We start from the raw sequence: 57,671 nt of genomic DNA on the forward strand, positions 1-57,671 counted from the left end.
GCAAATAAAAAGTCTGCATATCTAATTGAAAAATATAAAATTAATAAGCCATGGGTACGTCGTTGGGCCGGTTTGAGTGAATATCAACTACAAGTCAGTGTTCCAAGTCGTGAAATTCAGTAATAAAGAGAGTACAATCATGTGCTTCTTTTTTTAGGGTATTCAGTCAATTTAAATGAGCAAAAAACAAAGAGCCTTTCTAAAGTGGGCTGGTGGAAAATTTAAACTGATTGAAGCTTTATCTCAATACCTGCCAAAAGGTAATAGATTGGTTGAGCCTTTTGTTGGGGCGGGGTCCGTATTTCTAAATACTGATTTTGATAGCTATCTATTGTGTGATATTAATCAAGATTTGATTAATCTTTATAAGATTGTTCAGCAAGATCCAGAAGCGTATATTAGTGCTGCAAAAGCTTTATTTGTTGATGAGATGAATAATGAAACCGCTTATTATCAAATCCGTGAACGTTTTAATCAAAGCCGCGATCCTTTTGAGCGTTCAGTATATTTTTTATATATGAATCGATTTGGCTTCAACGGCTTGTGTCGCTATAACCGTAAAGGTGGTTTTAATGTGCCTTTTGGTTCTTACAAGAAACCTTATTTTCCAGAACAAGAGATCCGCGCTTTCTCAATCAAATCACAAAAAGCCGAATTTCGGTGTGTGGGTTATGAGGAAGCCATGAACATGACACGCAAAGGTGATGTGGTATATTGCGATCCGCCTTATGCGCCTTTATCGACAACAGCCAGTTTTACGACTTATGTGGGGGCTGGATTTAGTTTGGATGATCAAGCTATATTGGCAAAAATGTCCCGACATACAGCAATAGATAGAGGGATCTCGGTGTTAATCAGTAATCATGATATTCCGTTAACTCGTGAGCTTTATCATGGTGCGAAACTTGCCCATGTTCAAGTGCAGCGCAATATTAGCCAAAAAGGCAGTGCTCGTAAAAAAGTGGATGAGTTATTTGCTTTATACGATGATGCTTATCATGCAGAGGCTACTGAGCTAACGCCGAAAAAGCGTTTCAAATCGAAAAAGAAAAAATAAAAAAACCTCGCATTTGCGAGGTTTTTTATTGATTTTTATCCTAATACTTGGGTGACGATAAAGAGTAAGCTACCGACAAATATGATCGCAATGAACACCCCCATAATGATAAAGGGGACAATGGACTTTGTTTGAAAATCGCGTACGCGATTTTGCTCGGATTGCACACCAAAAAAAGCGGCAAGTGTGCTGATCAGTAGGTGCCAGAAATTTTTTAACATAAATGTAGGCTCTGATGGCTATTGATTGAAGTCACTTGGCTCAAAGGAATACGGTTGTTACCGTGCAGCAATTCCAAAAAGTCGATAAAATGTAGCTGATTAGTAAGACTATTACCCGTTAACCAATTTAACCAAGTTAATGTTTGAGCTGTTTTACAATGGTTTTGTACTTGGCCGTGCGGTAAATGTTTACTGGATACTTCTGTTTGCGATGCACAATAACGACTGGGTGACATAAGGGTCGATATACTTGTTGAACTGAGTATGAATATCGTTATGCCTAAAGTGCAACTCATGAAAAAAATGGTGATTTTCATGTTTAAAAACTTTTTAAGCTTCCTTAACATGGTATTTCCTTCGTTGCCTTCCTTTGCGAGGCATCAGTATAACAAATTGAAAATCGATTAAAACATAATTGTAACAAAAAAAGTATTTTAAAAAGTAGTGTCTCTATGGGGTTAAGGGGTAAAATAGCTTACTTCTTACACATGACCATGAGTTTGACTATGCGCCCATTTTTAATTGCCCCCTCTATTCTTTCTGCCGATTTTGCTCGCTTGGGCAGTGATGTTGATGCTGTATTGACGGCGGGAGCCGATGTGGTTCATTTTGATGTGATGGATAATCATTATGTTCCTAATTTAACCGTGGGGCCTATGATTTGCCAAGCGCTGCGGGATTACGGTATTACCGCTGATATTGATGTGCACTTAATGGTGAAGCCCGTTGATCGTATTATTCCTGATTTTGCAAAAGCAGGTGCATCCATTATTACGTTTCATCCTGAAGCGTCTGAGCACATTGATCGTAGTTTACAATTAATTAAAGAATCGGGTTGCAAAGCGGGCTTAGTCTTTAATCCTGCTACACCTCTGCATTACCTCGATCATGTGATGGATAAAGTTGATGTGATTTTATTAATGTCAGTGAATCCAGGTTTTGGGGGGCAATCTTTCATTCCTTCCACTTTAGATAAATTACGTCAAGTGCGTCGTCTTATTGATGCGAGTGGTTATGACATTCGCCTTGAAGTGGATGGTGGGGTGAAAGTGGATAATATTGCTGACATTGCTCGTGCTGGTGCGGACATGTTTGTGGCGGGATCAGCGATTTTTAATCAGCCGGATTATAAAGCTGTCATTGATTCAATGCGTCAAGAATTAGCGTCTGTCACGCAAGAAAAGTAGGTGTGCTGAATATGAGTGAACCAATAACGGGCAAAGTCAAAGCCGTTGCTTTTGATTTAGATGGTACGCTAGTTGATAGTGCATCTGATCTAACGGTGGCGGTACAAGATTGCTTAGCTGAATTTGGCTTGCCCTTGTGCAGTGAGGCACAAGTTCGTTCATGGATAGGTAACGGGGCTGAAGTCCTTATGCAAAGAGCACTGACTCTTTCGGCTGGGGACGCATATAGTCAGGCACACTGTCAGAAAATGATGCCCAGATTTAAATGGCATTATCAGCAAAACTTACAGAAACATAGCCAATTGTATGATGATGTATTAATGGTGTTAAAGCGTTTGCATGAGGCTGATATTCGTTTGGCAATTGTGACTAATAAGCCTTATGATTTTACGATCCCGTTATTGAAAGGATTTGGTTTGAGTGACTATTTTTCATCTGTATTAGGGGGTGACTCACTTGCCGAAATGAAACCACACCCGCTTCCTTTGCAACATTTATTGAAACTTTGGGATTTGAAGCCCAATGAGCTAGTGATGGTTGGCGATTCTAAAAATGATATTCTTGCGGCAAAAGCGGCGGGGGTCGGCGCAATTGGCTTGACCTATGGATACAATTACGGTGAAGATATTAGTTTGAGTGACCCGAATGCGGTATGTCATCAATTACGTGATATTATACCCGTGATACTGTAATTTTGTAATTTTTAATTGATGCATCGAGTCTTTACATTGTTTACTTGATGCACTTATGGAGTAATGAAGAAAATGACCACGTCACAGCCTAAACCTATCGTACTGAGTGGGGCACAACCCTCAGGTGAGTTAACCTTAGGTAATTATATGGGCGCATTACGCCAGTGGGTAGCGATGCAAGATAGCCATGATTGCTTGTATTGTGTGGTTGACTTGCATGCCATTACAGTACGTCAAGATCCTAAATTATTGCGTGAAGCCTGTCTTGATACCTTAGCTTTGTATTTAGCTTGCGGTGTTGATCCGAAAAAAAGTACGGTTTTTATTCAGTCTCAAGTGCCTCAGCACACTCAATTAGGCTGGGCATTAAATTGTTATGCTCAAATGGGTGAGCTCAATAGGATGACCCAGTTTAAAGATAAATCTCAGAAACATGCCAGTAATATCAATGTGGGCTTATTTGGTTATCCAGTATTGATGGCAGCAGATATTTTGCTGTATCAAGCGAATGAAGTGCCTGTAGGGCAAGATCAAAAGCAGCATCTTGAATTGACCCGAGATATCGCAACTCGATTCAATAATGCTTACGGGGATACTTTTACCATACCTGAGCCTTTTATTCCCGAATTAGGGGCCAAAGTGATGTCTTTACAAGAGCCGCTGAAGAAGATGTCTAAATCGGATGATAATCGTAATAACGTCATTGGTTTGCTTGAAGATCCCAAGAAAATCATGAAAAAAATCAAAAAAGCCATGACAGACAGTGAAGAGCCACCAGTAGTCCGTTTTGATGTTGAAAATAAGCCTGGGGTATCGAATCTTTTAAGCTTAATGTCAGGCGTGACAGGTCAAAGTATTGCGTCGTTAGAAAGTGAGTTTGAAGGCAAGATGTATGGGCACTTAAAAGGCGCAACAGGTGAAGCGGTGGTGAGTATGATAGAACCATTGCAAGCGCGATATAATGAATTTAGAGCCGATCAAACCCTACTGAACCAAATTATGCATGAAGGTGCTGAAAAGGCACAAGCACGTGCCGAAGTTACTCTGAAAAAGGTGTATGAAAAAATAGGTTTATTAGTGTAACGGGCTTTAAGTGGAATAAAAAACCTGCATATGCAGGTTTTTTATTGTTTATTGCTTTGATTAATTCACATAATCAAAGACTTTAATTACTTTTCGAACGCCTGAGGTATTGCGAGCGACTTCTACCGCGAGATCCGCTTGTTCTTTGGCAACATAGCCGATAAGAAAAACTTCTCCGTTTTCAGTAACAACTTTTATGTTGGTCATATCTAAGTTTTGCTCACCGAGCATACGGCCTTTGACTTTTGTCGTGATCCAAGTGTCATTACTTCGTGTGGTAAAAGACGTTGGGTTACCAATACGAATTTGATTATGAATTTTCCCGCCTAAATTCAGCTTATTAACAACGCTAATGGCTTTATTTCTTAACATTGAATTGGGTGCTTGACCAATTAAGAGTACATTGTTATTCAAGACGACGGCAGAAATATTTGCTTGATTTTTTAAGTCTGGTTGGGAAGAAAGCGCACTGGCGATATTGAAGTTAGCATTGGTATCATCCAGTTGTGTACTGACAGGACGCTCATCATTGGCGACCATAGCGCCGCTGACGGCACCAGCGACGAGGGCGCCTGCACAGCCTTGCAATAAAAAAAGCGGCAAAATTAATGGGAGCCAAGCTCTCACTGCTGTTCATCCTGTGGGAATAGGGTTCTGTCTATGTTGTCACAAAGGCAATGAATGGCTAATAAATGAACTTCTTGAATGCGGGCTGTGACATTGGAAGGCACGCGAATTTCAACATCATTAACACTAAGTAACCCTGCCATAGGCCCACCGTCTTTGCCTGTTAGGGCGACAATCGTCATATCTCGACTCAGTGCAGCTTCAATGGCCTTAATAACGTTTCCTGAGTGACCACTGGTAGAGATAGCTAATAGAATGTCTCCAGGTTGCCCTAAAGCTAAAATTTGTTTTGAAAACACTTCATCATAACTGTAATCATTGGCAATAGCCGTTAAGGTAGAGCTATCTGTTGTGAGGGCAATAGCAGGAAGAGGGGGGCGTTCAACTTCATAGCGATTAAGTAATTCAGCTGAAAAATGTTGCGCATCACCAGCACTGCCACCATTACCACAGGCTAAGATTTTATTACCACCGAGTAAACAATTAACCATCATTTCTGCGGCTTTGGCAATGGACTCAGGTAAGGCTTCAGAAGCATCAATTTTGGTTTGAATGGATTCGGTAAAGCTATGTTTAATACGGTCTAACATGGATAAATCCTTAACGATTGTTTGCGTAATGGCTATATGAACACTTCATTTTATGGGCAACCCCATAGCTGATCGTTGAACATAAGCGACGATAAAATTAAAATGCATCGCGGATCCATTGAATGTTGTTCGGATCCATAGCGATAAAATCAAATCGACAAGTTGCATCTATTTGGTTTAATTGTAAGTAATGGCTAGCAGCACGCTTTATACGATGTTGCTGCCTTTGACTTAACGCATTCATTGCACCACCAAAATGTAAATCTGAACGATATTTTACTTCAACAAATACCCAAACAGTACCTTCTTTCATGATTATGTCTATTTCACCAAATTTGAAACGAACATTTCTCGCAACTAAATGTAAGCCTTGTTGTTGCAAATAGATAATGGCTGTTTGTTCACTTGCTTGTCCATGACAACCTTTAAGCACACTAATATCCTGAAGTGACTCTCTATGACGTTGAGTATATACCCAAAATGCGACATTATGCGAGGTCTAGCCACTTTGAGAGCCTCTCGTTTTATTTGCTTAGAAGATATTGTTTGTCATGCTTCAAATTAGGTTAAGCAAGTTGTGTTATTGCTATGCAATTTATTGTATGAGCAATAACACGTCTTTACTTTTCACAAAAAATAATACATTTTTACTTTTTTAGTCCTGATTCATTTTGATGGTAATGGTTTTAAATTACCTCTTTGGTAACGGCCCCAACTTAATTGTCTATTGATTATACCTTTGTCGTTAACCGATAAGGTGCCGCTTAAGCCATTTAATTGATAGCCAGGTAATGCTCTCATTTGAGCCAGTTTATCGACAAGATCAACAGCATCATAACCCATACTATAAAGTCGTTTTTGACTGTTGCTCCAAGTGGGCCACAATTGACTCACCGTTCGAGTATCTGAGTCTGGGCGAATAAGCCAAGGAATATCACTGATCGTCAGGTTATTTAATTCTTCATCGGCTTCTCTGCCACCATCTTTTAAATGACTTCGGCTACTGGCGTACAAAGGGACTGGCTGAGCAAAAACACTGAAATTGACATCAATAAAAGGTTTTAATAAGGCCAGATCATGGCTTGCTGATAACATGTAAATGGCATCAATATCACGTCGAGAGCGAAAATCGGCTTTGAGTGATAAATTGAGGACGCGTTTTAGAGCGGCAATACGCTCCTTACTGTCAATGACACCTAATGCTTTTTGTACCGTGACCTTCATTTTATCACCCGCATCATAATAGTGAATTTCTGCGGGGGTGTGAGTCAATGCTTGCCAAGTTTTGTTAAAACTATCAGCCATGTTATGACCCATTTTGTCATTACTAGCTAATATTAATGGGATTTTTATACCGTCTTTAAATAACCGATTAGCGGCATCATTGGCTTCGTCACTAGGTGATAAGGCAAAATAAAAGGTATCTTTATTGGAAGAGGGATTTTTAGCCGTATTTAAAAACAGCTGTGGAATGATTTTTTCATTATTGCCTGTAGCTTGCTTTATAGAAGCGTCATTTGTCTGTAATGCTGCGACAGAGTTTGGCAGTAATGGGCCAATAATAAATTCAGCACCTGCCGCGACGGCTTTGTTATAAGCGGCTTTGGGATCTTGTGCGGTATCATAAAAAGTGAATGTCACATCTTTATCATTTTGGGTTAAATAACTGGACATAATGCCTTGTTTTACTGGGTTGGCAATATTGGCTCTGGCTCCAGTTAAGGGCAATAATACTGCAATATTTCTCGGCCTGTAAGGTTTGGCATTCAGTGCATTTTCAAGATCCGTAGGCAGTTTACGGGTTGCAGGATGGGATGGGTTTTGTTGTTGCCAGCGACTTAATTGACTCACTAACTGGTTTGGATCAACAGCATAACGCTTGGTTAAATAGGCGAGTTGTAACCAGCCTGCAAAAATAGAATCGTCACTATCGGTGGAGAAACGTTTCAGTGTTTCTTCTGAAAGAGGTTGTAGGGTTCGCCAAATCGTGTCATTGACTTCATTCGCTTGTGATGTGGGTAAATATTGACTGAGATAACTTAATTGGCGTACTTCCTCTATGGGCTGATTACGCTCTTGATAAAGCTGTGCTTTTAACTGGTAATAACTGACCCATTGCCATTTTGCCAGCTGCCAATTGGCTGGATAATTTAATACTTTAATGGCTTCACCATAGCGGGACTGCATTTTCAGAACTCTGGCTGTGAGATATTGATACTCGGCTTGAAGTTCATTAATGGGTAATAATGTGGCCTTCATAGAGTTCAGTAATTGTTCTGCCGTACTGTCATCTCCTGAATTAATCATGGCATGAGCGGCTAATAACAAGTAACGTTGACGCAGTTGCTGATTTTTTTCTGCTTTGGCTTTCGCTAAGTATTGCGCCGATGTTAAAGGGGCGCTGATTAAAGAAATGCTAGTCGATTCAGTCTTTACCGGGCCGGTTGGGGTTGCACAACCGAACAAAACTGCCGATAACACAGCGATAGAAATTAATTTAGTTGTCTTCAGGCTTTTTAACACAGGTCTTTACTCTGGTAAGATGCTGCCAGTAGTTTAACCTTCTCTTACGCTTGACGAAAGTCTTGTTGAAAATCTATACAGAGGTAGATATGGGCCTATCGGTCGCACTTTACATTGTTCCAACGCCAATAGGTAACTTAGAAGACCTAAGTTCTCGAGCAATAACAGTACTTAAGCAAGTTTCATTGATAGCATGTGAAGATACTAGACACAGTGGTAAATTATTAAGTCATTTTAGTATTGAGACAAAAAAAATGGCCTTACATGATCATAATGAACGTGATAGGGCTCAAGGGATCATACAAAAATTATCCAATGGCGAGTCTGTTGCGCTGATTTCAGATGCGGGAACGCCTCTCATTTCTGATCCAGGCTATCATTTAGTGTCTCAAGTGCGTGCTGCTGGATTTGATGTGAGTCCTTTGCCTGGACCTTGCGCTGCAATCACGGCGTTGAGTGCATCGGGCTTGCCTTCTGACAGGTTTTCTTTTGAAGGCTTTTTACCTTCAAAAGAAAAAGGTCGAGTGGATAAATTAACGGCGCTAAAAGAAGATCCACGCACGCTTATTTTCTATGAGTCTCCTCATCGAATTTTACACAGTTTAACATCCATTTCGGCTGTGTTTGGCGATGAACGGCAAGTGGTCATGGCAAGAGAAGTGACCAAAGTGTTTGAAACTTTTCTGTCAGGCACGGTAGCGGAAGTATTAGCGAAAGTGAGCCAAGACAGCAATCAGCAAAAAGGAGAAATTGTCCTTATGTGCCATGGTTTCCGTCAGGTTAAAATAGAAGGTGATGAGCAAGCTATTCCTGCTAAGGTAATGCAAACATTAACCTTATTAAATGAAGAGCTGCCTTTAAAGAAAGCGGCAGCGATTACTGCAGAGATTTATGGATTGAAGAAAAATGCACTGTATAAACATGGCTTAGCATCAGGTTTATAATTGCATTGCTTATAACAGTATCATTTGAACGCTGTGACTTGCATTAAGATTGGACTTTTAGAATGACTAGGCTCGATGTTTAGCTGACCATCAAGGTCGTTCATTCACATCCATGTGATCACGACATTTGTTCATCCTTAAACATTAGATGATGGAAATGTCATTTATGCGGGCGCTATTAATGATCTTGTCTAAAAGGCTTTTCATTTCAGCTCTGCAGCTTGAAGTATCACGGGTATACAGGTATACTCCGCGCCGAGTTGGCCAGACAGTTGCCGCGTCGTAAGACGGGGAGGAAAGTCCGGGCTTCATAGAGCAGGGTGCCAGATAACGTCTGGGCGGTGTGAACCGACGACAAGTGCAGCAGAGAGGAGACCGCCTATTCAATTTATTGGATAGGTAAGGCTGAAAGGGTGCGGTAAGAGCGCACCGCATGGCTAGTAATAGTCCATGGCAAGGTAAACTCCACCCGAAGCAAGATCAAATAGGGTTCCGTATGGCGTGGCTCGCGTTGGAACCGGGTAGATCGCTTGAGCCTGTGAGCGATTGCAGGCCTAGATGAATAACTGTCCACGACAGGACCCGGCTTATCGGCCAACTCAACCTAATCTTAGAAAGCCGCTGATTTTATTATCAGCGGCTTTTTTGTGCCTAATTTTATCGTTAAAATTAACAGGTTTTAGCGTCTGCTTTTCACTAATTCAAGTAGTTTATGAACGCAGGCCTGCCCATTAACGGGCAATTTTTTCTCATCAATGAGTCCGACTTGGGCGAGTACTGAACCTTGATCCCAATAGATGCGCTCGCTGTCGACTTTTTCATCTTTAAAATTGACAATGACAATAGTGAAAAACGATATTTTTTTGTAGCTTGGAGAAATATTGGGTAGCAGCCAAGGTATTTCTCTGTCGTGAGTTAAACTCATGACAAGCTCGGTGACCAGAAGATCAGTATTAAACGATTTTGAGATGACTTCAATGTCCATATCATCTGGAAATTGACCAATAAATTCAGTATTATAAAAATGTTTTACTGCTTGATAATTATCTCCACCACGTAATGTAGGAATGTTGATCACGTAAGGATCCTCACTCATGGTCGCCATAGTGTCATTAATATTTTTATGATCGAATTCGGCAGCCATATGCTCATCAAAGATATCAACGTACTTTTGATGAAGTTGAGATGTTATTTCTTTTGTAGCCAAACCCCTTCTCCTAACAAGTTTTATTGTTAGTAATTGTAGCTAAGGTTTTTAGTCTGTGGTGAGAGAGGTGATGTATGTTTAAAGCAGGTATGAGTGAATCGCAGTGAAAGACGAAAGTTATCACGTATAAAATGTGTTTTTTTAGAAGGATAAAGATAAACAGATAATAAAGAGTGGTGGGTCGTGAAGGATTCGAACCTTCGACCAATTGGTTAAAAGCCAACTGCTCTACCGACTGAGCTAACGACCCATCTTTGAAAGCGAGCGCATGGTACCCCGATCATTTTATTTTAGCAAGCAAAAAATGAAAAACTTTTGCTTTTATTTGTGGTTTGACTTTTAGTTGATAATTTTTTGTTCGTTCAGCGGCTATTTAGCTATTTTAGGGCAGGATAGCTCTTAGGTCAGGATTGGGGACTAAGACGATTAAGTTCACGGGAGTCATGTTCATGATGAGGGTAGGTAAACACACTTTACATATTTGCTTGCAATTATTCGAGTGCGTTTTCAGGCAACTCTGTTTATTCTTTCTTAACATTAAAATAAATTTATATATCGGTTTAATTGCTGTTTATCAGTAAAGACGGTTTGTCATTTATATCACAATAAATACCGAAACTTTTTGAACTTCGCGCCTTTAAAGGGGTTGGGTAAATGAGGTAATTTGTTGCTTATCGAGTGGTTGCTATCTTGTGTCACGTGAGTCTGTAGGCATTATTGTTTGCTCACTTTAAGCAAATAGCATGCTTAGCTAGTTAAGCGCAGGTTTTATTGATCAGGAGTATTCATCGGTAAACAAAGTGAGATGAATATATTTGAGTGAAAATGATGAAATATTTTACTGTGATTTCTACTGTTTGTGTATTGATTTTGTTTGGTCTGAACTCTTTTGTAATGGCGGTCAGTAACGATGGACCCATTGTGAGCGAGAAAAATAAGCTAGATAAAATGCAACTGATCCAAGATAAAAAAAGTGGCCAGTTAAGGCTTGTGAATCGTTCTGAACAGCAACAAGTTCAAGCATTATTGCCAGTTTCAACTCCCAAAGTTATTCAAAATGATGACTCAAGCCTCAGTATGGCGTTAACGATGCATCCTCTACCTGCAACTGCGGCTTATGTTAATTCCTATGGTGAAGTAAAAATTTATTATGGCAGTGTGCCCGTTGAAGTATTAACCTTGCCTGACAATATGGCAGCACAAGAAGGGTTAATAGAAGCATCGTTAAAGGGACCAGAGATTCAAGCTTGTATTTCAGATGACGAGGATGAGCCCACTAGTAGTAGCACCGTGAATAATGGAGAACAATTAGCGAATATTGTTATTTGTAGTTCAGATTTTCAAGGAGATGAAAATCAATCTGGAGAGGGGTTTTATGATCCTACTCCAGTTGAAGCTGTTGGGGGCAATATGGCGACGACATTGGGTGAGCAAAGACAAAATGTATTTTTAGAAGCGGCGCGTATTTGGGGAAAAGAGTTGCTGAGTGATGTGACCATTTATGTTAATGCTTCATTTACCCCTTTGACCTGCAGCGAAAATTCAGGGGTTTTAGGCTCCGCAGAGCCGAATTATATTCACTCAAATTTTGATAATGCACCTCAAGCTGATACTTGGTATGTTGGCGCGTTAGCGAATAGTTTAAGCGGCCAAATACTCGCTAAAAATGCAGATATCGATGCACGATTTAACTCCAATATTGATTATAATGATGATTGCTTGAATGGTATCAATTGGTATTTAGGTTTAGATGGAAAAAATAATAAGGATATGGATTTATTGACGGTAGTATTACATGAGATGGCTCATGGTTTAGGCTTTATATCGTTAGTGGATGTGGCTGATGGCAGCTTACGCTTAGGGGAAGTCAATGGGGAAGAGGTCCGATATCATGATATCTGGGATCATTATTTATATGGCGTGAGATTAGGTACCTGGCTCAATTTAACGGATGAACAAAGAGCATACTCTGCAACGCGTGATAATAATTTGGTTTGGCAAGGGGAAAACGTGACATTGCATGCAAGTGCATACAGCGAGGGAGTACATGAACTGGGGCTTTTTAAAATGTATGCGCCTAATTCAGTAGAGCTTGGGTCATCAGTTTCTCATTTTGATAAAAGTGTGACTCCTAATACATTAATGGAGCCTGAGTTCACAGAGCATACAACCGATGTGGGTTTAGCGGGGGCGTTACTTGAAGATATCGGTTGGTTAAGGCCAGCAGCGAGTACATTAGCGCAATAGTGAATGGCAACCAAGCTCACCTTTTATGCTGGGTTGCCATGGCAATATCACTGGATTTTTTTACCTAGCATGCGACTTAGTGTTCCGTCTTTGTCTATGAAATGATGTTTAAGGGCGCCAAGAACATGTAAACTAATCGCCGCCACCATGATGTTAGCACCTGTTCCGTGAAGGGTTTCACCTAGCTCTCCCATATTCGCTGCAATGGGAGCAATTTTACCCGTTGAGTCAAAATTTGCTGGAAACAATTCAAGACCAAAAACGAACAATCCATGTCCACTCGCGGCAGACATTAGCATACCTGAAATAGGCATAAGTAAAATACCGATGATGAGCAGCCAATGGACCACTTTTGCTAAAAATCGTTCTAACAAAGGGTATTGACTAACTGGCGTTGGCCAGCCATTGATGTAACGCCAAATGACACGCCAAACAATAATGGTAAATAACAAGATACCAATGGATTTGTGTATAGGGTAAAGTACAAAGGCATTATAGCTTGTCATATAAAAACCGACACTGAGTAAACAAATAAAACAGACAGCGATAATCCAGTGTAGGCTGAGGGTGAGGGAAGAGAATTTAGTCTTAGTATCTTTCATAATGACTTTTTATTAATTGGATTTACATTCCAGTATAATGTTAAAGAAGCCAAAGAGCAGATTAGAAGGTGATTTTACCGTTAATATGATTTAATCATAAAGCTGAATGTAATATATGTAGTGATTATGTTATTAATTAGGGGGAATTATTTAAGAGATAAATTATGTTTTTAGACAGTATAACAAGAAAAGGATGTCAGAGTGTTTGCTTTTTATTGGGGATACTCATGTTACAAGCATGTGTTGTCGTTCCTCGCCCTGTATCGACTCCCTCGCCGAAACTTGTCTCTTCTTCATCCGCTCGATATACAGTTTGTAATACTGAAACCCAACAATGGGATTTACATACTCAAGAGCTTGGCAGTTTACAATCATGTCAATATTCCAGTCAATTAAGTGGGATCTGTATGGCGACGTTTGGCTTAATTTTGCCTTTGGGTTCTCTTATTGTTTCGAGCAGTATATATCTTGTTGGTAATACAGTGCACTGGCTTGAGTATCAAGGTCGTTGTAATGATGGCATTGTACAAAGAGGTTTGGCCTTATTTGATGGGGGGAGCGAAGAAGTGGAGTTGAATGAAAACGAAATCGATTTAATGGATCAAACCATCGTTATCGAAGAAAAGACCGTGGAACTTATTGAGTAAATTAAAAAATAAGGGGTTAAATTTTGATGGTATAATAGTGTTTGGTTATGTTTTATTTATTGAGGAAAAAATGCGATTATTGAAAGGAATAGTGCTTGGCATGGGCGCGTTATTATCAGGTCAACTATTGGCATCGGATGCGATTAACCAAGGTTCTATTAGTGATGTTGCATACCGGGATGGTTTTGTCACTTTAAGAGTCATAGGTAGTGATGGTGACACGAATCATTGTGATAAATGTCCCAGTGATCCCGGGGGGATTAGCACTAGCAAATGCTGGATAGAAGAGTCTAAAACCGCTCAAATCAGTATGTTGTTATCGGCGCAGGCAAGAGGGAAAAAAATTACGGGTCGTGTTCATGATATTGCCAAAGATTGCACTTTATACCAAATGACTCTTCAAGATTAATTGTTGTTTTTATTCGTTAACCTGAATTTGGGATAAACAGTACAGCTTAATGCTGCAATTTTTGCTCTTATCTGTGTTGAGCTTTCTATTAATCGCTCGCTATTCAATATGAAATCCTGCTCTGATATAGGTAAAATGTCGACATTTTGCTAAGTTGAAAATAAACAATAATAGATTGATATTTATTTCAACAGTCTGATTTTTAAAACTTATTATTTTGCGTTCAGGTGAGTTAATTTATATTCAAGAGAAAATTTTATTATTGATAATCTGTGCTTGAAGAAGCTTCAGCTCAAAAAGTTGCACAATTTTGTACAAAACAAGCTGTCTACTTTTAGGTATGATGATGTGACTCTTATTTTTTGAAGTTGTCGTTAATGAAAAAGAAGCCTTTAGAGCGTGCAGATTATCACGTGACTCAAGAATTAGGCGGCATTGAGTTACTCGATGCCAGTTATCATAAACAAAACTTTTCGCGTCATAGTCATGAAGGTTATACGGTTGGCGTGATAGAAGAAGGAGCGCAGCGTTTTTTTAGAACGGGTGGTGATCATATTGCGCCGCAGCACAGCATCATTTTAATCAATGCTGACGAAGTGCATAGCGGGCAATCCGCCACTGAATTTGGTTGGTCTTATCGCGCTATGTATCCTGTTCCTGAGTTGTTTGAATCCATTGACCGAGAGCTTGGGCTTAATCATGGAGCACCTTATTTTCCTGAGGCGGTGGTTTATGATGAGTACATGGCGAATATGCTTAGACTGAGTTTTACGACCTTGAATGATTCCGAAAATCGACTGTTGCGGGAAACACTCATTTATTCATTATTAATAAAATTAGTGGCGCGCCACAGTAAAACTCGGCCAAATGAACGACTTAATGTTGCTGCAACGCCGCAAATGTTATTAGTTAAACAGTTTTTAGATGATCAACCTAATGTGGATGTTTCTTTAATTGAGTTGGCGAATTTAGTGAATTTAAGTCCTTGTTATTTGTTACGCCAATTTCAGCGTCATTTTGGTTTACCGCCTCATACCTATCAAATACAATTGAGGTTGAGATTAGCTAAACAATTGATAAAGATGGGAGACTCTTTATTAAATGTGGCTTTGGAGTGTGGCTTTCATGATCAAAGTCATTTTTCTCGGCACTTTAAAAAAACGCATGGGGTGACGCCAGGGCGTTTTGCAAAAGCAGTGGGGAGCAATATCGTACAATAATAGGCAGGCTTTTTATTTTAATATATTGAAATAGTTCCTTTTTGTGATTTTCAATATGACAATATTCAATAATACGTTTTCGACTTCATTACCCACTGGTGAGATATCACGCCATCAAGCAATCTTCAAAGGGGTCATGGCGATATTGCCTTTATCCATCGCAGTGATCCCTTGGGGAATGTTAGCTGGATCTCTAGCCATTGATGCCGGTTTATCACCATTAGCAACGCAATTTATGTCATTAAGTATCTTTGCGGGGGCGGCGCAGTTAGCGGCTATTGGTATGGTGAAATCAGGTATTGGATTAGGAGGGATTTTATTATCGACTTTGCTTATCACCTCACGTCATTTATTGTATGCAATAGTCTTAAGGCAGAGTATTAGCCCACTTAAATTGCGTTGGCGGTTGAGCTTAGGTTTTTTGTTAACCGATGAGTTATTTGCCATTGCTTCAATTAATCAAGAGAAAAAGGCACTCACAAAGCGAGTAGAATCATGGTTTTTGTTAGGGGCTGGAGTGAGCTTTTACTTGTGTTGGAATGTATCGACACTCTTTGGTATTTTAGCCGTGAATGCATTGCCAGCGCTTAATCAATGGGGATTAGAATTCGCTATTGTGGCGACGTTTATTGCCATTATTGTGCCTATGGTAAAGCATTTTTCTGTTGTTATATGCGTTTTTATTGCCGCAGTATCAGCGGTATGCTGTCAGGTATATAAAGTTGAAGGTGGCTTACTTATTTCAACGTTACTTGCCATGATTGGCGCGATGCTATATGCCAAATTCACCAAAGAGGCTATTAAATGATTTGGTTGATGATAGTCATGATGGCTGTGGTGGTTTTTATGAGTCGTTATTGGTTTTTTGAACCTAAGTTATCCTTTAAACGTTTGGAGAAAATACAAGGTTTACTGGAGTATTGTGCGCCAGCTGTATTGACTGCCATTATTGCGCCGATAATATTTCTTAAAGAAGGGAAGACCCTTAATCTCAATATGGATAATCCGTATATCATCGCTGCAGCGACAGCGTGCATATTAATTTATTTAACTAAAAATACGTTGTTAACGGTAATAGTGAGCATGGGAATATTTTTGCTAATGAATGAGTTAATCTGAACTCGGAACTCTGGGTGTTAAAGAAATCAAGGCATTCCTTTAAAACCGTTAAGCTAAAGGAAGACATTATACGCTTCAGCCACCATTGGATGGGTGGCTGAAGGGATGAGAGGTTATTTGATGAATGCAAAAGCATCACCGTAGAGATGATCTTCTTCAACGCCCATACTACGAAAAACTTCTCTGGCGGCTCCGACCATATCAAAACGACCTGCAATATAAATATCAAAACCTACGAGGCTGATGAAGTCAGTTTTGATTTGCTCTAATAAATTGGCTTGTTTACCTTGCCAATCAGCATTCGCTTCTTCAACGACGGGAATAAAATGCAGCCAAGGGTGAGCATCATGCCATTGTCTGGCAATACCTTCATAATACATGGCTTCTTGTGTACGACAGCCCCAATACAGTTGGGTTTCTATGGCTTGTCCTAAGGCTATTTGTTGCTCAACAATGCTTTTAATGTATGAAAACCCAGTGCCACCTGCTATCAGTAAGCGTGGGCGTTGACTGTCACTACGAAAATGTGCCACGCCACCTGGTACTTCGATTTCAATATCGGTATTGTCTTGCAGGCATTGTTTTAGCTTTTCCACTACTTGCATTGGATAACTTTCACTTACCGCTGCACCGATATGCAACTCGATATGCTCAGCATCAGGTGCACTGGCAATAGAGAAAGGACGCTTATCTTTTTCACCCATGACGATACACAAGTATTGCCCAGCTTTAAAATCAAAGGCGGTTTGTGGTTTCAGTGTCACTTGAAAAACGGCATCGTTAAAAGGTGAAACTTGTTCAATTTTACAGCGAATGGTCTTCATTTAACTTCCTTGAGTATGCCATCTATGTCAGTGGCGTATACTACTTATAGCAGGGGTTTTATTATTTAATGTTTGGTGAATTAATCGGATCATCAAGACCTAACTCTTGCCAAATATCATCAACTTTTTGTTTTATGGCATCATCCATGACAATTGGCGTACCCCATTCTCGAGTGGTTTCACCTTGCCATTTATTGGTGGCGTCTAAGCCCATTTTAGAGCCGAGTCCTGAGACGGGTGAAGCAAAATCTAAATAATCGATGGGGGTATTATCTATCATAACGGTGTCGCGGCTAGGATCCATACGCGTGGTGATGGCCCAAATAACATCTTGCCAATCTCGACAATTGACATCTTCATCCACCACAATGATAAATTTAGTGTACATAAACTGGCGTAAAAATGACCATGCGCCCATCATGACGCGCTTGGCATGTCCAGGATATTGTTTTTTTATTGAAATAACCGCCATGCGGTATGAGCAGCCCTCAGGTGGTAAATAAAAATCCACAATTTCAGGATATTGCTTTTGCAAAATGGGCACAAAAACTTCATTAAGTGCGACACCTAACATCGCTGGTTCATCAGGGGGACGGCCAGTGTAGGTACTATGATAAATAGGATCTTTTCTATGAGTGATGTGAGTGACGGTAAAGACTGGAAACTCATCTGTTTCATTATAATAACCAGTATGATCCCCATATGGGCCTTCTTCAGCCATTTCAGTGGGATCAATATATCCTTCTAAAATGATTTCGCTAGTGGCTGGCACTTCTAAATCACAGCTGATTGCTTTACAGACCTGTGTACGTTCGCCTCTCAGTAATCCTGCAAATGCATATTCACTCATTGAGTCAGGTACGGGGGTGACGGCGCCTAAAATGGTGACGGGATCACTGCCTAAAGCGACGACGACGGGATAGGGAGCACCAGGATGCTTTTCTTTGAATTCTTTAAAATCTAATGCGCCGCCACGATGATCGAGCCAACGCATGATGAGCTTATTTTTACCTAATAACTGTTGGCGATAAATGCCTAAATTTTGCCTGTCTTTGTTGGGGCCTTTTGTGATGGTTAGGCCCCAACTGACTAAAGGTGCGGCATCACCTGGCCAGCAATGTTGAATAGGTAATTGTGTTAGGTCAACCTCTTCACCAGTGAGTATCACTTGTTGGCACTCAGGGCTTCGCACCGTTTTGGGGGGCATGTTTAAGGCTTGTTTAAATTTAGGGATTTTTGCTATAGCATCTTTAAAGCCTCTTGGAGGCTCGGGCTCTTTTAAAAAGGCTAATAGATCACCGACATCCCTAAGTGCAAGAGGATCTTCTTTTCCAAGGGCCATTGCAACGCGCTTAGCGCTCCCAAATAGGTTAGCCAGAACGGGCATAGAATGGTTTTTTGGGTTTTCAAATAATAAAGCAGGCCCACCAGACCTAAGTACTCTATCGGCTATTTCCGTCATTTCTAAATGAGGATCAACGGGATAGCTAATTCGTTTTAATTCACCACTTTGTTCAAGGTGGTCAATGAAACTACGCAAATCCTTAAAACTCATATGGAAATATTCTCTAATGTTAGGGGAAATATGCGCGGCACTATAGCATTTTCCCCATGGCTAAGTCACCTTTGTCCAGCATGATTGGGCTTTGATATCCTGTTTACTTTTATCATTTACAATTGTTTAAATTAAAAATCCTTTATCTTGTGAGGGAATGAACCCCATTTGTGTGTAAACTATACTTATATACCCGTGATACTTGAAGATGCCTGTTTTCAGAGCCTGTAAAAATGCCTAATTCAAGGCGTATTATTGCAGAAATGCTTATTGCCTTTTAAGGTAATACAACGCAGAAGTAGGTAATTCTACAGGCTCCCAAAGGGCTGATTTAAAAGATTCTTATACTGCGTTACTGAACATCAGCTTAGAATCACTAGGCACGCTGTTCAGCTGACCATCAAGGATGATGGAAATGTCATTCATGCAGGCGCAATGAATGAGCTTGTCTAAAAGGCTTTGAATTTCAGCTGAATCCTGCATCTTCAAGTATCACGGGTACAGGTACTCCATTAATAGCTTTTAGCTTAGTTGTAGGAGGTTAGGATGCGTATTTTTCACCATTTTGTTATTGTCCTCATGTTACTTGCTCCTAGTATGGCAGTGTTTGCTTCTTCTGAGACTCAGAAGGGGAAAAATAGTCATAATCAACGTGGATCGAATCAATATAAGCAGTCTGATCATAAAATGAATTCGCATCATCATTCTGCTCAACATAAAAATCAATATGTTTATAATCGAGCTTATTATAAGAATCGATATCATCAGCCTTATTATAATCGCTCTGGGAGTCGAGTGGGTTGGAGTATCGGGATCGGCTCGAGTTGGAATAATGGTTGGTATCCTTATGGCGGCTATTATGGTTCTCGTTGGGGGACGGGGTGGGGATATCCTTGGAACCGAACAGGCTATTACGGGGCTTCTCGATATTTTCCTTTTGGTTGGAACCAGCCTGTTATGAGGCCAAGTCAGCCGAAAGTGATTTCTCCCCCTCAGCAAATTACAACTAGCGTAGAGTACAGTAATGGTCTGACTCGATTACCGGATAATGCTAAAGTGATACAAACGAGTAAGGGAACGCAATATGAGTGGCAAGGGGTTATTTACCGTTATGACTGGCTGACGCAAACTTATCAAACCGTCAATGATAAACAGTAAAGTATTGAATAATGAAGAACAATAAACATTGGTCTAAAGTGCAACGGTTACATGATGTTGTGACCAACCCTAATATTATTTTAAAAGGGAAGTACAGTTACTATAGTGATGCCTATGATGAAGGTTTTGAAGCTTCAGTTGTAAGGTATTTACACGGAGACGAAGTGAGTCGTCAGTGGCAAGCTAAATGGCATATTGATCAACTGATTATTGGTAACTATGTGTGTATTGGTGCTGAGGTCGTTATTTTGATGGGGGGGAACCATACTCATCGAGATGATTGGTTTTGTTTGTACCCTTTTATGGATATGATTGAAGAGAGTTATCTGGGTAAAGGGGATACCTGTATTGATGATGGAGCATGGTTAGGGATGCGGGCAATGATAATGCCTGGCGTTCATATAGGAGAAGGAGCCATTATTGCCGCGAATAGTGTTGTTACAAAAGATGTCCCTGCATACAGTATCGTGGGAGGAAGCCCTGCAACTCATATTCGTTATCGTTTTTCTCAAGATGTGATTAAACGTTTACTTGCTTTAAAAATGTATGATTGGTGCGAATCTAAGTTTATGAAATTAAGACCCTTTATATGTAGCTCAGATATATTAGCATTAGAGCAAGCCAGTAAAGCGTATAAAGGTTAATTCCATCTGAGTTGTTTAAATTAATATTCTCTTATCAATATGCACTATTTTATAACGAGATGGTTTAAAACAAATGTAGATCGTTATGATATATTGTATTCAAGTTGTAAAGTCATACCTGTGAGTGAACTGCTTAAATAGGAAGTTAACTGTTACCTACTAATGACGCCCATGTAATAAGAGGTAGAATGGTGACGAAAAATAAATTTGAAGAATATGCTAAAGCTATCGCAGTAAAATCAGTACTGAATTGTGATGATAATGGCCATTATTGTGCTATTAACTATGCCGACGTTTACGATACTATCGTATCTACAGGTAGGATTGAATATCGAGGCAAAGTTTTTTTGCCTTCCCAGAATCTAGTACATTTGCCTGAAAAGGCATTAATAGGACAAATGCAATTAATCATGGAGCAAATTCAAATAACTTTGGAGGGAAAAAAGGGCATTGGTATTCGAGGAGCCCACCATCATTTACCTAAGAAGTCTTTTTTTGATTGGACCGTTGATCTTTCTGCTTTAGGGTTATTAGGGGTCATTGCCTCTTTGTTTATTATTTTTGATTGATGTTATTTTATCTGGCGCTAAAGCATCATTTATTCTATTGAATAGTGGTGCACTTCTACTTTAAAAATACTTTATGGCTTTGCATTTGGTTTAGCCAGTTGTTATTTTACCCTCCTCTGAAATACTTTGTTTAAAAGGACAATTCATGAAGTATCAATGGATTTTGTTTGATGCTGATGACACCTTGTTTCATTTTGATGCATTTAAAGGTTTAGAAAGGCTATTTTCTCGTTATGGTGTGACTTTTACTGAGCAAGACTTTCAAGATTATCAGCGAGTCAACAAACCACTGTGGGGGGATTATCAGGCGGGAAAGATTACTGCGAAGCAATTACAAGAGAGGCGTTTTACGGTATGGGCGGATAGATTACAAGTCACTCCTCAAACGTTAAATACAGGTTTTTTGACGGCTATGGCGGATATTTGTGCTTTATTGCCTGGAGCTCAAACATTAATCAATGGGTTAAAAGACAAAGTGAACTTAGGCATTATTACCAATGGGTTTACTCAATTGCAAACGATCCGTTTACAAAAGATGGGCTTATTGGATATTTTTTCTTTAGTCGTGATTTCAGAAGAGGTGGGGTTAGCCAAACCTCATGTGGGCATTTTTGAATATGCTTTTGAGAAGATAAGACAAAAAGGTTTACAAGGAACTGAACCACTGGATCTTAGCCGTATTCTTATGGTGGGAGACACCCAAAGCTCTGATATTAAAGGTGGTATGAATGTGGGAATTGATACTTGTTGGCTTAACCGTTTTGATGAACCTTTAGCAGAGGGAGTGCGACCTACTTATCAAATTAATTCACTGCTGGAGTTGAAAACTTTGCTTGCTAATCTGAGTGATAATACCGGATCTGCTGATAGTACTCAAAATATAGCCAGTTAAGCTTACGATCCTCAGTGTATAAAGTGTATTGTCAAATAAGAGCCTCAGCAAAATAAAGAGCCTCAGCCTCTAAATACTGACGTAAAACATCGCAATATGCTGATTTATTATGCGTAAAAACCATGTTGGTTGATTTTTTAATCGCTTGGTTTCATAAAAGCTTTACAACGTCATGATAACCCCCTATTATCAGCGCCACTGGAGAGATGGCAGAGTGGTCGAATGCACCGGTCTTGAAAACCGGCATGGGTTTGTAGCCCATCTAGGGTTCAAATCCCTATCTCTCCGCCATATTAAAAATAAAAAAACCTATCTTTAAAGATAGGTTTTTTTATGCCTGTAATTTAAGAATGAGTTTATAGCACACATATGTAGGGTTCAAATTTCTATCTCTCCGCCAAATAAAACAAAAAAGCCCATCAGAAATGATGGGCTTTTTTGTATCTAAATTAAGATGGTTATGACATGGGTTTGTAGCATGTCAATTCAGAGGGAAAACGTCTCTTTTTGTATTTAACCTGAACTCGGGATAAGCAGCGCCGCTTAATAGCGGTATTTAGCCAAATTAGACAATAAAGAATCACTGGGATGATTTTACTTTATTTGTTAATGAATTTATTTAATCACTTTAAAAAATATCATTAACGACTTTAGCCCAATGTTACTTATTGATACTTATTGATATATTGTTCTTATCAGGAATTAACAACAATATTTTCAATGGACTTAATCAATCAACGCCTTCTTATTACTCCTCTTTTTTTAATCAGCAGTTTACTTATAGGTTGTGGTTCTGATCACGGTGCCAAGCAAACTGAATCACAAAATGAAACGCCAGTGGCTACAGAAGAACTGTCACAATTAACGCTCACTGCATTACAAAAAAACAATCAAGGGAAAACCCACACCGATACGACAGCACGTTTTTTGGTCCATGATGATAAAGGCAACTTAATTGGTGATTATTCTCCGAATGATGATGGCAAAGTTAATATTGACTGGGGCGACACCAGTGCTCATCTCAGCTATATCCGTTTTAATGAAATCTATGATGTTAGCACTGAAGAAAAAAAGCAGGTTGCTGAAATTGACAGTTTTATTAATCTTTCAGTGACACAATTGTATTCCACCACAATGTTCCGCCCCTCCACTCAAGAGCGTGAGTTAGCTGAGACACAGATCGACTTATCTCAATTACAAGGTGAAGCCCCAACGTCGACAGTTATTATCGGAAGTGGTATTAGTATTGGACTTAACACCTTTGATAGTATTACTGTAAATTACGAGAAAGATGAAAGTAAAATTAACGTAAAACTGATCTCCTCGAATCAGCAAAGTGCACGAGGCGGCTTAATTGAATTAGCTAATAAAGCCGCATATCGCTTAAATTTAAATGACTTCAGTGCCGATGGTGTTCTTGTTTCTACTGGTGATCTTTCAGCATGGCCCGTTGCCTATATTTATACGCCTTATGGTTACCAAAAACTGAAACATTACCACAATGCATATGATAACTTATGGGATAACATTTTTATTTATCCTGCAATTCATAAACAATCACAATTAATAACATGGTCAGAAAAAAAACAAACTCTGCATGCGGATAGCCCTATAGAAATGACTACAATCAGCAGACGAAATTTTGATACACAGGGTCAACTTAGCACTACACCAACAATGTTAACCTTAAACTCAGCACAATTACAGAGTATTGAAGCCACTGCTGATCAGCTCACTACCGAAGCTAATAGTACCGCTTTTGACTTAAGCTTATTTCAAAACACTATTGATTTAACCCAAGTCACCTTATGTGGTACAGAATGTGCTGATGATACCTTTAGCTGGACCATTCACAGTACGGCCCAAACTCAATTACCAAATCTATCCTTACCAGAAGATATGCAAACCGAATTTGATAATATTAACAAGCTAGCAGTGAATATTAATCTTGTTAAATACACAGACAACGAACTAGAAAATAATGCCACACTTTACCATATTAACGAAATGAACAAATCCAATGAAAGACAAGTACCAGAGCTAGACTCACTTCAATTTGAGTTTTATATAAAAAAGTAATGCATTAAATCACAGACACAAAAAAGCCGCTAATTTTATTAGCGGCTTTTTTGTTGTATTTGGCATAGAGATAGGTGTTTGGACCCTACATAGATGTACTATGAACTCATGCTGGTTACATTTTTATCTCAGATGCAAAAAAGGCAACTAGTTAAGGTTGCTTTTTTGTTTTATTTGGCAGAGAAATAAAAGTTTTGAACCCTACATTGAGATGCTACAAACCCATGTCGTAACGACTTTAAATGGATTACTAATATTCTTTGACACTCATTATCCCGAGTTCAGATTATTTAAAGTCAGATGGCTATACCACAGAGGGCAACAGATCCTAATAGAGTGTGTAAATTGAAAGAATAGGGAATTTATTTTCGCCAAAAGCAATGGTGATCGATTGGGTTTCATGTGCCTTAAAAGAATGGGAGAAATGATGTGGAAAAATTCGCTCACCATCGGCGAGTAACGCTAAGAGATGTTTTTCTGATAAGGTCCGCCGACCTGCACTATTATTTTGTATGGTAATGACACCCCATCGTTCTCCTAAGTCGTTACTCATTAGCACATAGTTTTGGATCATAAAACTACTACGGGTAGGTTGAATATTTCTGTCATTTGGAAAAGCTAAATCTGAGGCTGGCACAGAAACTTGATCGATATTAAGCGCTTCATTTTCTGTTGAGGCTGCTGTAAAGGAGAGCAGTAGTAAAATGGGGGAAACATATTTAATCAATGGATACTCCAAAATATATTTTTAAAATTAATGGATTATTTTATATGTTGTTATTTTTTGTTGAATTTAATGATTGAATGTTCTCTTTTGTAATGTGTTATTTCTTCACTTTATTATGCTGCATATGCAGCCAGATATTGATGAACAAGGCTAATGTATTCATCGTTATCATGATCCAAGGCCTAACGGTTAATGAAAATAAGTTTGAAATAAAAGGTAAAATTGGTATTGATAAGGCAACGGTGGAATATACCAATGTGAGGTATAGCAACCAAAAACCCCAAATACGATTTGCCCATAAAGCCCATGCGGTACTTACTGAGAGTAAAACCCAAGGGATGGCGGCGAGGTTATAGTAGAAGTTGAAAGAGGCAATACCTGTAAGGATTTCCCAATGTATAATGAGTGAAATGAAAATTAATACAGCCATCACCCGTTGCCCATATTGAATATTTGAGCTTTGCATTTACATCCTTATTTATTCATTTGTTATTCGTTTTTAATCTTGGTTGATGCTGCTAGTTGTGAGCAGTATTTAATGAGATTTATGCTGTTGCTTTAAAATGTATCATTTATAACTAATTGATGTAAATTAATTATTATTTAACTATTGAAGACAAAAATAAAAATCAAACTTAGAGAGCCGTAGTGTTTTTTATTATGAATAAGTTTTAGCGTGTGAGTAAATATGCTTTTAATTCAGATGCTTTTTCATTGAGGATAGCTTGGTTGTTTAAGATAATTGGATAAAACTATCAATGACTTGATTAAAGTATGTAGCATTTTCAACAAAAGGAAAATGTTTACCACCTTCATGTTCTTCAAAGATGACAAGTTTGGCGTTAGGGATTTGCTGGCTGGTCCAAATTTGGGAAGAGGCTGAAATTAAACTGGCTCGCCCACCGATAATTAACGTCGGTAATGTGATTTTTGGAAACAAACTACGCCAATCTTGGTAAAAAGCATCATAAAGTAAGGCTGCAGCCGCTTTTTTAGGCAGAGTGTCACTGCATTTAAGGACTAATTGTTTGTGTTCATCTTTGGCGACTCGGTTGACCATAGTATTAAAAAAAATATGCATAAAATGATCATCTTGGCTGGTGGTAATTTGATGACATAATTGATCGATGGTTTTAGGATCAGAACTCGGTCCATACCGTTGAATTTCTGTTTGGGTCCAGAGTGGATTCATCATGGGAACGGCGGCCCTATCAATAAAAATGAGTTTACTAATTGGGGACACATCGAAGAGCTCTAAATAGCAACAGATAACGGTTGCACCAAAGTTGTGACCTAGAAGAGTAATTTCCCTGAGTTGTAAATATTGAATAAGTTCATCAAGATCTTTAGCAAATCTATGTACTTTATAGCCATAATCTATTTTTGCTGATAACCCATGACCCCGCATATCGAGTGCTATCATGCGATATTGCTGACTTAATGCCTCAAGTTGATATTGAAATACTTGGCAGCTAATATTCCATGTGGGTAGCATCAATAAAGGAGGGCCTTCTCCTACATCTAGGTAGTGTAATTGGGCGCCATCATGAGTGGTAAAATAATGGCTGTAAGATGAGTCAATAGTCATTATATATTCAATAAGCTAGAGTGAATTCTTTATTATTATAACAATAATTGCTTTATTTTTGATCAAAACAAAAGAGGGGTTACGTTAATCAATATTCGTAATACTTTTAAAACCAAGTTCCAACTTGAATAAAAAGCCGTTAAATAAGGGGGGTTAATTGCCCTGTATCAGTGACCTTTTTATCATCAATGATGGTTCTTAAAACTGATAACTTAGTGATGCTAAGTTAATGTTCAGCAATGCTATTAGTTTGTTTTATAAATTGATCGATAACGTGATTAAATTTTTTTGGGTTTTCTATAAAAGGGTAATGTTTACCTCCTTCACTCTCTTTAAATATCATTAATTGTGCATTGGGGATTTGTTTGCTGGTCCAGAGTTGTGAGGATGCTGATATTAAACTCGCTTGGCCACCAATCACCAATGTTGGTCTATCTATGGCAGGAAACACATTACGCCAGTCTTGGTAGAAAGTATCATAGAGCAAAGATGCCGCGGCTTTTTTCGGTAGGGTATTACTGTTTTTGAGGATTAATTGTTTTTTATCATTATTAGTGAGGTTATTGACTAAAGTGTGAAAGAATACTTCCATATAATAGTCATTTTTAGTCTGAGAAATTAAGTCGCATAGTTCGCAGATCGCTTTATCATCAGCGGTGGGGCCATAATTCTTGATGTCCTCTTGGCTCCAATTTGGATTAATTATTGGTACGGCAGTTCTGTCAATAAAGATGAGCTTACTGATTGAACTTGAATTAAAAAGTTCTAAATAAGAGCAAATAACACCAGCACCAAAGGTATGGCCGAGTAATATGACTTCTGTTAAGTGCAAGTAATCTATGAAATCATGAAGATCATAAGCAAAGCGACATGTAGTGTACCCATGGGAAACTTTTTCAGAGAGACCATGTCCTCTCATATCGAGCGCTAATACTCGATATTGATGACTAAGAGCTTCCAATTGATATTTAAATATCTGACAAGAAATATTCCATGAGGGTAATAAGACTAGAGGCTGACCCGTTCCTTTTTCGAGGTAATGTAAATATGCGCCATCATTTGTTGTGAAGTAATGACTATTACTCGTATTTATTACCATCATCAACAATGCCAACCCAGAAATGAATCTAGCAATTATAACATTCTCTTAGTGTTATCTATAATACTGAGTTGCTCTGATGAGTAGTATTATGTAAGCGTTTGTAAATCTATTTTTAGGACATAAATATTCACGATGAGGGGATTCCTACCTTGTTTAAAAAAGATAACCATTGAAGCTTTGAAGCCTCAATGGCTATTTGTTCTACCTTGTTAGGACCTGTTGAACTTTGGTGAGTATTTATGCAGCAGTTTGTCGTTTCTTTATACAAGGCAGAGCTTGTGCGGTGTCGTTGTTCTCGGCTTGGGTTCAAACGTCACTCTACCTCCCGCCCATCCATGGGGTCGTCCATAAATAAGCGATAACGCCGTAGAAAGGAGCGACAAGCGCTGTCCGTAGGATCCACTAAACGTAATTTGATCAATGAAGAGCAGCAGGCCCTAACATTGGATAAGTAAAAAAGGCTAAATGAGCAAAATTAAAGATGAAGTGACAGAGAATAGCTGCCCATAATCGACCTGTAAAATGGAAGATGAGTCCATAGCCAATTCCTGCGAGTGTGGCAAATACCATTAATAATGGCCCGCCTGCAAAATGAGCTAACCCAAAGAGGATACTGGCTAAGATAAGCCCGATTATCCAACCGCATTTTTCACTGAATAATTGTTGAAAAAAACCTCGAAAGAGTGCCTCTTCAGCGACGCAAACTAAGATTAAATTATTAAAAACAAATAGCCACCACCAATGGGGTAGCGATAGTTCAGGTTTGAGTGCGCCTAAGGCTGTTGCAATAGGCAGCAGTGCAAATAATGGCATTAATGTGAAAATAATGGGCTTAAATTTGACCGTTTTTATTTTGCCGAGCAGTGGTGGATACGCCAGTGTTAAGGTAAAGATGAGCATAGGTTTATCAAGGTTGAGATACATGGAAAAAGGCATGCTATTCACGCTTGCTGTAACCTTATTTAACACTTGTAAGTTATTAAATCCTGGTACTAAATGGAAAAACAGGGCGAATGACCATAGGCTAATGATAAATAAGCTGACGTAACGCCAAAAAGGCCGAAAAGAAGGGGTTTTATAGGCTAAAGATAAGCCGATAAGAATACTGACAAGCCCTAATATTTTGAGTTTTTGTTCAAATAAAGCCCCAATAAAAAAAAGGGCTAATAGAGCAAATGCAGCTTTGGATTCTTGCAATAAAATGGCAATGATAGCGAGTGTCAGTGGGAAAAAAATCCATATTGAGAAATCGAGTGTCATTTATCACTCCTGAAGATTTAGGTTGCAACCCGTAGGTTAAGTAGTGGCTTAGTTTGAGTATAACTTACCAGAATGAAGAGAGTATTTTCTAATGTTCTCTACCGTTAAACAAGTCAAAGTGTTATTTTACTCACTTCAACTGTGTTGAGTCTTATTAGGGGGGTTATGTGTTTGTATAAGGTGAAAACCTATAAGATAGTCAAGGCTTACCTACAAATGCCTAATGGGTGGCCGCCACTGGTATGGCCTTTTTAAGTGGCTCTCCAGAGCGAAGCTGTGGCTTGATAGTGTCATCATCAGATAGTGAAAAAGCATACCATTTTTGTTTCTCATTACCGGATAAGGCTTTGATAACCAGCTTTAGTTCTTCAATGGAGCTAATGGTTTCTATTAACCAGAAATCTGCAAATGTGTTTTGATTGTCAATCAGTATTTTTAATATGCTATTGGCTTTTTGAGCATCAAACAGATCGGGCTGGTAGCTACCAAAAAGAGGAGGGATGCAAGCGGCAACCTGAGTACCTATTTTTTTATTAGCACAATTACGAGCAAGCATTGCTGCTTGTTTTATTAAATTGGCGCCCTGCAGTTCGACAACTGAATTGCCTAAGTGGAAAGGCATACAGGCATAACTGTTAATCGCTATTATTTCACTACCAGCTTGAATAAATTGATCATGAACTTGAGTGACAAATGTGTCATTTTCAATGAGGGCTTGAGCGCTCCATTGGGGCTGTTTAAAGGGGGCACCGATCTGTTTAAGTTCACGACCCATACCGCCATCGAGAATGTCAAATTCTTTACTGTACACTGTTATTACCCAGTAAGAGTCTGGTTTCTAGTCCGTTAGGCTCCTAGACTGATAAGATTAATATGAAAAGGCTTTATTTTAGTGAAATTCAGAATAGAGATCTTTACTGTTGCGTGTAAGAGATCTCTGACTTTGACTGTAATCATGGTCTATTTCTTTTAATTAAAAAGGGATAATTAAATAAATTATCGGTGTGATTCCATCGATAATATTATCGTTATAGGGGAAATAGAGTATTGTTCGATATGCTAACTCATTAGCTTTATCCTTGCTATTGTTTTTGTGACTCATGTGGATTTCTTGAGACTGTTTTATTAATAATATTATGTTAAATAATGGGGTGTAATATTTATTTTGATATTTATTTCAGTTTTTCTAATTACACGTTTTTATAGGGTTTATTATTATTATTTTGTTTTCAACCTTGTTTAATTTTCTTTTTTATTACGATGAGTTATTATACTTTAGTCTAGGTTGTTGGTGTTTCTGCTTCCATTTCAGTGATGGTATCAAATGTGTATTGCTAATAAATTAAGCATTTTAATAGTTGATGTTGATTAGCTAAGATCAAGTTTAAAATAACCTATTCCTGTCTATATTGTTGTTTTTTATTGTTTATCTTTGGTTTTGCTTTAATGGTTTTCTTTATGGTGGAAATCAATTTCAAGGGGGCGGTTATTAATACTTTTTTACTTTTTAATATATAGATGATATTTAATATTAGGTTTGTTTTTTTTATATTACCTTGTGTTTGCTCTCTTACCAAACATATTGGTCTGTTGATTTTTAAAATCATTAAAGTAAGATACTTTCTCAATAAACGGGTTTAAGCACTAAGCAGTAATTAATCTTTAATCTTTTATTAGTGAACAGGGTTTTCTTGCGTTCACTATCTATGATTAGTACTGAATGAAATATTTGTATCATTATGTAATACAATGTTTTTTTGGCTATCATACCCAAATATATTTTTTGATACTATCTATGATATGGAGATTGTAATGGCTAAAGATGGAACCGTCGCGCCGAAAGAGCGCATTAATATTAAATATGTTCCAGCAACTGGGGACGCACAAGCGGAAATGGAACTTCCGTTAAAATTATTAGTTGTAGGCGATTTTAAAGGTCATGCTGAGTCTACTCAGCTTGAAGATAGAGAAGCTGTTTCAGTCAACAAAACTAACTTTTCTTCTGTCATGAAAGAAAGCAAATTATCTGTTTCAGGTAGCGTGGCCAATAAGCTGGTTGATGAAGAAGGAAGCGAGCTACCTTTTGAATTATCATTCAACTCTTTGAAAGACTTCACGCCAGATGAAGTGGCAAAACAAGTCCCAGAGATTAAGAAGCTGGTTGAACTTCGTGAAGCACTTGTCGCATTAAAAGGTCCACTGGGTAACATTCCTTCATTCCGTGTTCGCTTACAAGAATTATTTTCTGAAGAAGCTTCCCGTGAACAATTATTACGCGAACTTCAAGAGGCTCAAGATTAAATTTGTTACTGAGTTTTAAGGTGACAAGTTGAATTTAGCTCATGTTGACTTACAAAATTTATTAGAGGGATATCACCACATGGAAGGTCAAGTTCAAACAACTGACAATGCTGCTTTAGAAGGCGGTAATCTACTCGATGAGATCATGGCGCATACGCGTATGGATCCTGTTGACGAAGGTTATGATGTTGCCAAGAAAGGAGTGGCGGCATTTATTTCAAATATTTTAGGATCAGAGCAGTCTTCTGAGCCTGTTAACAAAGCATTGGTTGATAAAATGCTGGTTGAATTAGACCAGAAAATCAGTGCGCAAATGGATGAAGTGTTACACCATGAAGATGTACAACAAATTGAATCAGCATGGAGAGGGTTAAAGCTGCTGGTTGATCGTACCGATTTTCGTGAAAACATTAAAATTGAATTATTGCATGCCACGAAAGGTGAGCTATTAGATGATTTCGAGTTTGCGCCAGAAACAACGCAATCAGGTCTTTACAAGCACGTCTATTCATCAGGTTATGGACAATTTGGTGGTGAGCCAATAGGGGCCATCGTTGGCAGTTATGCGTTTACGCCATCTTCTCAAGATATGAAATTATTGCAATACGTCTCAGCAGTGGGGGCCATGGCTCATGCGCCTTTCTTGTCGTCAGTTGCACCTGATTTCTTTGGTATTAAGTCGTTTGAAGAATTACCAAACTTAAAAGATTTAAAAGCTACGTTTGAAGGACCGAAATACACTAAATGGCGCGGATTACGTGAATCTGAAGATGCGAGATATTTGGGTTTAACAGCGCCTCGTTTCTTATTACGTGTGCCTTACGATCCTATTGATAATCCAATTAATAGCTTTAATTACCGTGAAAACGTCAGTGAAAGCCATGAAGATTATCTGTGGGGAAATACGGCCTTTGCCTTAGCGACACGTTTAACTGATAGTTTTGCTAATTACCGTTGGTGTCCTAATATTATTGGTCCTCAAAGTGGTGGCGCAGTGGATGATTTACCTGTGCACGTGTTTGAGACTATGGGAGCACTACAGTCAAAAATTCCAACAGAAGTTTTGATCACTGACCGTAAAGAATACGAATTAGCCGAAGAAGGTTTCATTAGCTTAACGATGCGTAAAGGCAGTGATAATGCAGCGTTCTTCTCGGCGAATTCGATTCAAAAACCTAAAGTTTTCCCTGCGACTAAAGAAGGTAAAGAAGCGGAAACTAACTATAAGTTAGGCACGCAAATTCCTTACATGATGATCATTAACCGTTTAGCACACTACATTAAAGTGCTACAGCGTGAGCAGATCGGTGCATGGAAAGAGCGTCAGGATCTTGAAAGAGAATTGAATGGTTGGATCAAGCAATATGTAGCCGACCAAGAAAATCCACCAGCAGATGTTCGTAGCCGTAAGCCTTTACGTGCCGCTAATATTTCGGTCTCAAATGTTGAGGGCGATCCAGGTTGGTATCAAGTGAGTTTATCGGTTAGACCTCATTTCAAGTATATGGGTGCTAATTTCGAATTATCACTGGTAGGTAAGTTGGATCAGGAGTAATAACACGTGTTTGACACTGAAGAAAAAAGATTAGGAGGCAGTAGTTTCTTTGAGCGCTTAATCCCTGATGCGCCGAGAGTATCGGTGGATCATTCTTCAGTGGATGAGACCATGGATTCAATTAAACGTAGCATTACTCGAGTGCTTAATGCGCGCATAGGTGAATCACAAAGCTGCCCAGAGTATGGATTACTCGATTTTAATGATACCTCTTTGAGTAGCTTTGATTTAGGGTTACAAATTAGATTGTCGATCAAGCAGTGTATTGAACGCTTTGAACCTCGTATTAAAAATGTAGAGGTTTCTGTTTTTAATGATGAAAATAATCCTATGAGTTTGACATTTAGTATTTTGGGAACTTTGGTCGTAGCAAACATGGATGAAAAAATTCAAATAGAGCTTTTTCTTGATAATAACCGAAAATATAGAGTGATTTAGTCGTGTCACAAGATAAATATTTCAGGGATGAGCTTGCTTTTTTAAAGGAGCAAGGTAAAGAATTTTCGGATATGCATCCTCAATTAGCCCGTTATTTACACGGTAAGAGTACCGACCCTGATGTCGAAAGATTATTGGAAGGTTTTGCTTTTTTAACCGGGCGTTTACGTGAAAAAATTGATGATGATTTTCCAGAGCTGACCCATTCAATGATCAATATGCTGTGGCCGAATTATTTACGCCCAGTTCCCAGCACAACCATAGTGGCTTTCTCCCCTAATGAGGGCATGGACGAAAAGCAACTGATCTCAAGTGGCTGTGAAATGAAAAGTCATCCCGTTGCGGATACCATCTGCCAGTTTAGAACATGTCGTGATGTGGATATTTATCCTTTTACCATTGATGATATTATTTCCTCTCATTCTCGTGAGTCGTCAACCATCGATGTGGTGTTGAGCTCATCAGCTAAAACCAGTTTGCAACAAATAGGATTAAATGATCTTCGTTTTTATTTAGGTAATGATGATTACAGTGCGAAAACTTTGTATTTATGGCTGAATAACTGTTTGCAACGTATAGAGTTAATTGCCGATGGTAAAGCTTATACGCTGATGCGCAATTCATTAAAAGCGGTCGGTTTTGGGTCAAAAGATGCGATTTTACCTTATCCTAAGAACGTCTATGAAGGCTACCGTATTTTACAGGAGTATTTTACGTTTCCTGAAGCCTTTCATTTTGTTGATGTGACTAATATTGATAAAGTGATCCCAGCTTATGTGTCTGGCGATTTTACGTTGCGGTTTACCTTTTCAAAAACCTTGCCCTCAGATGTGCGGATCAATAAAGGCAGTATGCAACTTTATTGTGTGCCGGCGATTAATTTATTTGAGCATGATGCCGATCCTATTGAACTTAATGGTCGCCGTACAGAATATCCTATTATTCCGTCAAGTCGAAAAGCGGGGCATTATGAAATTTTTAGCGTTGATCATGTTCAAGGTTGGATAGATTCAGAGGCGGGGAGAATTCGTGGACAAAATCGTGTTTATACGCCTTTTGAGAGCTTTCAACATGAAATTGAGCGTACGCGTCATCGCTTAGCCTTATATTATCGTATAAAAGTACGTAGCAGTATTCGTCATGATGGCTTTGAGCATTTGATGTCTTTTGTGCGCAGTGATGAAACGCATATGGTGAATATGACCGAAGCGGTTTCATTACGTTTAACCTGCACAAATAGACAGTTACCAAGAGAGCTGGGTAAAGGTGATATTTGTATTGCTACAGATAAAACCCCAAGCTTTGTAACCTTTAAAAATATCACGGAGCCGTCAGCTTCATTACGTCCCCCTTTAGATGGTGGTTTGTTATGGACGCTTATTTCTAATTTATCATTGAATTACCTCTCACTTTTATCAAAAGATGCCTTGAGCTCTGTTATTCGTGCTTATGATTTTAAAGCATTGGTGGATAGACAGGCTGAGATGATAGCCAAACAACGGTTAGCGGGCATTTTAAATATTACTTCAGGTCCGACAGAGCGTATTGTCAAAGGGCTACCGGTTAGAGGATTACAGTCTGAAGTGACGCTTAAAGAGTCTGCATTTGGCAGTGAAGGAGATTTATTTTTATTTGGGTCGGTGCTAAGCCGTTTCTTCTCTTTGTATGCCAGCATTAATTCGTTTCACGAATTAGTGGTGGTGAATGCCGATAATCAGGAAAGATATACATGGAATATACAGATCGGGCAGCAGCCGTTAATTTAGCGCCACCCGAATGGCAGGCAAGGATGCCTGAAAAAGTTCGCTCGTATAACTTTTTTCAACTGGTGGAACTGATACATCGTCTTGAAGGTAATGATGCCGATAGTCGCGACTGGGAAAATCAAGGCCAGCTATTTTTTACAGCCGATCCCAGTTTAGGTTTTGCCAGTAGTGATGTCTCGAGTTTAACAAGACGGTTCGATAACCGTTTACAGTTAGACACCACTTTTTTAGGTCTCAATGGCGCTCAGTCACCGTTACCCAATTATCTTCTTGATCAAATCGCGGATCCTGAAGATGAAGGGATGAAGCGTAATTTTTTAGATTTTTTCAATCATAGGCTCATTTCTTTATTTTATAAAAGCTGGCGAAAATATCGTTATTACGTTCGATTTCAAGATAATGCGAGTGACACTTTTTCAAAACAAGTGTTCTCTTTGGTGGGGCTATCCAATGAGGACCTGCGCGGTGAGACGTCCATTAATTGGTGCAAAATGTTGGCTTATGCGGGCATGTTGGCAGGGCGCAGTCGCTCGCCGCAAACCGTATCAGGGATTATTGCTCACTGTTTTGATTTAAAGAATGTGTCAATTAGAGAATGGGAAAAACGAAAAGTACGTGTCCCTAAGACGCAACAGTTTCTGTTAGGGAAAGCCAATTCAAGTTTAGGTGAAGATACGGTTATTGGTGAGAAAGTGACTGATGTCATGGGTAAGTTTGTTATTTGTATTGACGATCTGTCCTTTGAAACCTTTCAAGACTTTTTACCTTCAGGTAAAGAATTTAAGCCCTTGTGTAAGGTGATGGAAGTCGTGCTAAGGGAGCAAATGGCTTACGACTTAGAATTGACCTTAGCGAAAGAAGCAACCCCTATGTTAACCCTTGGTGATGAAAAAGGTGGGCAATTGGGTTGGTCATCTTTTTTAAGTAAAACCCAGCAGAAAAAGAAAGTGCTGATCCAGATCAGGCAATAGATAAGGAGCAAGTCATTGCATAAATCAATTACATTTCAAGTTGTGAATACCCAGTTATTGGAATCTGGATTGGCGACGACACATAAGTTTGACGAAGCGGGTGGCGTGATTGGTTCAGCTGCGAGTGCTGATTGGGTGCTCAATGACAGCGAATATAATATCAAACCACAGCATTGTCAGCTGCTTAAAGTTGATGGTGAGTTTTGTTTAATGGAATTGGCCGGTCCCGTATATATCAACGGTGCCACTTTACCCATAGGATTTGAGAAAAAAGTCAAACTTAACGATAACGACACCCTGATTTTAGGTCAGTACCAAGTACGTATCAATTTCGCTTTGGCAGCGGGTAAGCAGCACCAAGGCAGTCAAGCGTTAGAAGATTTATTTCCCCAAACTGAAAATGATGTGGATTTACTGAGTGATGAGTTATTTGAGCCTGTGGTTGCAGCCCCTGCAGCCGTGATAAAAGATGACCCTTTAGAAGCCTTAGATGCGCTTCAATCAAGCAAAATAGAGACCTTAGATTTACTGCAAGATGACCTCCCTGTCGTTAAGGCTGAGACGCCAGAAGATGATTATTTATTGGGTAAAGATCAACAGTGGCAAGGTCAAGACTTTATTGTTCAAGCGGATTCTGAATTTGATACTGATTCAGCGATAGCACTTAAACAAAAACCTAGCATGGATAAATTTATTATGGATGAGAAAACACTTGATTTACTTGAATCAGAGCTAAGCAGTGAGTCTGGTACAAGTTGGAATGATGAGCTAGGTACAGGTATGAACCATTTAGCCGTGGGACCATTGTTTAGAGGATTAGGGGTTCAAGTCGGTAATAAAAATGACTCTAATCAAATGCAAGCCGTGGCCATGGAAATGGGCAGTTCACTGCAAGCCACGATTAAAGGCTTATTGTCATTACACCAGAGTGTGAATAATAGCCGTTACGCTCATATTAATAAGAACTTACAACCCATAGAAGATAATCCATTAAGGCTTGGTTTAGGGTATGAAGATACCATGAAAACCTTGTTTGACAATCAGTCTTGTGCGGTGCATTTATCGTCGCAAGCCGCGATAGCAGAAAGCTTAAAAACCATTGAATTACATAATGCCGCGGTACAAACCGCAATCACAGAGTCTTTAGGGCATATTCTAGAAGCCTTTTCGCCTGAAGGATTAATGAAACGCTTTAAAAAATATCGCCGTGCCAGTGACGTACAAACTCAGTCTACTGAACATTGGGCATGGAACATGTATGAGAGTTATTACCAAGAGTTAACTTCTAATCGTCAGCAAGGTTTTGAGAAATTGTTCTGGGAAATTTTCGATCAGGCTTACGATAAAAAATTACGTGAATTACAGCGGTTAGCCTAATGAGCTATGTACGTTTAGGACTCATTTTAAGCGTGCTAATTCAATTGGGAGCATGTAGTTCGGCATGGGAAGCCACACAAAAAGCCGGTCAGGTGATATGGGATCCTGATACGCCAGTGGGCGCGCCGAAAAGCCTACCGACCCAAGTGACTTATAGCATGGTGGGGGATCACGTGCTTAACCCTAATGTGAATGGCGAGTCGACACCTGTAGTGTATCAAGTGTTTTTACTGGAAGACGACTCACTGTTTATGGCGGCGGATTTTGATGCTTTAGTTGAAGATCATGAAACCGCTTTAGGTTCCAACTATCTTAAGCACAGTGATTACATTATTTTCCCGGATCAATTTAAGTTCATTGAGCCCTTAAAGCTGAAACCTGACACCCATTATATTGGCGTGATGGCGCAATATAGCGATCCTAATGTGGCGCAGTGGAAAAAAGTCGTCAAGGTAAAGTCGATTGGCCGAGAATATCACTTACTCATGTTTTTTACTGAGCATGAGCTCAAATTAGAAATAGTAGAATAATTATGTCATCGAGAAACCGAGTGATTTGGAATGAAGGTTTATTTATTAAACCTCAGCATTTTCAACAACAGCAGCGTTATTTTGAATATATTGTTGAGACAAAGTCGTCTCAATCGACAGGCTACTTATACGGTATTACTCAACTGAGTTTAAACCCTGAATATTTAAGTTTTGGCCGTATCGCCATTGAACATGCAGTGGGCGTGATGCCTGATGGCACTGTGTTTAATATGCCTCAAGAAGATGTGTTGCCTGATGCATTAGAAGTGACAGATAGCGCCTTAGCGAACCAAATTGTGTATTTGGCTTTACCCATTAAAGGGGATTCGGTGACTGAAATTTCCCATGCCGATAAAATGGATGCCAGTCGATATGAATCTCGCCGATTTGAGGTAAGGGATGTGCATACGGATCAAGGCGATTTGACCACCATAGATGTGAGTCCACTGCGTATGCGGTTAATGCTTGAAAAAGACGATCGCAGTGCATACACCTCACTGGCCATTGCGCGTATTTTAGAAAAACGTCCCGATGGCAGTGTGATGCTCGATGACAGTTTTATTCCTTGCCATCTTAATGTTACAGGGGTGCCAAGGTTACATCGCTTTATTGGTGAAATGGCCGGCTTGATGAAAGAGCGAGCTAAAAATATAGCACAACGTATTGGTATGCCGAGCCAAGGTGGCGTGGCAGATGTGTCAGATTTTATGCTATTGCAATCTTTGAATCGCATGCATCCTATTTTACAGCATATGGCAACACAAAAGCGTATTCACCCTGAGCGTTTATATGAAAACTTGGTCAGTATTTGTGGTGAGCTGTTTACCTTTACTGATGAAAGCCGCACAGCGCCAGAGTTTAAGGCCTATAACCATAAGCTGCCTCTAGAGTCGTTCTCTCCTATTATGACATTGCTGCGTCAGTCCTTGAGTATTGTGCTTGAGCCCAAAGCGGTGTCGTTGCAATTACATCAGCGTAAGTACGGTTTGCAAATTGCCCCTGTGCAAGACCCCGATCTGGTCAAAGAAGCAGAATTTATTTTAGCCGTTAAAGCCAAAATGCCCCTTGATGACTTGCGTAAATTATTTATTCAGCAAACGAAAGTGGCGTCGGTTGAGAAAATACGTGAGCTTATTTCACTGCAGCTGCCAGGGGTACCACTCACACCGCTACCTGTGGCTCCACGTCAGTTACCTTACCATGCAGGCTTTACTTATTTTCAACTGGATCGTGCTAGCCCTGAGTGGCGTATGCTCAGTAATTCATCGGGGTTTGCTTTTCATGTTGCGGGTGATTTCTCAGAGCTTGAATTGCAATTTTGGGCCATAAGAAGTTAATGGAGGAGCGAATGGCGATGAATGATAAACCACAAAAACAGCAAGTTTATGCCAGTTTAGACGGGAGCTTATTTGGTCATGCTAAGCAAATAATTGATGCTGATCAACAATATTGGTTGCATGTGTTGGCTATAAGAGGAGCGAATAGCAATGGATGACAAACCACAAAAACAACAGGTTGATGCGAGTTTAGAGGGAAGTCTATTTGATCATGCCAAGAATATGGACGGCGATCAGCAATATTGGTTTAAGCTGCGTGGCGAAAGTATCAATTTATTGATCGATGCAGCCACCCCTTTGTTAGGCATGGCGTTACGAGTGAAAAAGTTGACGGGGTTAGAAGATGTGCCGCAGCTTTATCAGCAAACCCTTGAAGATATTATTGCCATTGAAACAGAATTGGTGGCTGCGGGGTATGAGCATGCCATTGTGCTGGCTTATCGTTATTTATTATGTTGTTTCATTGATGAAGCGGTAATGAGTACCGAATGGGGGTCACAAAGCGTGTGGGCTGAACATTCATTGTTGACGCGTTTTCATAATGAGACTTGGGGTGGTGAAAAAGTATTCACTATTTTACAAAGGCTTGAGAGTGAATCCCATAAATATAAAGATTTATTAGAATTTATCTTTTTATGTTTCTCTTTAGGTTTTGAGGGTCGCTATAAAGTGATGGCGAATGGCCGCGAAGAATTCGATAAAATTTATACTGAGCTTTACGAAACCATTCGTCGCTTAAAAGATGAGGAGCCAGAGCAGCTAACCAGTGCCACTGAACATGTGGTTAATACCAAGTATAAAATTGGCCATCAACTGCCGTTGTGGACCATTTTTGCGGGTTTCTTTTGCTTGCTTAGCGTCATTTTTACTTTTTATTCAGTGTCATTAAATCAGAAATCATCTGGTGTGCTGAATCAATTATTTCAGATTTTAAAATAGGGAAATTTTATGATCCGTATCGAATTATCGACTCTGATCGGTAAGCTTAATCAACAGAGCAAACTGGGATTAGAGCAAGCTGCTTCATTGTGTATTAGTCGTCAAAACAGTGAAGTGACCATTGCACACTTATTGTTTGTTTTACTCGATAACCCGTTGAGCGATATGCGTGTCTTGCTGAAGCAGGCCAATGTCGATCATGAGTTAGTGAAGCAATATTTAGGTGACTCACTGCCTCGGGAAGAAGACTTAGATACCCGTCCAGGTTTCTCGCCTTTATTGGTGGAGTTATTGCAAGATGCTTGGTTATTATCCACCACAGACTTACAAGAATTAACGCTGCGTTCGGGGGCGATTTTCGCTGCCGCTGTGATGCGACCTGAACGTTATTTACCGTTTAATTTAGTGGCTTTGCTTGACGGTATTAACCGTGAAGATTTACGTAAGCATTTTGTGCAGCTTACCGAAAACTCGGCCGAATCTGCCAGTGTTGCAACCCAAAGTAATCAGGCGGCATTGATTAATAATACTGACAGTGCGCTTGTTAAGTTCACCACAGATTTTACAGAGCTTGCTAGGCAAGGTGAGCTGGATCCTGTTTTGTGTCGTGACGATGAAATTGCGTTGATGATTGATATTTTATGTCGTCGCCGTAAGAACAACCCCATTGTCGTGGGCGATGCCGGGGTGGGTAAAAGTGCGGTGGTTGAAGGGCTCGCAAGACGAATTGTTGAAGGAAAAGTGCCAAATAGACTCAAAGATGTCAGCTTATTGTCATTGGATTTAGGCTTATTGCAGGCTGGCGCCTCTGTGAAGGGGGAATTTGAAAAGCGCTTAAAAGCGTTAATCGATGAAGTCAAAGCCTCACCAAAACAGATTATTTTATTTATCGATGAGGCACACACCTTGATTGGTGCGGGTAATCAAGAGGGCGGCGGAGATGCGGCGAACTTGCTTAAACCCGCGCTGGCTCGCGGTGAGTTATGCACGGTGGGTGCGACGACTTGGAAAGAATATAAAAAGTATTTTGAAAAAGATCCTGCTCTGACTCGCCGTTTTCAATTGGTGAAATTGGATGAGCCCAGTGTCAGTCAAGCGGTGGATATTTTACGTGGTCTGCATCACGTCTATGAAAAAGCCCATCAAGTCATTATTAATGATTCTGCTTTAGAAGCTGCGGCTCGTTTGTCAGCCCGTTATGTGGCCAATCGCCAACTTCCCGATAAAGCCATTGATGTGTTAGATACAGCCTGTGCGCGAATTGCGATTAATTTAAGCTCACCGCCAAAAGGCATGGCCGAGTTGGAAAGTTTAGGTTATCAACATCAAAAAGAAATGAGCTTGCTTGAGCGTCAGCAACACTTAGGCCAAGTGATTGATGAAGCGCGTTTAAGTGAGCTTAAGGTTAAAGCGGATCAACAAGCTGATGATTATGCTCAATTAGAAGCCGACTGGAAACAGCAGCAAGAGCTGGTGTCAAGTATGCTTACGCTGCGTGAGCAACTGCTAGATGAAGACAATAGCGATAATTTTGATGATATTCGCTCTCAAGTGCAAGCATTGAGCTTGAGTATTGATGAGCTCTCTCACAGTGGCAAACTGGTTTACCCAGAAGTGGATGCGGAGCAAGTGGCTGCGGTTATTGCTGATTGGACCGGTGTGCCTGTGTCGCAAATGAATACTGACGAGTTGCATAAAATCACCCATTTACCCATGATTTTAGGCGAAGCGTTAAAAGGTCAAGACGTGGCGATAGAGCGCATTCATCGCAATATGTTGACCGCACGGGCAGATTTACGCCGAGCCGGACGGCCTAAAGGGGCATTTTTACTGGTGGGGCCAAGTGGTGTGGGAAAAACTGAAACTGTGGTGCAAATTGCAGAGCAACTTTATGGTGGCAAGCAATTTTTAACCACCATTAACATGTCTGAATACCAAGAAAAGCATACCGTGTCGCGTTTAATTGGTTCACCACCTGGTTATGTGGGCTTTGGCGAAGGCGGAGTATTAACTGAAGCTATACGTAAAATGCCTTATTCTATTGTTTTACTTGATGAAGTAGAAAAAGCGCACCCAGATGTATTGAACCTGTTTTATCAAGCTTTTGATAAAGGAGAGCTGGCAGACGGTGAAGGGCGATTAATTGATTGCCAAAATATCATTTTCTTCCTGACGTCTAACTTAGGTTATCAAAGTATTGTCGATAATGCAGACAAGCCGGAGTACATTGATGATGCACTTTATCCTGAACTCGCCGAATTCTTTAAACCTGCTTTATTGGCGCGAATGGAGATTGTGCCTTATTTACCCTTAGGTGAAGCGGTATTAAAAGATATTATCGGCTACAAACTGGCTAAATTAGAAAGCTTGCTAGTTGAGCGATATAAGGCGAATGTCAGTATCGATCCAAGTTTAGTGGATGAGATTTATCGGCGTTCTACCCGCGCTGAAAATGGCGCTCGTATGTTAGAGGCCATTATTGATGGTCAAATGTTACCGCCTGTGTCATTGGCGTTATTGAATAAGCTGGCAAATAAAGAAGATGTCGAGCAAATTCATTTACGATTCACTGATGGCGAATTTGTGGGTGAGGTTATCTAGTGCAATCCCAGCAATGGTTACAGCGAGCATCAGGATTATTGGCTTGTCGTCAGGTCGCGCCGTTAATTAATGAGTTTTTGAATGGCTTAAGTGCTGAATTGCCTACAGACATGCCTTTTTTACTGTTACCCACAGTCGATGGGCGTGAGCTTGCTGTGGTGGCAAGTGAGCCTGATTATTTTCAATCAATTGCTAGCGGTGTAAAGTGGGAAGTGGATGATTTTGAACATCCTTTTTCTCATGCATTGCAGTCGCAAAAAACCATGGTGCTGGATCATGAGACCTTGCTTTATTGGCAAGGTCACAGTGGCTTTATGGCATTAACCTTGAATATGAAAAAAGATCAGCACTTGGCTATTTATCCTTTAAATAATGATAAAGGCGCCGTAGTGGGGATTTTAGTCTTAGACTTGCCCGTATCCATGGCTGCTGAGTTGGTTGAGCGTCCCGATTGGCAAAACTTTGTGGCGGTATTTACTCGTCATTGGCAGTTGCTTGAATCGATTCGTCATCAAGATAGGCAGCAAAGTTTATTGTCGGATTCAATCGTTTCTATTCGCAAAGAAAAGTTTGATAAGGAGCAGGCTGAGGCTCTGAGTCTTGAGTTGGTGGGCAACAGTGAGCTGATGCAAACTTTACGCAAAGAGATAGTGCGTGTGGGCCAGTCTGATTTAGCGGTCATGATCCAAGGACAAACGGGTACAGGCAAAGAGCTGGTGGCAAGAGGCGTTCATGATTATTCTAAACGTAAACATGCACCTTTTATTGCGATTAACTGTGCGGCTATTCCTGATAATTTGCTGGAATCTGAATTATTTGGTTATGAGAAAGGCGCCTTTTCTGGGGCCGATAATGCGAAAGAAGGACTCATTGCAGCCGCAGACGGTGGCAGTTTATTTTTGGATGAAATAGGCGATATGCCGCTATTATTGCAGACTAAATTGCTTAGGGTGCTTGAAAGTCGTCAATTTAGAGCGCTAGGCGCGGCGAAAGAAACCCAATCAGATTTTAGACTTATCGTCGCATCTCATGTGGATTTAAAACAAAAATCGCGCACGGGTGAATTTAGACAAGATCTTTTTTATCGCTTATGCCAATTTCCCATCGCTATTCCTACCTTAAAAGACAGAGTGACTGATGTGCCGGAATTGGTTGAGCACTTTATTCATCGTTTTAATGCCAGCCAAAAAAGACAAGTGCCGGGTATTCGCTTTTCGGCAATCGATCGATTATCGAAACATGATTACCCTGGCAATGTGCGTGAACTGAGAAATATTGTTGAATACGCTTGTGCGCTGACCTTAGATGGCCAAGAAATAGACTTAAGTGCATTGCCGACATTGGATATTGAGCCCGATACCGATATTGAATCGTCGTCAAACCTGGAAAAAGAGGACACCTTCTCAAACCATTTACTGGCTTCGATGACCCACAAATTTGACCAAATCGACGATCTCAAAGAGGCGGTTTTACAATTTGAGCGGGCGGTGATTGAGGCTAGATTAACAGCTTTTGCTGGGGATCGTGGCCGTGCGGCCAATAGTTTGGGCTTGCCTAAAAGGACCTTGGCACATAAATGCATAAAATTGGAGATAAGTTAATGATGGCACAGATCAAAGGAATGTTACTGGCCTTGTTGTTTTGTCCGGTATTTGTCGTTCATGCTGAAGGTACCTTGCTTGAAGATGCCCTTGAATGTCGGCATATACCCAGTAAATTAGAACGCCTATTGTGTTTTGATACGGTTTTTGTCACGCCTACGGGCAGTGAGCAGCCAGCGGAAATTGTGGCTGATGATCCCCATACTAAACAGTGGAAGCGTGCATTTGATAACGAAGCCAATCGTGAAAACGAGCGTGGCTTTTTATTAAATGATGCCTTTAATACGCCTGATGATGATCCTAATATTTGGGCGACTGCCCAAGCTATCGGCGCCATTCCTCCTCGACCTATCATGATGCTCAGTTGTATTGATAATATCAGCCGAGTTGAATTGATTTTTGCCGATCCGATTAATATTCGCAGCACGGCTATCAGCATTAAGACGCCTCAAGGGGAATCCACCCAAGATTGGATGGTTGATAATTCGGGTTACATTTTGCGAACAGGGAGAGGGTTGCAAGCCATTGTTGCGATGAAGGCCATGTTATTGGGTAAAGAATTTGTCTTAGGATCTGAGCACAAATGGATAGATGGGTTGCAGTTTGACACTCATCAAATGGAACAGTCATTAAAGGCATTACGCCGAGAATGCAGTTGGTAGGTCAAGGGAGAATGATCATGTCTACAGCGTATATCAGGCAATTGCTTGTCCTTATTAAAGAGATCCTTTTAGCTATCAAGAATATTGTTGTCGTGGCTTGGAGGAGTAAACATGTCTAAAGAATATCTAACGCAAATTACCCAACCTATTAGTGCAGATAATCCTGTGGGCGAACGTTTATTTGACGATCCCTTGTTTGATTTTATTGAATCACAAATGATGAAAATTGGCTCCTTATCCCACGGTGACATTCAGTGGCGTGAAGTCGAAACCGGGATTGTGACCTTACTGGAAACGAAGTCAAAAGACTTAAAGTTAGTGACGTATTTACTGCAATGTTTACAGCATCAACCAAGTTTGGAACGATTTACATTATCTTTGCTTATTTTACATGGTTTTATGCAAAGTTTTTGGGAGAGCTGCTTTCCCGCGCCTGGGGCTAGAGGTGTTTTGCCAAGGCGTCGATTCTTTACGCAAATTATGCAACGTCTAGTTAAAGCCGCTGAAAATATAGACACTGAATTTTGCGACACAGATGAAAAACAGGCTATTAATGAGGCGCTTGCGGCCTTAATTACTATTGCTAAGCAGTATGAACTCCCCCTTGATGAACTCACCAGTTTAGAGGCTGCATTAAAACGCCGCTTAAGTGGGGAGTCTAAGCCTAAGCAAGTCGTTCAGTCCACCGAGCAAGTCTCTAACGGTGCAGAACAAAGCAGTGCTCAAATGAGTGCAGGAGCGAGTACACCCACGCCACCAAGCTTAAATATTGACTCCAGTAATGATAAAGCGACTAAGCAAACCTTACAGAAAGTGTCTGACTTTTTGAGTGAGTTTGAATTAGGTACTGAACTGAGTCTGCGTTTAAGGCGGTTTGCTGTGTGGTTTTCGATTATCAGTGCACCAGAGCGAACCGCCAGCGGTGAAACACGTTTGATGCCTGTGGCCGTTGATAGAGTTAATGAATACCAAACTTTATTGAGCAAAGGGGCGGATATGGCACTCTTACGGCGAGTAGAGCAAAGTTTAACTTTGGCTCCTTTTTGGTTTGATGGGCATCATTTAAGTGCGCAAATTTGTCAGTCTTTAGGTCACCCTGAATGGGCGAATGCCATTCGAGAAGAAACCTATTCTTTTTTAAATCGTGTGCCCGGTCTTATGGACATGTCTTTTAAAGGTGGCGTGCCTTTTGTGAGTCCTGATACTCGTCAGTGGCTCGACAGTGCAAGCGGTGCGGGTATGGCGGGTGGTGAAGTGATGAGTAGCTGGGAGCAAAAACGTAAAGAAACGTTAGAGTTGGCAGATCAAGGCGGTTTATCGGTGGCGTTAGCCATGTTAAATGATGGCATGAGCAGCACTAAAGAGCCTAGAGAGCAGTTTTACTTGCGGTTAATAAGCGCAGAATTAATGGATAGTCATCAATTATCCGCTATGGCTAAAGTTGAATATAATCAGTTGTATACGCAGGCAATGGAAACCAGTTTAACGGATTGGGAACCAACCTTGGTGTCGCATTTACAGAAAGTCACCTCGGTGAACTAAGGACAGGGAATGAGTAATATATTGTCTATAATCAAAGGTTTTTTAAAGAAACTGTTACCGGAATTAAAATCCGCCTTGCCGATTTTATTGGCGGTGATTTTTGTGTTAGTGAATGTGGCTATTTGGTGGGCAGGCCCTTGGCTTGAAATTGATGAGCAAAAGCCTTTTGCGTCAGTAGCGGCGCGTGCATTATTTAGTACCATTTTTTCATTGTCTTGCTTTACGTTGTGGGGATTATTGCAATGGCGTAAAGTGAAAGCTTATGCGGCACAAGAGGTCAAAGAGCAGCAGCTGGTTGAAGATCCTATTCAAGGTATTGTTGAGCGCCAAGAGGTGGAGCTTAACGAGGTGATGGGCCATCTTAAACAGAGTTTAAATAAACGGAATTATCTTTATACTTTGCCGTGGTTTTTGGTATTAGGCTTAGAAAATGCCGGTAAAACCAGTTTGATAAACCGATCTGGTCAGCAGTTTATGTTTTCGTCAACTCGCCGTAGTGCTGGGCGTAAGAGCAAAAACCCGTTTTCATTTGATTGGTGGGTGGGTCGAGATGCCGTGCTTATCGATCCTGATGGTGAGCTATTAACCCAAAGACAAACTGCCGAAGAAGGCAGCGGCGAAATGGAGCGTCGTTTATGGCTTCATTTTGTCCAGTGGTTAGAAAAAACCCGTAATCGTCGCCCCCTTAATGGGGTTGTACTGGCGATTGATGTTGCAGATATGGTCAGTGGTACCGTGTCTGACAGAAAAGCTTATGGCCAGCTTATTCGTACCCGTTTACGGGAGTTGATGGAAACCTTATCAACCCGTTTACCTGTGTATATTTCATTGACTAAGTTGGATCTACTACAAGGTTTTGAGCCTTTTTTCCGTCATTATACCCAGAGCCAACGTGATGAAATTTTAGGTTTTACCTTTTCGCTTAATTCAGTTGATAATCTTGATAGCTGGCTTGATGAATTTGATGCTGATTTTGCAGTGTTTATCGAACGGATCAATGCCTGTTTACCCCGAGCATTATTACAGTGTCGCGATGTGGAAGAACGCACTGAGATTTATAGTTTTTCTCGTCAAATCGCTGGCGCACATGGCGTGTTACGTAACTTTTTCACTGAGGCCTTAGCTTCAGATCAATTTTCTACCTCAGCCTTAGTGCGTGGTGTCTATTTTACGTCTGTGTATCAAGAAGGGGTGCCTACCAATGCTTATGTTGATAGTGCATCACGTAAATACGGCTTAAGTGAAACCATTAACAGCGCACAAAAAAGTGAAAATTCCACCGCCTTTTTTACTCAGCCATTATTTAAACGCATTATTTACCCTGAAGCGGGATTGGCCTCTGATAACTTTAAAGTGGCTAAGCAAAAGCGGCGTTTAATGGCACTCTCCTTTGTGGCCTGCTCAATTGCCTCAGTATTGTTAGTGGGCAGTTGGCATCGCTATTATTTACAAAATACCAAGCAAGCCGATGCCGTTCTCAGTAAAGTGAATAGTTTTAATGAACAGTATCATCAGTTTAGTTTTGATGAAGTGGCTAAGAGCATTGTACCGCCACTTAATACGATCCGCTCGGCCACGTTAGAGTTTGGTTTTTTCCATGAAAAGCCACGTTTTATCTCTGACTTAGGCTTATATCAAGGCCATGTGATAGGCCCTAAAGTGGAAGAGACTTATCTTAACTTACTTGCGTATCGTTATATTCCTGCGCTGCTGAAACAAGTGGCTACCGATATGCTTAATGCTTCAAAAGCCAGTGATGAAAAGCTGTCTTTATTGCGAGTATTTAGAATGATGGTGGATCAAAGTGGTCGCCAGAATAAGTTTGTCACTGACTATTTTGCCGCGCAATGGCAGCAAGCTTATGAAGGGAATCGCGAGTTACAATCTCAGCTTATGGCGCACCTTGATTATGCGCTGGAGCACACTAACTTAGCGTCTATGCGTCAGGCGGGAGATGCTGAGGCCATTGATGCCATCAGTCCCTATGATGGGCTTATTGCCCGTACGCAACAAGAATTGAGTCATTTGCCTATTGAGCAAAGGGTTTATCGTAATTTAAAGCAAACAGCCTCATCAGAACTAGGAGGACCGCTAGATTTAAAACTCACCACGGGACCTGCGTTTGAGTTAGTGTTTAGTGATCGTGCCGCTAATGGCAGTTTTGAGCAATTAAACGTGCCTAGGTTACTGACTAAGCAAGGCTTTAAGGGCTATTTTATTCCTAAGTCTGACTCGGTTTCTGAGCTGGCGTTAATTGATAGTTGGGTGCTTGGGCAATCACAATCCAGTGACTTTAGTCATGAAGATAAAAAGGTGTTGCGTAATAAAATTCGCGATCAGTATATCAGCGACTACAACAGCACATGGCGTGGTGCTTTGAATCAATTTGATATCAAAGCGTTTAGGGATATTAATCATGGCGTCTTTGTATTAGATACCATCAGCTCTGGCAGTAAGCCAATTAGCCGTATACTTAATACGCTATCAGAAAATACTGAGCTGTTTCCAACCTTGCCCGATGATGATAATGCGAAAACCGCTTTAATGGCCACGCCAGAATATAAAATTGCTGCGCTTATTGATGGTAATTTTGCCAAGTTGAATCAGTTGGAGAAGGTTGATGGTACGCAACCTAACTATATGGCTGAGGTGATGGAGTCTGTGACGCAACTGCATGGTTATTTAAAAGCCATTCAAGATGCGCCTGATGTGGGTAAAGCGGCCTTGCAGGCGGCACAAGAAAGATTAACGCTCAATGATGCCGATCCTATTTTTGCGTTGAAACGCATTGCCACGAATTTACCTAAACCGATGGATAGCATTATGGTGAAATTGGCTAATGAGAGCTGGAAGGTGGTATTGCAAAGTGCCATCAAACATCTTGAAGTCCGTTGGCATAATGATATTTACCTTGAGTATCAGCAAAAATTGGCTTCCCGTTATCCTTTTAATTCACAAACTACTAAACAGGTTTCGTTAGCGGACTTTGAACATTTCTTTGGCCCAGAGGGCACAATTAATGTGTTTTATGAGCAGCAAATGAAAATGTTTATCGAAGAAAATATCAATACGTTAGAGCAATTTGCTCAATCTGAGTCTGGTCAAGATGGCACTCGCTCTGGGTTGATTCGACAAGAAGTGATGGATGCGCTTGAGCAGGCGAAGCAAATTCAAAGTGCTTTCTTTAATCGCCAAGGTAATTTGGATGTGCAATTTACCATGGAAGCACTGCAAATGAGCCCAAATAAGCGTCGTAGTGTGATTAATATTGATGGCCAATATGTGGAGTATTCCCATGGTCCTCAACGCAGTGTTGAACTTGTTTGGCCGAATACATTGAGAAAGTCGGCTGAAAGTAAGCTCACCTTAGTGCCCAGTGCAGCAAATCAATCGCCAAGAAGTTTAGCTTATGATGGACCTTGGGCTTTCTTTCGCTTATTAGATACTGCAAGAATGACGGGATCGAGCAGTACTAGTATTGATTATCAATTTTCTATTGATAAAGGGGATGTGACCTATCGTTTGCACACACAAGATACGGCAAACCCATTTACCAGCCGTTTGTTAAGTGATTACAGCATTCCCGAAACCCTATATTGATTAGATTATTCGCTAGGTTAATCACCTTTTACCTTTAGGTTTAAGGTGGTTGATTTGGCCATTTTGAAAGGTGGTATTATTGTGACAGAGCAAATTCTAACCGGAGTTAACCGTTTTAAGGTGACGCAAAAACCGGCCTTGCTCAGAGATGACAGTCGTTATCAAGCGATGCGTACAGAAATTAATCGGCGTTATAGCCCATTAAGTGGTCGTGTTGATTGGGATAAAATCAAAAGTTTAGCGGAAAGCATTGCCACGGATGCTGGGGCCGACTTGCTCACGTCAGCTTATTATTGTGTTGCTGTGTGTAAAACCGATGGTGTGTCAGGATTAGCGACGGGATTAGAGCTGATGTTGGCAGTGCTTGCTCATGCCAGTAAAGAGTCGAGTCCATCGATGGAAAAAACCACTGAGATCATCAATTGGATGGTCACACGTGTGACCCCAGATCTTAAAGAATTGCTTGGCACTATGGATAATGTGCGTGATTTATATCGTTGTGAATATGCCTGCCAGCAGTTATTTGAGTTAGTGAAATCCTATCAAGCGGATCCAGCTTCAGACAATTTAGTGCCGAATTTGGATACCTTAGGTTTTTTGATTTTTGAAAAACTGGATGCAGTGAATCAAATTCATAACGTGGTGCCCACACTGAACAACCTTAAGAGCAAGAGTAAGGACTCACAACGAAAGTTGTTATTTTGGCGAGGTTTATCTTTTTCTTGCTTAGCAGTATTAGGGATCTCTTGTGTATGCTTAATGGGCGTCTTGTATCAAAAGCCTCAAAGTATAGTAGACTTTATTGTGACGCAAACATCGGCGACTAAAGTCTTGCCTGCGGCCCCTACAGAGATTAAAGAACCCTCGGCTGTAAAACGTATTAATACTCAAATCGATGAATTATTTTCAACTGTTCCCCCTGCCAATAAAGAACTGTTGATTTATCCTCAGCAAATTGAGTTTTTGATTGACTTGGATAAATATTATCAGCGATTTTCAAAAGCAAGAACTCGCATGGCAAACATTCGTCAGCAAATTAATCGATTATCGAGTAATAATTCAAAAATTACGCAATTAAAGCACATGTCCACCGAGCTTGATCAATATGCCAGTAGCTTATCACCTGTGTTAGGCAGGGCTTACTATATCGATGAAATGTTAGAGCAGGCACAACTGACTCGTGCTGAGCAAGAATTGCGACTATTGGATGGGCAATTAAAGTCATTATTGATTAAGCGCATGTTATTAAAGCAGGAGTGGGCGAAACAAGCACTTGCTCAGAACAGCCTTGAGCGTTTTTCCGACCTCAATGAAGAAAGCCTTGAACGTTTTTCTGAACTCGATGAGGAAAGTATTGAGCGTCTTTCTGAACTCAATGAAGAAAGCCTTGAGATTCTTTAAGCGATGAGCTGCGTCTTTGTAGGCGGTGAGAACCGCTTTGAGCGTCTTGATCAGATATAGCCTTGAGAAAATGAAGGCACTTTACCTTCCTTTGGCGACGGGAGATCACTGTTAACAATTGTTTGATAAAGAGATAAGGCTGAGCAAGTTATTGCCTGTGTTGAGCAAATTGTTGCCTAGTTTGAGCAATAACTTGCTCACAGTCTTAGACAATAAAAAATTTCACCTTAAAAAACAGTGTATTAATACTTGGCACGTGAGTTGCTTTATTCTAATGCTGTTAGTGAGTACATTATGTGAAATCATAATGGTAAATAACATCTAACACGTTGATAACATTGTTCAATATATATTGGAAGGCGTTCTTTGTATGAATAGCCTTTATCAATATTGAAGGGTGTTTTAGGGACTCAAGTCAGTGTTAACTGACAAACATCGTTAAGGAATTAAGCTGTGCCAACACCATGTTATATCTCTATCTTAGGCCAAACTCAGGGACTCATCACTGCAGGTGCATTTACTGCCGATTCAGTGGGTGATATTTTTGTTGAAGGCCATGAAAATGAAATGCTAGTACAAGAATTTAGCCATGTTGTGAATGTACCGACCGATCCCCAATCGGGTCAGCCTTCTGGGCAGCGGGTACATCGCCCTTTTACTTTCACTGTCGCGTTGAATAAAGCCGTACCGTTAATGTACAACGCCTTATCGACAGGGGAAAAGTTAACCAATGTGGTGCTTAAGTGGTACCGTACTTCTATTGAAGGCAAGCAAGAGCAATTTTTTGTGACCTCATTAGAAGGGGCGACCATAGTCAATATTGAGTGTCAAATGCCTCATTGCCAAGATCCTAAGCAATCTAATTTCACTCAACTGATTAAAGTGTCGCTTGCTTATCGTAAGATCAATTGGGATCACCTCACCGCTGGCACCACAGGTGCTGATGATTGGCGTAAACCCAATGAGTCACTGCTGGATGCGGTAACGGGCGCCGCCAGCTAACAGCCTTGAGCTGCTCTGTAAATGAGCCCTGAGCGGTTTATGGGCATAAGAGAACAGCCCTGAGCGGCTTTTTTACATCAGCCTTGAGCGGCTCTTTAAATCAGCCTTGAGCGTTTTTTAAATAAGCACGTCACCATAACGCTTATGGTGACATGTTTATTTTAAGCTTATGACTGTTTCGCTATGTGCCTTGTCTGTTAAGGGCCTATAGCAAAGCAATAAAGTGAGCCAAGCGAATACGTTAGTTAACGTGCCCTAAAAGGTATAGCTATAAATATAAAAAGGAATTTATCATGTCGTCACAAACAGGGAATTCGGCCAGTGAGCTGCTCAGTGGCTCGGGCCTACGTTACCATTTTAGTGCAGAAGGGTTAGATGAGAGTCGCTTTAATTTAGTGGATTTTCGCTTCAAAGAAAGCTTATCAGCTCCTTTTGAAGTGACGCTTAGCTTAGTCAGTCGTCAAAGTGATATTAACCCTAATGATGTGGTGGACTTGAGTGGTTTGATGCAATGGTCGGTGAATGGAACTGTACAGCGTCAAGTGCATGGTATTGTTAGTCGCTTTACCAAAGGAGATACCGGCCATCACCACACGCAATATTATCTGACATTGGTGCCTGCATTTTCTCGTTTATCCCTAAGGCATAATAGCCGTATTTTTCAAGCGCAAAGTGTGCTTGCCATTATTCAGACTTTATTGATTGAGATGGGCATAAACGATTTTGCGTTTAATTGTGAGCCTAACCTTGCCGAACGAGTGCGTGAATACTGTGTCCAATACCGTGAAACAGATTTAGACTTTATTCATCGCTTAGCCGCTGAAGAAGGCCTGTTTTATCATTTTGAACATACCGCGACCAGTCACACTGTGGTGTTTAGTGATAGCCCCCTTAAACTGCTTAAACTCAGTGAGCCGTTTCCTTACAATGCCATTAATGGCGGTGTGTCTGATGTGCCTTTTGTGCGGCAGTTTTCTTTTACCCATAGCGTGCGGCCAGCGAGCGTGACTCTCAAAGATAGCAGTTTTAAGCAGCCTGAATACAGTTTTTTGCAGCAAGTGATGGCTAGTGATGACGAACATCAGCAAGCCGAAGAGGGACAGACGCGCTATGAACATTTTGACTTTCCTGGGCGTTATAAAAGTGATGATATGGGCATGCCTTATGCCCAAGCCCGATTAGATTATTTACGTCGTGATGCCAAACAAGGTCAAGCCAAGAGTAATATCATGGCGGTTAGCAGTGGTTATAAATTTGATTTAGTGGATCACTTAGAGGAGGAATATAATCGTGACTGGTTGCTGACACGCGTGACTCACCAGGGCGTGCAAGGGGCAGCGAGCGAAGAGACCAATACTACCACACCCACGACCTATAATAATGATTTTCATATCATTCCTGCCAATGGGACTTGGCAAGCTAAGCCTAATCCCAAACCACTGATTAATGGTGAGCAAATTGCCACTGTGGTGGGGCCTGAGGGAGAAGAGATCTATTGCGATGAATTTGGTCGAGTCAAAGTGCAATTTCCTTGGGATAGATACAGTGAAGGCGATGATTTATCCAGTGGTTGGGTGCGTGTAAGCCAAGGTTGGGCGGGGGCGCAATGGGGCATGGCCGCTGTACCTCGTATTGGTCAGCAAGTCATTGTGTCTTTTTTTGAAGGCGATCCGGATCAGCCTATTATCACAGGTCGCAGTCACGATGCGGTGAATACGCCTGCCTATGATTTACCCGAGCATCAAGCCCGCACGGTACTGAAAACCAAAACTCTCAAAGGGGAAGGCAGTAACGAGTTGTATTTTGATGATGAAGCGGGTAACGAAGTCATTTATTTTCATGGTCAAAAAGACATGAATACCAAAGTCACCGATACTCAGCGCCATGTGATTAAAAACGCCCAACATCTGACAGTGGGCAATGATCGCATGAGCTTAGTCAACAGCCATGATCATCTCACCGTGAAGGGGGAAAGTCGCACTCTAGTGGCTAAAAATGATGCTTTACACATCAAAGGTAGTCAACAGCAAAAAGTCGGTAAAAAATACCTGCTGGAAGCAGGCAAAGAAGTGCACCTTAAGTCCGGTGGCAAAATGGTCATCGAAGCGGGCGCCGAAGTCACGCTAAAAGTGGGCGGTAATTTTGTCAAAATCGATCCCGCAGGCGTGCATGTAGTGGGATCGGCGATTAATCTCAATTCAGGCGGCGGAGCGGGTAGCGGCAGCGGCTATGGCGGTAAAGCGCCCATACTGCCCAAAGAAGTGATTGATGCGGTAGTGGCAGAAGAGATGGAGTTACAGCTTGAACCTGCTTCTATGGAAATGATCGCCGCCGCTGATATTCCCATGACCAGCTTGTGCCAAAAGCAGCCCGATGGGTCTTGTCCGCGAACCGATTGTCCCTGCTTACAGGAGGCCTAAGATGCTGGCTAGCTTAGCTCAAAAACAAATTGATAACAAAAAAATAGATAACAAAAAAATTGATAACACACAAACGGCATCGTCTTTAATGGATGCCTTGGATTCAAGGCTCGATCATTGGCTTGTGGTCGATTCCACAAGGGCCGAAGATGCCATGGAGCTGGCATACACTCATGAAAAACAGCCTGAATTGCAAAAGTTGTTTGTTAATAGTCCCTTCGAGTATTTGCTTGAACAAAGCCCCGTGATTTTTCGGATCAGTGCCAACAGTGAATTACTCAATGTGTGGCAACAAAGCGCGATTTGGCGCACTAGCGGTGTGTTGTTTTCGACTCCCAAAGGCACAGATGTGTTAGCTGAGGGCGGGCTCATTGAGCATTTACAAGCCCTGATGCGGGTCAAAATCACAGGTAAAGTGATTTTATTTCGCTTCTATTCCAGCAAAATTTGGCAAAGTGTGGCCTGTGATTTAAGTGTGAATGATATTCATACCCTTCTTGGCCCAGCCGTTAGCTTAAGTTGGATAGACAAGCAACAAAACATGCAATCGCTCAGTAGTGCATCGCAATCTCTTAGTGATAGTGAGACGCGGGCAAGAAGCGCGAATTTAATCGATAGCAGTGAGATCTGGGTGGCACCGCCCACGCCTTATGTATTGCAATCAAGTGTATGGACTAAATGGATTTAATCACACATGGCAAATGATAATTTTTATACCGTAGTGAAAGGGGATTGTTTAAGTGTTATTGCACAGCGCTACAATATCGATGTGAGTGAGCTGCAACAATTAAACAGTGAAGAAATACAAAATATTGATCTGATTTTTGCAGGCCAAACACTCAAATTACCCGGCCAAGGTAAAAATACCCTTCCTGAAGAATACACTCAGAGTAAGTTGGCGCTGGGTGAGCGTGTGGATCTTATTGCGCCGCCTGAAGAATGCGCAGGGGAAAAAACCACTTGTGGTGGGGTCAATATTGACTATGTTGACATACTCTATGTGCCAGCCCACCCGCAAACAGGCAAAAAAATCTGGTATGCCTTAACTCAAGAAGCGCTGGATAAAGTCAAAGAAGAGCAAGCCTTAATGGCCAGTGCGATCACTGAGGATAATGCTCAAACACGCCAAAATCTTAATAATCTAGGCTTGTTATCAAAATTTTCTACTAAACCTCATGAAGCTTTTTTAGAAGAGACAAATAAAGAAAAATATCAATCCCTTATTTTATTTCATACTGCATTGATGATGGATGATGGTCGGGATAAAGTTGATGATGCGTTTATTTCAAATACAGCAGAAAGCTTGGGCTTTCATTATCAGGAAAAGATAGCGCAGTATGTTGAATCAAATTTAAATTATGTGTCTAAAGTTGATTGGCCCTTATCAGAAGAAGAACGGGAGCAATGGAATAAAGCTTTAACGCCGCGTTTAAGATTGCAGGCTAAAGAGTCGATACTTATTCAGTTACTTGCTTTTTTAAAGCGAGAAAGTAAAGCCTTACAAAAAATAGCAGAGAAAAAAGCCAGTACGATTAAAACTGACGACAACACCCATTTTGTCTACGACACTAAGGGCGAGTACTTTACCAGCGAGCGGCAGCAAAACATTGCTAAGGCGATCAAAAAGTGGATCGGATCACGTGCAACTCTGGATATTGATGAAAAGCATCTAATTAATCAAAGCCATGGTAGGGCCAAAGGAGACATTAATCGTTTTTGGAACGAGCATAAGGATTTTTATGTTGAGAACTCTCCTGGTACTAGGCCATTGTCTAAGCTGAATAATTTTGGTTTTGTGGTGAAAGAGCAGTGCTTGCCATTGGCGTTATTAGAAGGGACAGAAGAAGCGCATTATATGCCCAAAGGGCTTAAATCCGGTTGGCGTGAAGAAGGTTGGTTTAGCCTTGCTGATGAATTTGATTATGAGCAAGTCAGTGCCCTGTATGCGGGAGTTGGCGGCGATAAGCTGGATCCTAAGGCCAGTGAGCAAGCTAAAATTCAATCCTTGTTGACGCAAAAAAGCCAGTACAGTGTTCAGTGGGCCTATTATCCCACCAAGGCGCTGCTGGCGTTAATCGATCGCACGTTGAAAAAAGACTTGAGTGCCCTTAAAGGCTTATTGGGTGAGCATGGCGTGACCATGCCGGATTATTTTAAAAAAATATTATGGGTAAAAAAAGTTGCGCTGGCGCGTATCGAGTTTTTAAAACAGCAGGCCGAAAAGGCAGCGAACACAGTGACAGGGTTAGACTTTTTCAGTCCCAAGCATACAGGGTTAGCGTCTTATACTCTGCTGTGGGATGAAGAGCAATGGCGCACAAAAGCTAAACATTTAGGTGAGTTTGTGAATAAAGCTGGTGTGGCAGATGTGCAGCCAGTGGAGTGCTTCCTATTATCAGAAGAAGGTAAAGTCAGTTATTTACGTGGCCCTTGGTGGTATATGCCCTTATCGAATACAGATGACTATGGCAAAGAGGCTAAAAAGCATCTTAAGGTGATCACCACCAAAGTGCCTGCACCTAACAGCAATGGTGCACAAGGTGGTGCAATGACTTTTGACGGCTTGATGAAAGAGGTGAAAAAAAACTCTGAAGCAACGCTGGGCATGAGTATTGCTAAGGTGATGAGCAATCAAGAAGGTGCACTTTGGCAAGACCAATATCACTATGAAAGTGATCAAGGCCAAGATGGCAACTCAGGGATTATTTATAATGCCCAAGCGCAGTTTTTTCGTTTTTGCGCGCAAAATACCGCCAGTATTGGTGTGCCTTTTGATAAAGTCAGCGATCTGGGTAATCTCAGTGTCGATAAAACCTTGTCGGCTAAAGTCGAAACTAAGATGGAGTTGAATATCC

At 40.5% G+C, this 57,671-nt stretch carries 53 protein-coding genes, 2 tRNA genes and 1 other RNA gene (2 of these 56 cut by a window edge); 39 read left to right on the forward strand and 17 right to left on the reverse strand.

Going from position 1 to position 57,671, the window contains the following annotated elements:
- A protein-coding gene (locus Q0976_RS15420) for an ATP-binding protein (protein WP_299494762.1) crosses the window boundary here: on the forward strand, positions 1-123 show its end. 1,470 nt of this gene lie to the left of the window's left edge; the window shows 123 of its 1,593 coding nt (coding positions 1,471-1,593); its start codon lies beyond the left edge, outside the window; it ends in the stop codon at positions 121-123.
- 52 nt (positions 124-175) lie between these two features.
- Positions 176-1,057: a Dam family site-specific DNA-(adenine-N6)-methyltransferase gene (locus tag Q0976_RS15425; RefSeq protein WP_299494763.1), complete on the forward strand. Its 882-nt coding sequence runs from the start codon at positions 176-178 to the stop codon at positions 1,055-1,057.
- 35 nt (positions 1,058-1,092) lie between these two features.
- Here the strand turns inward: Q0976_RS15425 and Q0976_RS15430 are convergent, their stop codons facing one another.
- Together Q0976_RS15430 and Q0976_RS15435 are read right to left on the reverse strand one after the other, a co-directional pair.
- Positions 1,093-1,278 (reverse strand): DUF2970 domain-containing protein, encoded by a 186-nt coding sequence (locus tag Q0976_RS15430; RefSeq protein ID WP_299494764.1) that lies wholly within the window; start codon positions 1,276-1,278, stop codon positions 1,093-1,095.
- Positions 1,272-1,625: a hypothetical protein gene (locus Q0976_RS15435; RefSeq protein ID WP_299494765.1), complete on the reverse strand. Its 354-nt coding sequence runs from the start codon at positions 1,623-1,625 to the stop codon at positions 1,272-1,274. The genes Q0976_RS15430 and Q0976_RS15435 overlap by 7 nt, the downstream gene beginning before the upstream one ends.
- A gap of 159 nt (positions 1,626-1,784) precedes the next feature.
- Between Q0976_RS15435 and rpe the strand changes: the two genes are divergently transcribed.
- The 3 genes from rpe (at position 1,785) to trpS (ending at position 4,240) form a co-directional block, all read left to right on the forward strand.
- Positions 1,785-2,465 (forward strand): ribulose-phosphate 3-epimerase, encoded by a 681-nt coding sequence (gene rpe / locus Q0976_RS15440; RefSeq protein ID WP_299494766.1) that lies wholly within the window; start codon positions 1,785-1,787, stop codon positions 2,463-2,465.
- Between the two features lie 23 nt (positions 2,466-2,488).
- Positions 2,489-3,157, forward strand: a complete 669-nt coding sequence (locus Q0976_RS15445; protein WP_299494825.1) for a phosphoglycolate phosphatase — start codon at positions 2,489-2,491, stop codon at positions 3,155-3,157.
- A gap of 72 nt (positions 3,158-3,229) precedes the next feature.
- Entirely contained in the window at positions 3,230-4,240 is a 1,011-nt protein-coding gene (trpS, locus tag Q0976_RS15450; protein WP_299494826.1) for a tryptophan--tRNA ligase, read from the forward strand.
- A 60-nt stretch (positions 4,241-4,300) separates the two neighbouring features.
- Here the strand turns inward: trpS and dolP are convergent, their stop codons facing one another.
- The 4 genes from dolP to Q0976_RS15470 all read right to left on the reverse strand — a co-directional run bounded on the left by dolP (position 4,301) and on the right by Q0976_RS15470 (position 7,980).
- Positions 4,301-4,867, reverse strand: a complete 567-nt coding sequence (gene dolP / locus Q0976_RS15455; protein ID WP_299494767.1) for a division/outer membrane stress-associated lipid-binding lipoprotein — start codon at positions 4,865-4,867, stop codon at positions 4,301-4,303.
- On the reverse strand, positions 4,864-5,457 hold the full coding sequence (locus Q0976_RS15460; protein WP_298775560.1) for a phosphoheptose isomerase: 594 nt from the start codon (positions 5,455-5,457) through the stop codon (positions 4,864-4,866). Before Q0976_RS15460 ends, dolP begins: the two co-directional genes overlap by 4 nt.
- Positions 5,458-5,554: 97 nt before the next feature.
- Positions 5,555-5,890 carry a YraN family protein gene (locus Q0976_RS15465; protein ID WP_299494768.1) on the reverse strand — a complete coding sequence of 112 codons (336 nt, stop codon included), beginning with the start codon at positions 5,888-5,890 and terminating at the stop codon, positions 5,555-5,557.
- A 233-nt stretch (positions 5,891-6,123) separates the two neighbouring features.
- Positions 6,124-7,980, reverse strand: a complete 1,857-nt coding sequence (locus Q0976_RS15470) for a penicillin-binding protein activator (protein WP_299494769.1) — start codon at positions 7,978-7,980, stop codon at positions 6,124-6,126.
- Positions 7,981-8,069: 89 nt separating this feature from the next.
- On the opposite strand from Q0976_RS15470, the gene rsmI reads away from it, so the two are divergent.
- Both rsmI and rnpB read left to right on the forward strand, forming a co-directional pair.
- The gene (gene rsmI, locus Q0976_RS15475) at positions 8,070-8,924 is read left to right on the forward strand and encodes a 16S rRNA (cytidine(1402)-2'-O)-methyltransferase (RefSeq protein WP_299494770.1); all 855 of its coding nucleotides are present in this window, start codon (positions 8,070-8,072) and stop codon (positions 8,922-8,924) included.
- A gap of 256 nt (positions 8,925-9,180) precedes the next feature.
- Positions 9,181-9,530: RNase P RNA component class A (rnpB, locus tag Q0976_RS15480), an RNA gene on the forward strand.
- 73 nt (positions 9,531-9,603) lie between these two features.
- Here the strand turns inward: rnpB and Q0976_RS15485 are convergent.
- Both Q0976_RS15485 and Q0976_RS15490 read right to left on the reverse strand, forming a co-directional pair.
- Positions 9,604-10,131 (reverse strand): hypothetical protein, encoded by a 528-nt coding sequence (locus Q0976_RS15485; RefSeq protein ID WP_299494771.1) that lies wholly within the window; start codon positions 10,129-10,131, stop codon positions 9,604-9,606.
- A 174-nt stretch (positions 10,132-10,305) separates the two neighbouring features.
- Positions 10,306-10,381 (reverse strand) — tRNA-Lys (locus Q0976_RS15490).
- A 575-nt stretch (positions 10,382-10,956) separates the two neighbouring features.
- On the opposite strand from Q0976_RS15490, the gene Q0976_RS15495 reads away from it, so the two are divergent.
- Positions 10,957-12,378, forward strand: coding sequence for a hypothetical protein (locus Q0976_RS15495; RefSeq protein ID WP_299494772.1), 1,422 nt, complete (start codon positions 10,957-10,959; stop codon positions 12,376-12,378).
- Positions 12,379-12,425: 47 nt separating this feature from the next.
- Here Q0976_RS15495 and Q0976_RS15500 read toward each other — a convergent pair whose 3' ends face one another.
- Positions 12,426-12,980: a cytochrome b gene (locus tag Q0976_RS15500; RefSeq protein WP_299494773.1), complete on the reverse strand. Its 555-nt coding sequence runs from the start codon at positions 12,978-12,980 to the stop codon at positions 12,426-12,428.
- A gap of 227 nt (positions 12,981-13,207) precedes the next feature.
- On the opposite strand from Q0976_RS15500, the gene Q0976_RS15505 reads away from it, so the two are divergent.
- The 5 genes from Q0976_RS15505 (at position 13,208) to Q0976_RS15525 (ending at position 16,375) form a co-directional block, all read left to right on the forward strand.
- A complete protein-coding gene (locus Q0976_RS15505) occupies positions 13,208-13,627 on the forward strand; it encodes a hypothetical protein (RefSeq protein WP_299494774.1) in 420 nt (139 codons plus the stop codon).
- On the forward strand, positions 13,620-14,036 hold the full coding sequence (locus tag Q0976_RS15510; RefSeq protein WP_299494775.1) for a hypothetical protein: 417 nt from the start codon (positions 13,620-13,622) through the stop codon (positions 14,034-14,036). Before Q0976_RS15505 ends, Q0976_RS15510 begins: the two co-directional genes overlap by 8 nt.
- 377 nt (positions 14,037-14,413) lie before the next feature.
- On the forward strand, positions 14,414-15,256 hold the full coding sequence (locus tag Q0976_RS15515; protein ID WP_299494776.1) for an AraC family transcriptional regulator: 843 nt from the start codon (positions 14,414-14,416) through the stop codon (positions 15,254-15,256).
- Between the two features lie 55 nt (positions 15,257-15,311).
- Complete coding sequence (locus Q0976_RS15520; protein WP_299494777.1) at positions 15,312-16,064, forward strand: AzlC family ABC transporter permease; 753 nt, start codon at positions 15,312-15,314, stop codon at positions 16,062-16,064.
- Complete coding sequence (locus Q0976_RS15525) at positions 16,061-16,375, forward strand: AzlD domain-containing protein (protein WP_299494778.1); 315 nt, start codon at positions 16,061-16,063, stop codon at positions 16,373-16,375. The genes Q0976_RS15520 and Q0976_RS15525 overlap by 4 nt, the downstream gene beginning before the upstream one ends.
- A gap of 113 nt (positions 16,376-16,488) precedes the next feature.
- Here the strand turns inward: Q0976_RS15525 and fre are convergent, their stop codons facing one another.
- Positions 16,489-17,199, reverse strand: coding sequence for an NAD(P)H-flavin reductase (fre, locus tag Q0976_RS15530; protein ID WP_299494779.1), 711 nt, complete (start codon positions 17,197-17,199; stop codon positions 16,489-16,491).
- 61 nt (positions 17,200-17,260) lie between these two features.
- Positions 17,261-18,754, reverse strand: a complete 1,494-nt coding sequence (gene ubiD, locus Q0976_RS15535; protein ID WP_299494780.1) for a 4-hydroxy-3-polyprenylbenzoate decarboxylase — start codon at positions 18,752-18,754, stop codon at positions 17,261-17,263.
- 546 nt (positions 18,755-19,300) lie between these two features.
- Between ubiD and Q0976_RS15540 the strand changes: the two genes are divergently transcribed.
- The 6 genes from Q0976_RS15540 (at position 19,301) to Q0976_RS15565 (ending at position 24,096) form a co-directional block, all read left to right on the forward strand.
- Positions 19,301-19,912 carry a hypothetical protein gene (locus Q0976_RS15540; protein ID WP_299494781.1) on the forward strand — a complete coding sequence of 204 codons (612 nt, stop codon included), beginning with the start codon at positions 19,301-19,303 and terminating at the stop codon, positions 19,910-19,912.
- A gap of 11 nt (positions 19,913-19,923) precedes the next feature.
- Entirely contained in the window at positions 19,924-20,556 is a 633-nt protein-coding gene (locus tag Q0976_RS15545) for a CatB-related O-acetyltransferase (RefSeq protein WP_299494782.1), read from the forward strand.
- Between the two features lie 188 nt (positions 20,557-20,744).
- A complete protein-coding gene (locus Q0976_RS15550) occupies positions 20,745-21,125 on the forward strand; it encodes a hypothetical protein (protein WP_299494783.1) in 381 nt (126 codons plus the stop codon).
- A 145-nt stretch (positions 21,126-21,270) separates the two neighbouring features.
- Positions 21,271-22,017 (forward strand): pyrimidine 5'-nucleotidase, encoded by a 747-nt coding sequence (gene yjjG, locus Q0976_RS15555; protein WP_299494784.1) that lies wholly within the window; start codon positions 21,271-21,273, stop codon positions 22,015-22,017.
- Between the two features lie 200 nt (positions 22,018-22,217).
- Positions 22,218-22,308 (forward strand) — tRNA-Ser (locus tag Q0976_RS15560).
- Positions 22,309-22,737: 429 nt separating this feature from the next.
- On the forward strand, positions 22,738-24,096 hold the full coding sequence (locus Q0976_RS15565; RefSeq protein ID WP_299494785.1) for a hypothetical protein: 1,359 nt from the start codon (positions 22,738-22,740) through the stop codon (positions 24,094-24,096).
- 328 nt (positions 24,097-24,424) lie between these two features.
- On the opposite strand, the gene Q0976_RS15570 is transcribed toward Q0976_RS15565, so the two are convergent.
- The 6 genes from Q0976_RS15570 to Q0976_RS15595 form a co-directional block, all read right to left on the reverse strand.
- The gene (locus Q0976_RS15570) at positions 24,425-24,823 is read right to left on the reverse strand and encodes a hypothetical protein (RefSeq protein WP_299494786.1); all 399 of its coding nucleotides are present in this window, start codon (positions 24,821-24,823) and stop codon (positions 24,425-24,427) included.
- Between the two features lie 97 nt (positions 24,824-24,920).
- Positions 24,921-25,289, reverse strand: a complete 369-nt coding sequence (locus tag Q0976_RS15575) for a hypothetical protein (RefSeq protein WP_299494787.1) — start codon at positions 25,287-25,289, stop codon at positions 24,921-24,923.
- 267 nt (positions 25,290-25,556) lie between these two features.
- A complete protein-coding gene (locus Q0976_RS15580) occupies positions 25,557-26,411 on the reverse strand; it encodes an alpha/beta hydrolase (protein WP_299494788.1) in 855 nt (284 codons plus the stop codon).
- 226 nt (positions 26,412-26,637) lie between these two features.
- Positions 26,638-27,513 (reverse strand): alpha/beta hydrolase, encoded by an 876-nt coding sequence (locus Q0976_RS15585; protein ID WP_299494789.1) that lies wholly within the window; start codon positions 27,511-27,513, stop codon positions 26,638-26,640.
- A 417-nt stretch (positions 27,514-27,930) separates the two neighbouring features.
- Positions 27,931-28,773, reverse strand: coding sequence for a type II CAAX endopeptidase family protein (locus tag Q0976_RS15590; protein WP_299494790.1), 843 nt, complete (start codon positions 28,771-28,773; stop codon positions 27,931-27,933).
- A 220-nt stretch (positions 28,774-28,993) separates the two neighbouring features.
- Positions 28,994-29,584, reverse strand: a complete 591-nt coding sequence (locus Q0976_RS15595) for a homocysteine S-methyltransferase family protein (protein WP_299494791.1) — start codon at positions 29,582-29,584, stop codon at positions 28,994-28,996.
- Between the two features lie 1,001 nt (positions 29,585-30,585).
- Here Q0976_RS15595 and tssB point away from each other — a divergent pair.
- The 20 genes from tssB to Q0976_RS15695 form a co-directional block, all read left to right on the forward strand.
- Complete coding sequence (tssB, locus tag Q0976_RS15600) at positions 30,586-31,074, forward strand: type VI secretion system contractile sheath small subunit (RefSeq protein ID WP_299494792.1); 489 nt, start codon at positions 30,586-30,588, stop codon at positions 31,072-31,074.
- Positions 31,075-31,153: 79 nt separating this feature from the next.
- The gene (gene tssC / locus Q0976_RS15605; RefSeq protein ID WP_299494793.1) at positions 31,154-32,629 is read left to right on the forward strand and encodes a type VI secretion system contractile sheath large subunit; all 1,476 of its coding nucleotides are present in this window, start codon (positions 31,154-31,156) and stop codon (positions 32,627-32,629) included.
- 6 nt (positions 32,630-32,635) lie between these two features.
- A complete protein-coding gene (gene tssE / locus Q0976_RS15610) occupies positions 32,636-33,067 on the forward strand; it encodes a type VI secretion system baseplate subunit TssE (RefSeq protein WP_299494794.1) in 432 nt (143 codons plus the stop codon).
- 2 nt (positions 33,068-33,069) lie between these two features.
- Positions 33,070-34,833: a type VI secretion system baseplate subunit TssF gene (tssF, locus tag Q0976_RS15615; protein WP_299494795.1), complete on the forward strand. Its 1,764-nt coding sequence runs from the start codon at positions 33,070-33,072 to the stop codon at positions 34,831-34,833.
- A complete protein-coding gene (gene tssG / locus Q0976_RS15620; RefSeq protein WP_299494796.1) occupies positions 34,797-35,804 on the forward strand; it encodes a type VI secretion system baseplate subunit TssG in 1,008 nt (335 codons plus the stop codon). Before tssF ends, tssG begins: the two co-directional genes overlap by 37 nt.
- A 15-nt stretch (positions 35,805-35,819) precedes the next feature.
- Positions 35,820-37,181 carry a type VI secretion system-associated FHA domain protein TagH gene (gene tagH / locus Q0976_RS15625; RefSeq protein WP_299494797.1) on the forward strand — a complete coding sequence of 454 codons (1,362 nt, stop codon included), beginning with the start codon at positions 35,820-35,822 and terminating at the stop codon, positions 37,179-37,181.
- Positions 37,181-37,711 carry a type VI secretion system lipoprotein TssJ gene (gene tssJ, locus Q0976_RS15630; protein WP_299494798.1) on the forward strand — a complete coding sequence of 177 codons (531 nt, stop codon included), beginning with the start codon at positions 37,181-37,183 and terminating at the stop codon, positions 37,709-37,711. Before tagH ends, tssJ begins: the two co-directional genes overlap by 1 nt.
- A gap of 2 nt (positions 37,712-37,713) precedes the next feature.
- Positions 37,714-39,048, forward strand: coding sequence for a type VI secretion system baseplate subunit TssK (gene tssK, locus Q0976_RS15635; protein ID WP_299494799.1), 1,335 nt, complete (start codon positions 37,714-37,716; stop codon positions 39,046-39,048).
- Between the two features lie 11 nt (positions 39,049-39,059).
- Positions 39,060-39,206 carry a hypothetical protein gene (locus Q0976_RS15640; RefSeq protein WP_299494800.1) on the forward strand — a complete coding sequence of 49 codons (147 nt, stop codon included), beginning with the start codon at positions 39,060-39,062 and terminating at the stop codon, positions 39,204-39,206.
- Positions 39,199-39,987, forward strand: a complete 789-nt coding sequence (gene icmH / locus Q0976_RS15645) for a type IVB secretion system protein IcmH/DotU (protein ID WP_299494801.1) — start codon at positions 39,199-39,201, stop codon at positions 39,985-39,987. Before Q0976_RS15640 ends, icmH begins: the two co-directional genes overlap by 8 nt.
- A 9-nt stretch (positions 39,988-39,996) precedes the next feature.
- Positions 39,997-42,588 (forward strand): type VI secretion system ATPase TssH, encoded by a 2,592-nt coding sequence (gene tssH / locus Q0976_RS15650; protein WP_299494802.1) that lies wholly within the window; start codon positions 39,997-39,999, stop codon positions 42,586-42,588.
- Positions 42,588-44,189: a sigma-54 dependent transcriptional regulator gene (locus Q0976_RS15655; protein WP_299494803.1), complete on the forward strand. Its 1,602-nt coding sequence runs from the start codon at positions 42,588-42,590 to the stop codon at positions 44,187-44,189. The genes tssH and Q0976_RS15655 overlap by 1 nt, the downstream gene beginning before the upstream one ends.
- On the forward strand, positions 44,165-44,851 hold the full coding sequence (gene vasI / locus Q0976_RS15660) for a type VI secretion system-associated protein VasI (protein ID WP_299494804.1): 687 nt from the start codon (positions 44,165-44,167) through the stop codon (positions 44,849-44,851). Before Q0976_RS15655 ends, vasI begins: the two co-directional genes overlap by 25 nt.
- A 111-nt stretch (positions 44,852-44,962) precedes the next feature.
- Entirely contained in the window at positions 44,963-46,393 is a 1,431-nt protein-coding gene (gene tssA / locus Q0976_RS15665; protein WP_299494805.1) for a type VI secretion system protein TssA, read from the forward strand.
- 9 nt (positions 46,394-46,402) lie between these two features.
- The gene (gene tssM / locus Q0976_RS15670) at positions 46,403-49,993 is read left to right on the forward strand and encodes a type VI secretion system membrane subunit TssM (protein ID WP_299494806.1); all 3,591 of its coding nucleotides are present in this window, start codon (positions 46,403-46,405) and stop codon (positions 49,991-49,993) included.
- Positions 49,994-50,047: 54 nt separating this feature from the next.
- Complete coding sequence (locus Q0976_RS15675; RefSeq protein WP_299494807.1) at positions 50,048-51,394, forward strand: type VI secretion system ImpA family N-terminal domain-containing protein; 1,347 nt, start codon at positions 50,048-50,050, stop codon at positions 51,392-51,394.
- 453 nt (positions 51,395-51,847) lie between these two features.
- Complete coding sequence (locus Q0976_RS15680) at positions 51,848-52,396, forward strand: Hcp family type VI secretion system effector (protein WP_299494808.1); 549 nt, start codon at positions 51,848-51,850, stop codon at positions 52,394-52,396.
- Positions 52,397-52,689: 293 nt separating this feature from the next.
- A complete protein-coding gene (tssI, locus tag Q0976_RS15685; protein WP_299494809.1) occupies positions 52,690-54,816 on the forward strand; it encodes a type VI secretion system tip protein TssI/VgrG in 2,127 nt (708 codons plus the stop codon).
- A gap of 1 nt (position 54,817) precedes the next feature.
- Positions 54,818-55,504 (forward strand): DUF4123 domain-containing protein, encoded by a 687-nt coding sequence (locus Q0976_RS15690; RefSeq protein ID WP_299494810.1) that lies wholly within the window; start codon positions 54,818-54,820, stop codon positions 55,502-55,504.
- Positions 55,505-55,510: 6 nt separating this feature from the next.
- Positions 55,511-57,671, forward strand: partial view of a LysM domain-containing protein gene (locus Q0976_RS15695; RefSeq protein WP_299494811.1) — the 5' portion only. It continues 1,655 nt past the right edge of the window; the window shows 2,161 of its 3,816 coding nt (coding positions 1-2,161); it begins with the start codon at positions 55,511-55,513; its stop codon lies beyond the right edge, outside the window.

It is taken from the genome of uncultured Shewanella sp. (assembly GCF_947501665.1).
Lineage (GTDB): Bacteria > Pseudomonadota > Gammaproteobacteria > Enterobacterales > Shewanellaceae > Shewanella.

Bases quoted from the DNA above. Each gene is read 5' to 3' on its own strand.
- Q0976_RS15425 (WP_299494763.1), top strand. From the start codon at position 176: ATGAGCAAAAAACAAAGAGCCTTTCTAAAGTGGGCTGGTGGAAAATTT.
- Q0976_RS15430 (WP_299494764.1), bottom strand. From the start codon at position 1,278: ATGTTAAAAAATTTCTGGCACCTACTGATCAGCACACTTGCCGCTTTT.
- Q0976_RS15435 (WP_299494765.1), bottom strand. From the start codon at position 1,625: ATGTTAAGGAAGCTTAAAAAGTTTTTAAACATGAAAATCACCATTTTT.
- rpe (WP_299494766.1), top strand. From the start codon at position 1,785: ATGCGCCCATTTTTAATTGCCCCCTCTATTCTTTCTGCCGATTTTGCT.
- trpS (WP_299494826.1), top strand. From the start codon at position 3,230: ATGACCACGTCACAGCCTAAACCTATCGTACTGAGTGGGGCACAACCC.
- Q0976_RS15460 (WP_298775560.1), bottom strand. From the start codon at position 5,457: ATGTTAGACCGTATTAAACATAGCTTTACCGAATCCATTCAAACCAAA.
- rsmI (WP_299494770.1), top strand. From the start codon at position 8,070: ATGGGCCTATCGGTCGCACTTTACATTGTTCCAACGCCAATAGGTAAC.
- Q0976_RS15495 (WP_299494772.1), top strand. From the start codon at position 10,957: ATGATGAAATATTTTACTGTGATTTCTACTGTTTGTGTATTGATTTTG.
- Q0976_RS15500 (WP_299494773.1), bottom strand. From the start codon at position 12,980: ATGAAAGATACTAAGACTAAATTCTCTTCCCTCACCCTCAGCCTACAC.
- Q0976_RS15505 (WP_299494774.1), top strand. From the start codon at position 13,208: ATGTTACAAGCATGTGTTGTCGTTCCTCGCCCTGTATCGACTCCCTCG.
- Q0976_RS15515 (WP_299494776.1), top strand. From the start codon at position 14,414: ATGAAAAAGAAGCCTTTAGAGCGTGCAGATTATCACGTGACTCAAGAA.
- Q0976_RS15520 (WP_299494777.1), top strand. From the start codon at position 15,312: ATGACAATATTCAATAATACGTTTTCGACTTCATTACCCACTGGTGAG.
- Q0976_RS15525 (WP_299494778.1), top strand. From the start codon at position 16,061: ATGATTTGGTTGATGATAGTCATGATGGCTGTGGTGGTTTTTATGAGT.
- fre (WP_299494779.1), bottom strand. From the start codon at position 17,199: ATGAAGACCATTCGCTGTAAAATTGAACAAGTTTCACCTTTTAACGAT.
- ubiD (WP_299494780.1), bottom strand. From the start codon at position 18,754: ATGAGTTTTAAGGATTTGCGTAGTTTCATTGACCACCTTGAACAAAGT.
- Q0976_RS15540 (WP_299494781.1), top strand. From the start codon at position 19,301: ATGCGTATTTTTCACCATTTTGTTATTGTCCTCATGTTACTTGCTCCT.
- Q0976_RS15545 (WP_299494782.1), top strand. From the start codon at position 19,924: ATGAAGAACAATAAACATTGGTCTAAAGTGCAACGGTTACATGATGTT.
- Q0976_RS15550 (WP_299494783.1), top strand. From the start codon at position 20,745: ATGGTGACGAAAAATAAATTTGAAGAATATGCTAAAGCTATCGCAGTA.
- yjjG (WP_299494784.1), top strand. From the start codon at position 21,271: ATGAAGTATCAATGGATTTTGTTTGATGCTGATGACACCTTGTTTCAT.
- Q0976_RS15565 (WP_299494785.1), top strand. From the start codon at position 22,738: ATGGACTTAATCAATCAACGCCTTCTTATTACTCCTCTTTTTTTAATC.
- Q0976_RS15575 (WP_299494787.1), bottom strand. From the start codon at position 25,289: ATGCAAAGCTCAAATATTCAATATGGGCAACGGGTGATGGCTGTATTA.
- Q0976_RS15580 (WP_299494788.1), bottom strand. From the start codon at position 26,411: ATGACTATTGACTCATCTTACAGCCATTATTTTACCACTCATGATGGC.
- Q0976_RS15585 (WP_299494789.1), bottom strand. From the start codon at position 27,513: ATGATGGTAATAAATACGAGTAATAGTCATTACTTCACAACAAATGAT.
- Q0976_RS15590 (WP_299494790.1), bottom strand. From the start codon at position 28,773: ATGACACTCGATTTCTCAATATGGATTTTTTTCCCACTGACACTCGCT.
- tssB (WP_299494792.1), top strand. From the start codon at position 30,586: ATGGCTAAAGATGGAACCGTCGCGCCGAAAGAGCGCATTAATATTAAA.
- tssC (WP_299494793.1), top strand. From the start codon at position 31,154: ATGGAAGGTCAAGTTCAAACAACTGACAATGCTGCTTTAGAAGGCGGT.
- tssG (WP_299494796.1), top strand. From the start codon at position 34,797: ATGGAATATACAGATCGGGCAGCAGCCGTTAATTTAGCGCCACCCGAA.
- tssJ (WP_299494798.1), top strand. From the start codon at position 37,181: ATGAGCTATGTACGTTTAGGACTCATTTTAAGCGTGCTAATTCAATTG.
- tssK (WP_299494799.1), top strand. From the start codon at position 37,714: ATGTCATCGAGAAACCGAGTGATTTGGAATGAAGGTTTATTTATTAAA.
- Q0976_RS15640 (WP_299494800.1), top strand. From the start codon at position 39,060: ATGGCGATGAATGATAAACCACAAAAACAGCAAGTTTATGCCAGTTTA.
- icmH (WP_299494801.1), top strand. From the start codon at position 39,199: ATGGATGACAAACCACAAAAACAACAGGTTGATGCGAGTTTAGAGGGA.
- tssH (WP_299494802.1), top strand. From the start codon at position 39,997: ATGATCCGTATCGAATTATCGACTCTGATCGGTAAGCTTAATCAACAG.
- vasI (WP_299494804.1), top strand. From the start codon at position 44,165: ATGCATAAAATTGGAGATAAGTTAATGATGGCACAGATCAAAGGAATG.
- tssA (WP_299494805.1), top strand. From the start codon at position 44,963: ATGTCTAAAGAATATCTAACGCAAATTACCCAACCTATTAGTGCAGAT.
- tssM (WP_299494806.1), top strand. From the start codon at position 46,403: ATGAGTAATATATTGTCTATAATCAAAGGTTTTTTAAAGAAACTGTTA.
- tssI (WP_299494809.1), top strand. From the start codon at position 52,690: ATGTCGTCACAAACAGGGAATTCGGCCAGTGAGCTGCTCAGTGGCTCG.
- Q0976_RS15690 (WP_299494810.1), top strand. From the start codon at position 54,818: ATGCTGGCTAGCTTAGCTCAAAAACAAATTGATAACAAAAAAATAGAT.